The 56,501-nt window shown below is 55.0% G+C and carries 57 protein-coding genes and 2 tRNA genes (2 of these 59 cut by a window edge); 40 read left to right on the forward strand and 19 right to left on the reverse strand.

The features are described from left to right. The 11 genes from zapE to nanQ form a co-directional block, all read left to right on the forward strand. Positions 1-299, forward strand: the final stretch of a protein-coding gene (gene zapE, locus IEX01_RS09575) for a cell division protein ZapE (protein WP_188723763.1). It extends 829 nt beyond the left edge of the window; only the last 299 of its 1,128 coding nucleotides appear in the window; the start codon falls outside the window, past its left edge; the stop codon is at positions 297-299. A gap of 264 nt (positions 300-563) precedes the next feature. After that, positions 564-992 (forward strand): 50S ribosomal protein L13, encoded by a 429-nt coding sequence (rplM, locus tag IEX01_RS09580; RefSeq protein WP_002437467.1) that lies wholly within the window; start codon positions 564-566, stop codon positions 990-992. Between the two features lie 15 nt (positions 993-1,007). Further along, a complete protein-coding gene (rpsI, locus tag IEX01_RS09585; protein WP_000829815.1) occupies positions 1,008-1,400 on the forward strand; it encodes a 30S ribosomal protein S9 in 393 nt (130 codons plus the stop codon). A gap of 312 nt (positions 1,401-1,712) precedes the next feature. Then, positions 1,713-2,354 (forward strand): stringent starvation protein SspA, encoded by a 642-nt coding sequence (sspA, locus tag IEX01_RS09590; RefSeq protein ID WP_024558837.1) that lies wholly within the window; start codon positions 1,713-1,715, stop codon positions 2,352-2,354. 3 nt (positions 2,355-2,357) lie between these two features. Next, a complete protein-coding gene (sspB, locus tag IEX01_RS09595; protein ID WP_024558836.1) occupies positions 2,358-2,852 on the forward strand; it encodes a ClpXP protease specificity-enhancing factor in 495 nt (164 codons plus the stop codon). A 119-nt stretch (positions 2,853-2,971) separates the two neighbouring features. After that, on the forward strand, positions 2,972-3,751 hold the full coding sequence (gene nanR, locus IEX01_RS09600; protein WP_024558835.1) for a transcriptional regulator NanR: 780 nt from the start codon (positions 2,972-2,974) through the stop codon (positions 3,749-3,751). A gap of 155 nt (positions 3,752-3,906) precedes the next feature. Then, a complete protein-coding gene (gene nanA / locus IEX01_RS09605; protein ID WP_024560082.1) occupies positions 3,907-4,806 on the forward strand; it encodes an N-acetylneuraminate lyase in 900 nt (299 codons plus the stop codon). A gap of 78 nt (positions 4,807-4,884) precedes the next feature. Then, positions 4,885-6,375, forward strand: a complete 1,491-nt coding sequence (locus IEX01_RS09610) for an MFS transporter (RefSeq protein ID WP_188723764.1) — start codon at positions 4,885-4,887, stop codon at positions 6,373-6,375. A 50-nt stretch (positions 6,376-6,425) separates the two neighbouring features. Further along, complete coding sequence (locus IEX01_RS09615; RefSeq protein ID WP_188723765.1) at positions 6,426-7,115, forward strand: N-acetylmannosamine-6-phosphate 2-epimerase; 690 nt, start codon at positions 6,426-6,428, stop codon at positions 7,113-7,115. Continuing rightward, positions 7,112-7,987 (forward strand): N-acetylmannosamine kinase, encoded by an 876-nt coding sequence (nanK, locus tag IEX01_RS09620; RefSeq protein ID WP_048888015.1) that lies wholly within the window; start codon positions 7,112-7,114, stop codon positions 7,985-7,987. Before IEX01_RS09615 ends, nanK begins: the two co-directional genes overlap by 4 nt. Then, on the forward strand, positions 7,984-8,451 hold the full coding sequence (gene nanQ / locus IEX01_RS09625; RefSeq protein ID WP_188723766.1) for an N-acetylneuraminate anomerase: 468 nt from the start codon (positions 7,984-7,986) through the stop codon (positions 8,449-8,451). The genes nanK and nanQ overlap by 4 nt, the downstream gene beginning before the upstream one ends. 51 nt (positions 8,452-8,502) lie before the next feature. Here the strand turns inward: nanQ and IEX01_RS09630 are convergent, their stop codons facing one another. From IEX01_RS09630 to gltB, 3 genes are all read right to left on the reverse strand, one after another. Beyond that, on the reverse strand, positions 8,503-11,013 hold the full coding sequence (locus IEX01_RS09630; RefSeq protein WP_188723767.1) for an autotransporter family protein: 2,511 nt from the start codon (positions 11,011-11,013) through the stop codon (positions 8,503-8,505). 380 nt (positions 11,014-11,393) lie between these two features. Continuing rightward, positions 11,394-12,812: a glutamate synthase small subunit gene (locus IEX01_RS09635; RefSeq protein WP_024560086.1), complete on the reverse strand. Its 1,419-nt coding sequence runs from the start codon at positions 12,810-12,812 to the stop codon at positions 11,394-11,396. A 9-nt stretch (positions 12,813-12,821) separates the two neighbouring features. Next, the gene (gene gltB / locus IEX01_RS09640; RefSeq protein WP_188723768.1) at positions 12,822-17,282 is read right to left on the reverse strand and encodes a glutamate synthase large subunit; all 4,461 of its coding nucleotides are present in this window, start codon (positions 17,280-17,282) and stop codon (positions 12,822-12,824) included. Positions 17,283-17,962: 680 nt separating this feature from the next. Here gltB and mnmL point away from each other — a divergent pair. The 4 genes from mnmL (at position 17,963) to mtgA (ending at position 22,901) form a co-directional block, all read left to right on the forward strand. Beyond that, entirely contained in the window at positions 17,963-18,901 is a 939-nt protein-coding gene (mnmL, locus tag IEX01_RS09645; RefSeq protein ID WP_024558826.1) for a tRNA modification radical SAM protein MnmL/YtqA, read from the forward strand. 55 nt (positions 18,902-18,956) lie between these two features. After that, positions 18,957-21,290, forward strand: a complete 2,334-nt coding sequence (arcB, locus tag IEX01_RS09650; RefSeq protein WP_188723769.1) for an aerobic respiration two-component sensor histidine kinase ArcB — start codon at positions 18,957-18,959, stop codon at positions 21,288-21,290. Positions 21,291-21,522: 232 nt separating this feature from the next. Beyond that, positions 21,523-22,176: an isoprenoid biosynthesis glyoxalase ElbB gene (gene elbB / locus IEX01_RS09655; protein ID WP_024560088.1), complete on the forward strand. Its 654-nt coding sequence runs from the start codon at positions 21,523-21,525 to the stop codon at positions 22,174-22,176. Next, positions 22,173-22,901 carry a monofunctional biosynthetic peptidoglycan transglycosylase gene (gene mtgA / locus IEX01_RS09660; RefSeq protein WP_188723770.1) on the forward strand — a complete coding sequence of 243 codons (729 nt, stop codon included), beginning with the start codon at positions 22,173-22,175 and terminating at the stop codon, positions 22,899-22,901. The genes elbB and mtgA overlap by 4 nt, the downstream gene beginning before the upstream one ends. Positions 22,902-22,981: 80 nt before the next feature. On the opposite strand, the gene npr is transcribed toward mtgA, so the two are convergent. The 11 genes from npr to IEX01_RS09715 form a co-directional block, all read right to left on the reverse strand. Next, positions 22,982-23,254, reverse strand: a complete 273-nt coding sequence (gene npr, locus IEX01_RS09665; RefSeq protein WP_024558822.1) for a PTS phosphocarrier protein NPr — start codon at positions 23,252-23,254, stop codon at positions 22,982-22,984. Then, positions 23,251-24,105 (reverse strand): RNase adapter RapZ, encoded by an 855-nt coding sequence (gene rapZ, locus IEX01_RS09670; protein WP_024558821.1) that lies wholly within the window; start codon positions 24,103-24,105, stop codon positions 23,251-23,253. Before rapZ ends, npr begins: the two co-directional genes overlap by 4 nt. A gap of 63 nt (positions 24,106-24,168) precedes the next feature. Next, positions 24,169-24,654: a PTS IIA-like nitrogen regulatory protein PtsN gene (gene ptsN / locus IEX01_RS09675; RefSeq protein ID WP_024558820.1), complete on the reverse strand. Its 486-nt coding sequence runs from the start codon at positions 24,652-24,654 to the stop codon at positions 24,169-24,171. 85 nt (positions 24,655-24,739) lie between these two features. After that, positions 24,740-25,027 carry a ribosome hibernation promoting factor gene (gene hpf / locus IEX01_RS09680; RefSeq protein ID WP_024558819.1) on the reverse strand — a complete coding sequence of 96 codons (288 nt, stop codon included), beginning with the start codon at positions 25,025-25,027 and terminating at the stop codon, positions 24,740-24,742. 22 nt (positions 25,028-25,049) lie between these two features. After that, on the reverse strand, positions 25,050-26,483 hold the full coding sequence (gene rpoN / locus IEX01_RS09685; RefSeq protein WP_188723771.1) for an RNA polymerase factor sigma-54: 1,434 nt from the start codon (positions 26,481-26,483) through the stop codon (positions 25,050-25,052). 105 nt (positions 26,484-26,588) lie between these two features. Beyond that, the gene (gene lptB, locus IEX01_RS09690) at positions 26,589-27,314 is read right to left on the reverse strand and encodes an LPS export ABC transporter ATP-binding protein (RefSeq protein WP_024558817.1); all 726 of its coding nucleotides are present in this window, start codon (positions 27,312-27,314) and stop codon (positions 26,589-26,591) included. Between the two features lie 6 nt (positions 27,315-27,320). After that, positions 27,321-27,875 carry a lipopolysaccharide ABC transporter substrate-binding protein LptA gene (gene lptA, locus IEX01_RS09695; protein WP_024558816.1) on the reverse strand — a complete coding sequence of 185 codons (555 nt, stop codon included), beginning with the start codon at positions 27,873-27,875 and terminating at the stop codon, positions 27,321-27,323. Beyond that, the gene (lptC, locus tag IEX01_RS09700) at positions 27,844-28,428 is read right to left on the reverse strand and encodes an LPS export ABC transporter periplasmic protein LptC (RefSeq protein ID WP_024558815.1); all 585 of its coding nucleotides are present in this window, start codon (positions 28,426-28,428) and stop codon (positions 27,844-27,846) included. The genes lptA and lptC overlap by 32 nt, the downstream gene beginning before the upstream one ends. Continuing rightward, positions 28,425-28,991 (reverse strand): 3-deoxy-manno-octulosonate-8-phosphatase KdsC, encoded by a 567-nt coding sequence (gene kdsC / locus IEX01_RS09705; RefSeq protein WP_024558814.1) that lies wholly within the window; start codon positions 28,989-28,991, stop codon positions 28,425-28,427. The genes lptC and kdsC overlap by 4 nt, the downstream gene beginning before the upstream one ends. Positions 28,992-29,006: 15 nt before the next feature. Beyond that, positions 29,007-29,993, reverse strand: coding sequence for an arabinose-5-phosphate isomerase KdsD (kdsD, locus tag IEX01_RS09710; RefSeq protein ID WP_024558813.1), 987 nt, complete (start codon positions 29,991-29,993; stop codon positions 29,007-29,009). 14 nt (positions 29,994-30,007) lie between these two features. Beyond that, positions 30,008-30,985, reverse strand: a complete 978-nt coding sequence (locus tag IEX01_RS09715) for a calcium/sodium antiporter (RefSeq protein WP_024558812.1) — start codon at positions 30,983-30,985, stop codon at positions 30,008-30,010. Between the two features lie 232 nt (positions 30,986-31,217). Between IEX01_RS09715 and mlaF the strand changes: the two genes are divergently transcribed. From mlaF to murA, 7 genes are all read left to right on the forward strand, one after another. Further along, entirely contained in the window at positions 31,218-32,033 is an 816-nt protein-coding gene (gene mlaF / locus IEX01_RS09720; RefSeq protein ID WP_028019965.1) for a phospholipid ABC transporter ATP-binding protein MlaF, read from the forward strand. 7 nt (positions 32,034-32,040) lie between these two features. Beyond that, positions 32,041-32,823, forward strand: a complete 783-nt coding sequence (gene mlaE / locus IEX01_RS09725; RefSeq protein WP_024559275.1) for a lipid asymmetry maintenance ABC transporter permease subunit MlaE — start codon at positions 32,041-32,043, stop codon at positions 32,821-32,823. Between the two features lie 3 nt (positions 32,824-32,826). Further along, a complete protein-coding gene (mlaD, locus tag IEX01_RS09730; RefSeq protein WP_024559276.1) occupies positions 32,827-33,378 on the forward strand; it encodes an outer membrane lipid asymmetry maintenance protein MlaD in 552 nt (183 codons plus the stop codon). Between the two features lie 13 nt (positions 33,379-33,391). Next, complete coding sequence (gene mlaC / locus IEX01_RS09735) at positions 33,392-34,027, forward strand: phospholipid-binding protein MlaC (RefSeq protein WP_188723772.1); 636 nt, start codon at positions 33,392-33,394, stop codon at positions 34,025-34,027. Further along, positions 34,027-34,329: a lipid asymmetry maintenance protein MlaB gene (gene mlaB / locus IEX01_RS09740; protein WP_024559278.1), complete on the forward strand. Its 303-nt coding sequence runs from the start codon at positions 34,027-34,029 to the stop codon at positions 34,327-34,329. The genes mlaC and mlaB overlap by 1 nt, the downstream gene beginning before the upstream one ends. A 126-nt stretch (positions 34,330-34,455) precedes the next feature. Next, positions 34,456-34,710: a BolA family iron metabolism protein IbaG gene (gene ibaG / locus IEX01_RS09745; RefSeq protein ID WP_024559279.1), complete on the forward strand. Its 255-nt coding sequence runs from the start codon at positions 34,456-34,458 to the stop codon at positions 34,708-34,710. A gap of 54 nt (positions 34,711-34,764) precedes the next feature. Then, positions 34,765-36,024 (forward strand): UDP-N-acetylglucosamine 1-carboxyvinyltransferase, encoded by a 1,260-nt coding sequence (gene murA, locus IEX01_RS09750; RefSeq protein ID WP_024559280.1) that lies wholly within the window; start codon positions 34,765-34,767, stop codon positions 36,022-36,024. A gap of 48 nt (positions 36,025-36,072) precedes the next feature. Here the strand turns inward: murA and sfsB are convergent, their stop codons facing one another. Together sfsB and ispB are read right to left on the reverse strand one after the other, a co-directional pair. Next, positions 36,073-36,336: a DNA-binding transcriptional regulator SfsB gene (sfsB, locus tag IEX01_RS09755; protein WP_028019966.1), complete on the reverse strand. Its 264-nt coding sequence runs from the start codon at positions 36,334-36,336 to the stop codon at positions 36,073-36,075. 220 nt (positions 36,337-36,556) lie between these two features. Continuing rightward, on the reverse strand, positions 36,557-37,528 hold the full coding sequence (gene ispB, locus IEX01_RS09760) for an octaprenyl diphosphate synthase (RefSeq protein WP_024559281.1): 972 nt from the start codon (positions 37,526-37,528) through the stop codon (positions 36,557-36,559). Between the two features lie 259 nt (positions 37,529-37,787). Here ispB and rplU point away from each other — a divergent pair, with 259 nt between their 5' ends. The 4 genes from rplU to cgtA all read left to right on the forward strand — a co-directional run bounded on the left by rplU (position 37,788) and on the right by cgtA (position 40,622). Continuing rightward, the gene (gene rplU / locus IEX01_RS09765) at positions 37,788-38,099 is read left to right on the forward strand and encodes a 50S ribosomal protein L21 (protein ID WP_024554649.1); all 312 of its coding nucleotides are present in this window, start codon (positions 37,788-37,790) and stop codon (positions 38,097-38,099) included. 18 nt (positions 38,100-38,117) lie between these two features. Beyond that, positions 38,118-38,375 (forward strand): 50S ribosomal protein L27, encoded by a 258-nt coding sequence (gene rpmA / locus IEX01_RS09770; protein WP_024549632.1) that lies wholly within the window; start codon positions 38,118-38,120, stop codon positions 38,373-38,375. 92 nt (positions 38,376-38,467) lie between these two features. Further along, the gene (locus IEX01_RS09775; protein WP_024559282.1) at positions 38,468-39,433 is read left to right on the forward strand and encodes a DMT family transporter; all 966 of its coding nucleotides are present in this window, start codon (positions 38,468-38,470) and stop codon (positions 39,431-39,433) included. A 16-nt stretch (positions 39,434-39,449) separates the two neighbouring features. Next, a complete protein-coding gene (gene cgtA, locus IEX01_RS09780; RefSeq protein WP_024559283.1) occupies positions 39,450-40,622 on the forward strand; it encodes an Obg family GTPase CgtA in 1,173 nt (390 codons plus the stop codon). Between the two features lie 71 nt (positions 40,623-40,693). Here cgtA and IEX01_RS09785 read toward each other — a convergent pair whose 3' ends face one another. Further along, positions 40,694-41,371 (reverse strand): response regulator, encoded by a 678-nt coding sequence (locus IEX01_RS09785; RefSeq protein WP_188723773.1) that lies wholly within the window; start codon positions 41,369-41,371, stop codon positions 40,694-40,696. A 3-nt stretch (positions 41,372-41,374) separates the two neighbouring features. Beyond that, entirely contained in the window at positions 41,375-42,808 is a 1,434-nt protein-coding gene (gene dacB / locus IEX01_RS09790; protein ID WP_028019967.1) for a serine-type D-Ala-D-Ala carboxypeptidase, read from the reverse strand. Between the two features lie 248 nt (positions 42,809-43,056). Here dacB and greA point away from each other — a divergent pair, with 248 nt between their 5' ends. Then, entirely contained in the window at positions 43,057-43,533 is a 477-nt protein-coding gene (greA, locus tag IEX01_RS09795; RefSeq protein WP_024559286.1) for a transcription elongation factor GreA, read from the forward strand. Between the two features lie 148 nt (positions 43,534-43,681). Here the strand turns inward: greA and yhbY are convergent, their stop codons facing one another. Then, positions 43,682-43,975, reverse strand: a complete 294-nt coding sequence (yhbY, locus tag IEX01_RS09800; RefSeq protein ID WP_024554655.1) for a ribosome assembly RNA-binding protein YhbY — start codon at positions 43,973-43,975, stop codon at positions 43,682-43,684. A 122-nt stretch (positions 43,976-44,097) separates the two neighbouring features. Between yhbY and rlmE the strand changes: the two genes are divergently transcribed. From rlmE to rpsO, 13 genes are all read left to right on the forward strand, one after another. After that, a complete protein-coding gene (gene rlmE, locus IEX01_RS09805) occupies positions 44,098-44,727 on the forward strand; it encodes a 23S rRNA (uridine(2552)-2'-O)-methyltransferase RlmE (RefSeq protein ID WP_024554656.1) in 630 nt (209 codons plus the stop codon). A gap of 56 nt (positions 44,728-44,783) precedes the next feature. Beyond that, on the forward strand, positions 44,784-46,715 hold the full coding sequence (ftsH, locus tag IEX01_RS09810) for an ATP-dependent zinc metalloprotease FtsH (RefSeq protein WP_024559287.1): 1,932 nt from the start codon (positions 44,784-44,786) through the stop codon (positions 46,713-46,715). A gap of 90 nt (positions 46,716-46,805) precedes the next feature. Next, positions 46,806-47,654, forward strand: a complete 849-nt coding sequence (gene folP / locus IEX01_RS09815) for a dihydropteroate synthase (protein WP_188723774.1) — start codon at positions 46,806-46,808, stop codon at positions 47,652-47,654. After that, complete coding sequence (gene glmM / locus IEX01_RS09820; protein ID WP_188723775.1) at positions 47,647-48,984, forward strand: phosphoglucosamine mutase; 1,338 nt, start codon at positions 47,647-47,649, stop codon at positions 48,982-48,984. Before folP ends, glmM begins: the two co-directional genes overlap by 8 nt. A 224-nt stretch (positions 48,985-49,208) precedes the next feature. Continuing rightward, positions 49,209-49,541 (forward strand): preprotein translocase subunit SecG, encoded by a 333-nt coding sequence (gene secG, locus IEX01_RS09825; protein WP_024559290.1) that lies wholly within the window; start codon positions 49,209-49,211, stop codon positions 49,539-49,541. A gap of 42 nt (positions 49,542-49,583) precedes the next feature. After that, positions 49,584-49,670, forward strand: a tRNA-Leu gene (locus IEX01_RS09830). A 59-nt stretch (positions 49,671-49,729) separates the two neighbouring features. Continuing rightward, a tRNA-Met gene (locus IEX01_RS09835) sits at positions 49,730-49,806 on the forward strand. Between the two features lie 210 nt (positions 49,807-50,016). Continuing rightward, positions 50,017-50,469 (forward strand): ribosome maturation factor RimP, encoded by a 453-nt coding sequence (gene rimP / locus IEX01_RS09840; RefSeq protein ID WP_024559291.1) that lies wholly within the window; start codon positions 50,017-50,019, stop codon positions 50,467-50,469. 27 nt (positions 50,470-50,496) lie between these two features. After that, positions 50,497-51,984 (forward strand): transcription termination factor NusA, encoded by a 1,488-nt coding sequence (nusA, locus tag IEX01_RS09845; RefSeq protein ID WP_024559292.1) that lies wholly within the window; start codon positions 50,497-50,499, stop codon positions 51,982-51,984. Between the two features lie 24 nt (positions 51,985-52,008). Next, entirely contained in the window at positions 52,009-54,717 is a 2,709-nt protein-coding gene (gene infB / locus IEX01_RS09850) for a translation initiation factor IF-2 (RefSeq protein WP_024559293.1), read from the forward strand. Positions 54,718-54,782: 65 nt separating this feature from the next. After that, positions 54,783-55,184 carry a 30S ribosome-binding factor RbfA gene (gene rbfA / locus IEX01_RS09855; RefSeq protein WP_024559294.1) on the forward strand — a complete coding sequence of 134 codons (402 nt, stop codon included), beginning with the start codon at positions 54,783-54,785 and terminating at the stop codon, positions 55,182-55,184. Beyond that, positions 55,184-56,128: a tRNA pseudouridine(55) synthase TruB gene (truB, locus tag IEX01_RS09860; protein WP_048888009.1), complete on the forward strand. Its 945-nt coding sequence runs from the start codon at positions 55,184-55,186 to the stop codon at positions 56,126-56,128. The genes rbfA and truB overlap by 1 nt, the downstream gene beginning before the upstream one ends. A gap of 152 nt (positions 56,129-56,280) precedes the next feature. Next, positions 56,281-56,501: the 5' portion of a 30S ribosomal protein S15 gene (gene rpsO, locus IEX01_RS09865; RefSeq protein WP_024552689.1), read on the forward strand. 49 nt of this gene lie beyond the right edge of the window; only the first 221 of its 270 coding nucleotides appear in the window; the start codon lies at positions 56,281-56,283; its stop codon lies beyond the right edge, outside the window.

A 56,501-nucleotide genomic window follows, 5' to 3' on the forward strand; every position in this document is an offset into this window, starting at 1 on the left:
GCACGCTCTGCGTCGACGCCCGCAGCCAGCATGATTACATCGATCTCTCCCGACAGTTTCATACCGTACTGCTGTTCGACGTGCCGGTGATGACCCCGCAAATGGAGAGCGAAGCGCGCCGCTTTATCGCGCTGGTGGATGAGTTTTATGAACGCCACGTGAAGCTTGTTGTTAGCGCGGCTGCGCCATTAATGGAGATTTATCAGGGGCAAAGGCTGAAGTTTGAGTTCCAGCGCTGCCTTTCCCGTTTGCAGGAAATGCAAAGCGAGGAGTATCTGAAACGGGCGCATAAGCCCTGAGCGGGTTTTTCCCCTGTTAAACCGAAAAGCCGGGAAGCCGCAGAAATCCCGCTTTCCATCACAAAAAGGGGTCGATCTTTATACGCGACTTCTCTATAATCCTGCGACCCCACGTTACAACAAAGTTTTTTTCCCAAAACTTTTGTGTGCCGGTGAAACATATCCGAGGGGGTAGGTTTACTGGACAATGTCGTGTGAACCTCAACAGATTATAGGCGTTTGGGTGTTCACCAACGTGTAACTATTTATTTGGGTAAGCTTTTAATGAAAACTTTTACAGCTAAACCAGAAACCGTAAAACGCGACTGGTACGTTGTTGACGCGACCGGTAAAACTCTGGGCCGTCTGGCTACTGAACTGGCACGTCGCCTGCGCGGTAAGCATAAAGCGGAATACACTCCGCACGTTGATACTGGTGATTACATCATCGTTCTGAACGCAGAAAAAGTTGCTGTAACCGGTAACAAGCGTTCTGACAAAATGTACTACCACCACACTGGCCACATCGGTGGTATCAAAGAAGCGACCTTCGAAGAGATGATCGCCCGCCGTCCTGAGCGCGTAATTGAAATCGCGGTAAAAGGCATGCTGCCGAAAGGCCCTCTGGGTCGTGCTATGTACCGTAAACTGAAAGTTTACGCAGGCAACGAGCACAACCACGCGGCGCAGCAACCGCAAGTTCTGGACATCTAATCGGGATTATAGGCAATGGCTGAAAATCAATACTACGGCACTGGTCGCCGCAAAAGCTCCGCCGCTCGTGTGTTTATCAAACCGGGCAACGGTAAAATCGTTATCAACCAGCGTTCTCTGGAACAGTACTTCGGTCGCGAAACTGCCCGCATGGTAGTTCGTCAGCCGCTGGAACTGGTCGACATGGTTGAGAAACTGGATCTGTACATCACCGTTAAAGGTGGTGGTATCTCTGGTCAGGCTGGTGCGATCCGTCACGGTATCACCCGCGCTCTGATGGAGTACGACGAGTCCCTGCGTGGCGAACTGCGTAAAGCAGGCTTCGTTACCCGTGACGCGCGTCAGGTTGAACGTAAGAAAGTCGGCCTGCGTAAAGCACGTCGTCGTCCGCAGTTCTCCAAACGTTAATTCTGTTCTGCTTTTGCAGAATGGCATTATGCAAAAAACCCGGCTTTGCCCGGGTTTTTTTATTGCTGGTTTTCTTTGGCGTGCTAATCCCCTGAATCTGCTTCCTTTTAGGGCAAATCAGGAATCCCTTCACCACAAACCCCGCAAAATCTGGTAAACTATCATCCAATTTTCTGCCCAAATGCTGGTAACTGTTCACGTTTTGGTCAATTAACAGACTGGGATGTCAGTACGGCAGGGAAGGGTAACCCATAAAGGCCGGTCGCCGTGCGGCTGGTAGCAGTATTTTTCTGAATATACCTGGAGGTTTTCATGGCTGTCGCTGCCAACAAACGTTCGGTAATGACGCTGTTTTCTGGTCCTACTGATATCTACAGCCATCAGGTGCGCATTGTGCTGGCTGAAAAGGGTGTCAGCTTTGAAATTGAGCATGTGGAAACGGATAACCTGCCGCAGGATCTGATTGACCTCAACCCAAATCAAAGCGTGCCGACGCTGGTAGACCGTGAGCTGACTCTGTGGGAGTCGCGCATCATTATGGAATATCTTGACGAGCGTTTCCCGCATCCGCCGCTGATGCCGGTTTATCCGGTCGCGCGTGGTGAAAGCCGTCTGTACATGCATCGTATTGAGAAAGACTGGTACTCGCTGATGAACGTCATCGAGAAAGGTTCTGCCCAGGAAGCTGACGCAGCCCGTAAGCAGCTGCGCGAAGAGCTTTTGGCTATCGCGCCGGTGTTCACGCAAAAACCGTTCTTCCTGAGCGACGAGTTCAGCCTGGTGGATTGCTACCTGGCGCCGCTGCTGTGGCGTTTGCCGCAACTGGGCGTGGAACTGGTCGGTGCGGGCGCGAAAGAGCTGAAAGGCTACATGACTCGCGTATTTGAGCGTGATTCGTTCCTTGCTTCGCTGACCGAAGCCGAGCGTGAAATGCGTCTGCAAAGCCGGGGCTAAACCATGGATATGTCACAGCTGTCTCCACGTCGTCCTTATCTGCTGCGAGCCTTCTATGAATGGCTGCTGGATAACCAGCTCACGCCGCACCTTGTCGTGGATGTGACGTTGCCGGGCGTCTCCGTGCCGATGGAGTATGCGCGTGACGGGCAGATCGTACTGAACATCGCGCCGCGTGCGGTAGGCAATCTGGAGCTGGCCAATGACGAAGTGCGCTTTAATGCGCGCTTCGGCGGGGTGCCGCGTCAGGTTTCGGTGCCGCTGGCCGCTGTGCTGGCTATCTACGCCCGTGAAAACGGCGCGGGCACCATGTTCGAGCCGGAAGCCGCCTATGACGAAGCGTTAGCAAGTCTTAACGACGAAATCGTTTCGCAGGAGCCGGAAACGGTGATGTCCGTGATTGACGGCGATAAGCCGGATCACGAAACGGGCGACGATAACCCGGATGACGACCCGCCACCGCGCGGTGGCCGTCCGGCGCTGCGCGTCGTCAAGTAAACAAAACGGGGCCGCTGGCCCTGTTTTTGTTTACAGCTCCTTGTTTCGCCAGCAAAGACCCGGTGTGTTATGCTGAGCCAATCCGCCCTTGTTCGTTATTTCATCTTTTGTGACCGCCTATGAGCACCTTTGATCCACAAGACGAAACCCGGGACAGCTTCGGCCATACGCTGCACCGCCGCCCGCTGACGCGTAAAAAGCTCTCCGAAATGGTGGAGGAGGAGCTTGAACAGATGATTCGCCGACGCGAATTTGCCGAAGGGGAGCAACTGCCTTCCGAGCGCGAATTAATGGCTTTCTTTAATGTTGGGCGCCCTTCGGTACGTGAAGCGCTGGCGGCGCTTAAGCGAAAAGGGCTGGTGCAGATAAGCAACGGCGAGCGCGCCCGCGTGTGCCGACCTTCAGCCGACACTATCATCAGCGAACTTTCCGGTATGGCGAAAGATTTTCTGTCGCGCCCCGGCGGTATCGCTCATTTTGAGCAGTTGCGCCTGTTCTTCGAATCCAGCCTGGTGCGCTACGCCGCAGAACACGCTACCGATGAGCAGATAGCAAAGCTTGAAAAGGCGCTGGAAGTAAATAGCCAGTCGCTGGATGACAACACGCTGTTTATTCGCTCCGATGTCGCTTTTCATCGTGTACTGGCGGAAATCCCCGACAACCCTATTTTTATGGCGATCCACGTCGCGCTGCTCGACTGGCTTATTGCCGCCCGTCCGACCGTGCCGGAAAAAGCGCTTCATGAGCATAATAACGTCAGCTATCAACAGCATATCGCTATTGTCGAAGCGATCCGCGCCCGCGATGCTGACGGGGCTGACCGTGCGCTGACGGCGCATCTGCAAAGTGTTTTCGCCGCCTGGCACGCTTTTCAGCAAAAAAACAAAGCACGTAAGTAGCCTGCCTGCGTCTGCCTCAAACGATCCACGAAAGATCGTTTAGTGAACGAGATCCCATTCTTTGACATCATTCGCCCGTTGTATGCTTTTCATGCTGGTATAACAGGTATAAAGGTATATAGTTCTTTCATCCTGAATACCTTTGCGAGGTGAATATGTGTGATCCATTACGCGGCGTGATGACGGCACTGCTGACGCCCTTTGATAAAAACCAGCGGCTGGACGGCGACAGCCTGCGTCGGCTGGTGCGTTTTAACTTAAGCCAGGGCGTGGATGGGCTTTATGTCGGCGGCTCAACGGGCGAAGCCTTTATGCAAACGGCGGCTGAACGTGAGGAAGTGCTTGAAATTGTTGCAGATGAGGCAAAGGGTAAAGCCACGCTGATTGCCCATGTCGGCACGGTGAGCACGACTGAAAGCCAGCAGCTTGCCCGTTCAGCCAGCCGCTATGGTTATGATGCCGTTTCTGCCGTAACGCCCTTTTACTACCCTTTCAGTTTTGAAGAGCACTGTGACCACTACCGGGCAATCATTGACTCCGCAGAGGGTTTGCCGATGGTGGTATACAACATACCCGCCCTGAGCGGCGTAAAGCTTTCGCTTGAGCAAATTAATACGCTGGTCATGCTGCCGGGGGTTAGGGCGCTTAAGCAAACCTCGGGCGATCTCTATCAAATGGAGCAGATTCGCCGCGCACAGCCGGAACTGGTGCTTTATAACGGTTACGACGAGATTTTCGCCTCTGGCATTCTGGCAGGGGCGGATGGCGGCATCGGCAGCACTTACAACGTGATGGGCTGGCGCTACCAGCGCATTGTCAGGGCGATCGAGGCAGGCGAAATCGCCGAAGCGCAGCGCCTGCAAAGCGACTGTAACGAGGTTATCGACCTGCTTATCAAAACCGGCGTATTCCGCGGCCTGAAAACGCTGCTTCACTATATGGATGTGGTGTCGGTGCCGCTGTGTCGCAGACCTTTCGCCCCGGTCGATGAGGCCTGGCTGCCGCAGCTTAAAGCGCTGGCGCAGCGGCTGCAGGAAGAAAAAGCGCAACAGTGATCGTCGCCACCCGGCGGCTAAAAACCTCTCTACCCTACACCTTAAAGCGCGGGCAAAGACCTGCGCAGGGAGTCTCCTGTGAACGCTTCCTCACATGCTCTGCCGTGGTACAAACACCTTAATAAAGCCCAATGGCGCGCCTTCTCGGCGGCCTGGTTGGGCTATCTGCTGGATGGTTTTGACTTTGTCCTGATAGCGCTGGTTCTGACGGAAATTCAGGGAGAGTTTGGGCTAACCACCGTGCAAGCCGCGAGCCTGATCTCCGCCGCCTTTATCTCGCGCTGGTTTGGCGGTTTGTTGCTGGGCGCGCTGGGCGACCGTTACGGCCGTCGGCTGGCGATGGTGACCAGTATTATCCTCTTTTCCATCGGCACGCTCGCCTGCGGCCTGGCGCCCGGCTACGTCACCCTGTTTATCGCTCGCCTGGTGATTGGCATGGGGATGGCGGGCGAGTATGGCTCCAGCGCCACCTACGTTATCGAAAGCTGGCCGAAGCATTTGCGTAATAAGGCCAGCGGCTTTCTTATCTCCGGTTTTTCCGTCGGCGCGGTTGTCGCCGCGCAAGTCTACAGCCTGGTGGTGCCAGCCTGGGGCTGGCGAGCGCTGTTTTTCATTGGCATTTTGCCGATTGTCTTTGCGCTGTGGCTGCGTAAAAACATTCCGGAAGCGGAAGACTGGAAGGCACGACAGGGCGAGGCCAGGCCGGTGCGCACGATGGTCGATATTCTTTATCGCGGCGAGCACCGCCTGATGAACATCGTGATGACGCTCTTTGCGGCAGGCGCGCTCTGGCTCTGCTTCGCCGGGGAGCTCGGCAATGCCGCGCTTATCGCCGCGCTTGGGCTGGCGTGCGCGGCGATATTTATCAGCTTTATGGTACAAAGCAGCGGTTCGCGCTGGCCGACCGGCGTTATGTTGATGGTCATTGTGTTATTCGCTTTTCTCTATTCATGGCCGATTCAGGCGCTGCTGCCTACCTATTTGAAGACAGAGTTGGCCTATACGCCAACAACAGTTGCACAGGTCCTGTTCTTTAGCGGTTTTGGCGCCGCGGTAGGCTGCTGCGTCGGCGGTTTCCTTGGTGACTGGCTCGGTACCCGCAAAGCCTATGTTTATAGCCTGCTTGCGTCGCAACTGCTGATTATTCCCGTGTTCGCCATCGGCGGAACAAATGTCTGGGTGTTGGGTCTGCTGCTCTTTTTTCAGCAAATGCTGGGACAAGGCATTTCCGGCATCCTGCCAAAGCTTATCAGCGGCTATTTTGATACTGACCAACGTGCGGCGGGGCTGGGCTTTACCTATAACGTCGGCGCGCTTGGCGGCGCGCTGGCGCCCGTAATTGGCGCCGCTATCGCTCAGCGGCTGGATCTTGGCACCGCGCTGGGATCGCTCTCCTTCAGTCTGACATTTGTGGTGATCCTGCTCATTGGTCTGGATATGCCGTCGCGAGTGCAGCGCTGGCTGCATCCCGAAGCGCTGCGCACTCATGACGCCATCGATGGCAAACCGTTCAGCGGCGCCGCTGTTCCGGGTATGCGCAAGCGAGGGCTGGTCAAAAGTAAAAGCTAACTATGCAGCCCGGCGGTTCGCCTGGCTGCATCACCATCAGGGAGTCTTTTATGTCTTTGCTCGAACAAATTAACGAGGCGATTGCCGCTCGCGGCGGACTCATCGTCTCCTGCCAGCCTGTGCCCGGTAGCCCGCTGGATAAGCCCGACATTGTGGCTGCGATGGCGCTGGCGGCGGAGCAGGCTGGGGCGGTCGCGGTGCGTATTGAGGGCCTTAAAAATCTTCAGGCCACGCGCCGTGTGGTCAGCATCCCCATTATTGGCATCATCAAGCGCGATCTGCCCGATTCTCCGGTGCGTATTACGCCGTTTCTGGAAGATGTGGACGCGCTTGCGCAGGCGGGAGCGGATATCATCGCTTTCGACGGCACAGAGCGCCCGCGTCCTGTTCCGGTGAAAGCGTTGCTTGAGCGTATTCATTCCTGTCAGCGCGTGGCGATGGCCGACTGCTCGTCGTTGCAGGATGGGCTGTATTGCCAGCAGCTGGGCGCGGAAATTATCGGCACGACGCTTTCCGGCTACCTCACCCGCGAAACGCCTGAAGAGCCCGATCTACCGCTGGTGAGCGCGCTGCGCGACAGGGGCTGCCGGGTTGTTGCCGAAGGACGCTTTAATTCGCCTCCATTGGCCGCGCAGGCGATGCAGCATGGCGCGTGGGCGGTGACAGTGGGCTCCGCCATCACCCGGCTGGAACACATCTGCCAGTGGTATCGCGAAGCGATGCAAAAGGTAGCGAAATGAACGTACTGGCGATTGATATTGGCGGCACCAAACTCGCCGCCGCCTTAGTGGATGAAGCGCGACATATTACGGAGCGCCGGGAATTGCCGACGCCCGCCAGCAAAACGCCGCAGGCGCTTGGCGCGGCGCTGGAAACCGTGGTTGCGCCGCTAAAGGCGCGGGCGCAACGTGTTGCTGTCGCCTCCACCGGCATTATCCATCATGGCGTGCTGACCGCCATCAATCCAGAGAACCTCGGCGGGCTTGCGCGCTTTCCGTTAGTCGAAACCGTGACCCGTCTTACCGGCTTGCCCTGTATCGCGGTAAATGATGCGCAGGCGGCAGCCTGGGCAGAATACCGGGCGTTGCAGGAAGAGGTAAGCGAGATGGTGTTTCTGACGGTCTCGACCGGCGTGGGCGGCGGGATAATCTGCCAGGGAAAATTACATACCGGCATCGGCGGGCTGGCGGGGCATTTCGGTCATACGCTGGCCGATCCGCATGGCCCGCGCTGCGGCTGCGGGCGCACCGGCTGTGTGGAGGCTATCGCTTCCGGGCGCGCTATTGCGGCAGCGGCAACCGCAGAGTTAGCCGGGCTTGACGCCAAAGCTATTTTCGCCCGCGCAGAAGAGGGCAATTCTCAGGCGAAGGCGCTGGTGGCTCGCTCGGCCCAAACGCTGGCGAGGCTTATCGCAGATATCAAAGCCGTTACGGACTGCCAGCGAGTCGTTATTGGCGGCAGCATTGGTCTCGCGCACGGCTACCTGCCTCAGGTGCAGGACTTTATGGCGCAGCAACCCGCAGCGTTTCACACCCGGCTTGCCGCCGCACATTATCGCCACGACGCCGGTTTACTGGGGGCTGCGCTGTTAGCGCAAGGAGAAGAAGCATGATCGCAGGAAAGATCCAACACGCCTACGCCGCAGGCCTGCCGCCGACGATGGCGCAAGCGCTTGCTCAGGCGCTGGCGGCAAACCCGGCACAGAAAGCGCCCGGCAGCTATGTTCTGCAAGAGGAAAAACTTTTAATGAATGTGATGCAGTTTGCTACGCAACATGCGCAGGAAAAATGTGCTGAACTGCATCGCGACTATATAGACATTCAGATCTTGCTTGAGGGTAAAGAGCAAATCCGCTATGGCGTGGCGGGTAGCGAACGCGAGTGCGGCGAGTGGCATAAAGAAGAAGACTACCAGCTCTGTAAATACATTGAGGCGGAGCAGGTGCTGTTAATGGAGCCAGGAATGTTTGCGGTTTTTATGCCCGGCGAACCGCATAAACCAGGATGTTTTGCAGAGAAAGCAGGTGAAATCAAAAAAGTGGTGTTAAAGCTTCACCGTAGCGCGTTACAGGCATAAAAAAGCCCGGTAGTTCATCTACCGGGCAGGTTAAGTGAATAGCTGCAGGGATTACCAGCGATAGTTCACTAACATATGGCCTGTATAGGCATTGTAGGTGTTATCACCCCATTCGCCGCCAAGACGGAAGGAGAGGGTCGTTGCTTCGTTGATTTTACCGGTTACGCCTGCTTCCAGCTGGAAGCGGTTATCCGGTACGTCGGAACCAATGGTATCGCCGTTAAAGCTTAAATCGCTCATGCCGTTACCGATTAACCAGTTTACCGCGCCATAAGGCTGCCAGGCTTCGACCTGTTTCTGGTCGACGTAACTCATTTTTACCCCAACGCGGCCGAGAACGGCATCATCTTCCGGCGTGGTTACCCGCGTACCATTGTATTCAACATGGTCGTCCTGCTTAAGGTTGCTGTACACCACCTGACCTTGCGGTTCAAACTTCATGGTACGAGCTTTTTCTGAAGGCACCAGCCAGGCGTGACCCACTTCCAGAGAAGCGGCCATACCTTTGCTGTCATACTCTTCGCCAGGCATATCGTCGCCGTTTACTCTGCTGTTGTACCAGCTGTAAGAAGCCCAGCTGTCGATATAGCTGCCCAGGCGCAGTTTTTGATCTTCCTGCCAGGTGGCATAGAGCCCCACGTTGTAGCCATTAACGCTGCCGTCGGCAGAGCGGCTGTTGTGCCTTGCATCGGCGCTGGTATCGCTATAGCCAGTACCTAACATAAAGCCGGTGTGCAGCGTGCCGGTGGAGAGGTTTCTGCTGATAACGTCACTGCCAAGCTGAACCACTGCCGAGCGGATGTCATAGCTCAGGTTGCTGCGGGCGAAATTGCCGTCGGCATACTGGCCTTTGACGTACATCCAGGTATTCAGGTCATCTTCGTCACGCAGCATTAACTGATCGCGATCGTCGCGTTTATGGATGAACATCTGTTGAGCAGCCAGGTAGTTCGCCATGTAAACGCCAATTTCCGGGCGATAGACTTCCGGGGCGGGAGCTGGATCGGGCGTTGGGTCGGGTGTTGGTTCAGGATCGGGAGTCGGTTGTGGGGCTGGCGAAGGATCCGGATCTGGCTGCGGCGCAGGCTCGGTTTTGGACTCTAGATACCAGTTGCCGTCATCATGCTTATAGAGATCATATTCCCACAGGCCGGCGACAACGGGCTTATCAAGCGTAAAGGTCGCGTCAGATGCGCCACCGATGTCAATTAACTCAATCCCGTTGAGCGTTTGTGCGCCCATGCCGCCTACATTAGCCACTTCCAGTGAAGATGTGCCCGCGCTGTTGCCGGTAATCGCCAGGTGATCAGTCAAAGAATTATCGTCACCCGCAACGGTATTCATGACGATTTTGCTGCCTTGCTCACCTGTGTAATCACCATTAATGGTATAGCTATTGCCAACGGAATTATCAGCGGCGGCAAGTTGTAAAGTACCCGCGTTCGAGACATTGCCGTTAATGGTGTTGCCTGTCGTGGGCGTCGTTGCGCCGATATTGCTGCCAACGGCATTCCATGCAGCCAGCGTACCGCCTGCTGCAACAGCAATATTATCATTTACCGTACCCGCGGATGCGAAGGTCGCGCCGCTGCCAACAGAAATCGTTGCGCTGTTGTTCGCCGGGCCGAGCGTCGCGCCTTCGGCGACCAGCGTAGTGCCGCTTTTCAATTGCGTATCGCCGGTATAGCTGTTTGTGCCGCTGAGGGTCAGCGTTGAGGCATCTTCTTTAATAACGGTGCCAGTGCCTGAAATATCGCCTTTGAATGTGAAATCGGCAGCCTGGTTAAAAATGAGCGTGCCATCGTCCTGAATATTTCCTTCGAGCGAGGCGTTGCTGCCGCTGCCGGTACCGAGCTGGAGCGTAGCACCGCTGTTAATAAGCGAGGAGCCCTTATTGGTGACATCGCCGCCCAGCGTCAATTTACCCGTTTTTACGATCAGACTGGCGTCGGTACCGATAAGATCGATATCGCCGCTCATTACCCAATCCACGCCATCCATGGTTAATGATTTAAAGCCATCCGTGCCCGCCGTTACGCCTTTAAAATTGCTGTCTTCATTGCCTGATTCATTCAGCGTAATGGTATTGGTGGAGGAACCCGTAGAAGTGACATCGCCCTGCAGATCGGAGCCGTTTTTCAACACCAGCGCGTTATTGCCTGCGCTTGCAAAAGCGATAGCGCTGTCTTTACCTGCAATCGTGCCGGTGTTGATAATGGTTACATTATCGCCGTTAGTTACATTGATACCGGTGGCTGAGCTGCTGATAGTCCCACTATTTTCTATGGTCAGCATATCGGCAGTTTGCCCGCTGACCTCAACAGACATAGCGTTGCCGTTATCATTTTTAATTGTTCCATTATTTTTAATGGATGTGATGCTTTTACCCTTAACGAGAGCGCTAGGATCGCTGCCAGGGGAAGACATCGTTACACCAGAATTTATGACATATTCTTTATCGCCGCTAAATATATAAGTATCGTCGGTATTTTCATCGATAATTGTTGCAGCACTGGCCGCTAAAGGGTTAAAGAAAACGATGGCCGGAAAAAGCGTGGCCATTACCTGTGATATTCTATTCTTTCTGTGTTTTTTTAGAGAGATCATAATTATGTCCAATATGAGCTTAAACTTAGCATGTTGGGGTGGACATTAAGCTTATTTTATTGTTTTCATAAATTAAATTGGCAGGCGAAAGATACAGAATTAATAAATACATAATTTTTATGATTGTTTATTTCGTATTTTTCATAGCAATGTATTTTTTCCGGAGTCTTTTAGAGCGGATTGGTAAGCTGAATTAATTGTTAATATGAATTTTAATAATTAAAGAGAACAAGAATAGATAAGATAAAGTGAATAAAACGGTAGAAGGTGGCGCTGGGATTTTAATCAATAATAAGGGAAGCTTGACGCTTCCCTTATTTCATAAGGCGGGGTGCTTATACTTCGAGGTAGTTCATGATGCCGTCGGCGGCTTTACGGCCTTCGGCAATCGCCGTTACCACCAGGTCAGAGCCGCGTACGATATCGCCACCAGCGAAAATCTTCGGGTTGCTGGTCTGGAAAGCGTTCTCGTTGCCCTCAGGCGCGATAATGCGTCCCTGAGAATCCAGCTCTACGCTGTGCTGCGCCAGCCATTCCATGCTGTGCGGGCGGAAACCAAACGCCAGCACTACCGCATCAGCAGGCAGCACGTGTTCTGAGCCCGGCACGATTTCCGCGCGACGACGGCCATGCACATCCGGCGCGCCCATTTCAGTACGCGCCATTTTCACGCCGCACACTTTGCCGTTAGCGTTAATTTCAATGCCGAGCGGCTGCACGTTAAACTGAAACACGACGCCTTCCTCGCGCGCGTTTTTTACCTCACGGCGGGAGCCTGGCATGTTCTCTTCATCGCGACGATAAGCGCAGGTCACATGCGTTGCGCCCTGGCGCACCGAAGTACGTACGCAGTCCATCGCGGTATCGCCGCCGCCCAGCACCACGACGCGCTTGCCTTCCATATTGATGAACGGCTGCTGCGCATCTTCGCTAAAGCCCATAATCTGACGGGTGTTGGCGATAAGGAACGGCAAGGCTTCATACACGCCCGGCGCATCTTCGTTCTCCAGCCCGCCGCGCATGGACTGATAAGTGCCGACGCCCAGGAACACTGCATCGTAATCCTTCAGCAGATCGTCAAGCTGTACGTCGCGGCCCACTTCGGTATTAAGTTTGAACTCAATACCCATGCCGGTGAAGATTTCGCGGCGGCGGGTCATGACCTCTTTTTCCAGCTTAAAGGCCGGGATGCCGAAGGTCAGCAGGCCGCCGATTTCCGGATGACGGTCAAATACCACCGCTTTGACGCCGTTGCGGGTTAACACGTCGGCGCAGGCGAGGCCCGCCGGGCCCGCACCAATGATGGCCACGCGCTTGCCGGTCTGCTTCACGCCGGTGAGGTCCGGGCGCCAGCCCATTTCAAACGCTTTATCGTTGATATAGCGCTCAATGTTGCCGATGGTCACTGCGCCAAACTCATCGTTCAGCGTGCAGGAACCTTCACACAGGCGATCCTGCGGACAGACGCGGCCGCAGACTTCCGGCAGCGTGTTGGTCTGATGCGACAGTTCCGCCGCTTCAAAAATACGCCCCTCGTTGGCAAGCTTCAGCCAGTTAGGGATGTAGTTATGGACCGGACATTTCCATTCGCAGTAAGGGTTGCCGCAGGCGAGGCAGCGGTCTGCCTGCGCCTTGGCCTGACCTTCCGAGAAAGGCTCATAAATTTCTACAAACTCAATTTTACGGATCTTCAGCGGTTTCTTTGGCGGATCAACGCGCTGTAAGTCGATAAACTGGTAAACGTTCTGACTCATTACAACCCCTTACTGCGCCTGCACCCGCAGCTCTGCTGCGGAACGACTACGGTGACCCAACAATGCTTTGACATCACTGGACTTCGGTTTAACCAGCGCGAATTTCGAGGCGAAGGCCGGCCAGTGGGCCAGGATCTCTTCGCCGCGCTGCGAACCGGTATGGTGAACATGCTCGGTAATAAGGCCGCGCAGATGCTCCTCGTGAATCGCCAGCTCGTCTACGCCCAGCACTTCCACCAGTTCCGGGTTCACGCGCTTGCGGAACTCGCCATCTTCATCCAGCACGTAGGCGAAGCCGCCCGTCATACCTGCGCCGAAGTTGACGCCGGTTTTTCCGAGGATACAGACGATGCCGCCGGTCATATATTCACAACCGTTATCGCCGATGCCTTCCACCACGGTGATCGCACCGGAGTTACGCACCCCGAAACGCTCGCCCGCGCGGCCTGCGGCATATAAGCGGCCGCCGGTTGCGCCGTACAGACAGGTATTGCCAATAATGCTCGCTTCATGACTGCGGAAGGCGGAGCCCACCGGCGGACGAATAGCGATTAAGCCGCCCGCCATGCCTTTGCCGACATAGTCATTGGCGTCGCCAGTCAGGTGCAGTTCCACGCCGCCTGCGTTCCAGACGCCGAAGCTCTGGCCCGCGGTGCCGCTGAAGTGCGCTTTGATTGGGTCGGAAGCCAGCCCCTGGTCGCCATGCGTCTCGGCAATGTAGCCCGAAAGCGATGCGCCCACTGAACGGTCGGTATTGCGGATATCAAACCAGAACGTTTTGCTCTGCTTTTCATCCACATACGGCTTCGCCTGGTTCAACAGCTGCGCGTTGAGCACGCCATTATCGAACGGCGGGTTATGCTCGGTGCAGTAAACCGCTTTGCCCGGCAGCGGCTCGGCGGTTTCCAGCAGACGCGCCAGGTCGAGTTTCTGCTGTTTCGCGGTAAAGCCTTCCAGTTCTTTGAGCAGTTCCGTGCGGCCGATCAGGTCCACCAGGCGGGTAACGCCAAGCGAGGCCATGATTTCGCGTGTTTCACGGGCAATAAACTCAAAGTAGTTGGTTACCTTGAACGGCAGGCCGTGGTAGTGGTTTTTACGCAGTTTGTCATCCTGCGTCGCTACGCCGGTCGCGCAGTTGTTCAGATGGCAAATACGCAGGTATTTACAGCCAAGCGCCACCATCGGGCCGGTGCCGAAGCCGAAGCTTTCCGCGCCCAGAATGGCCGCTTTAATGATATCGAGGCCGGTTTTCAGGCCGCCGTCCACCTGCAGACGAATTTTGTGACGCAGGCCGTTAGCCACCAGCGCCTGCTGGGTTTCAACGAGGCCCAGCTCCCACGGACAGCCCGCGTATTTCACAGAGCTGAGCGGGCTTGCGCCCGTGCCGCCGTCGTAGCCTGCGATGGTGATGAGATCCGCGTAAGCTTTCGCCACGCCAGTCGCAATGGTGCCCACGCCCGGTTCGGAAACCAGCTTCACGGAGATCATCGCCTTCGGATTGACCTGTTTTAAGTCGAAAATAAGCTGCGCCAGATCTTCAATCGAGTAGATGTCGTGATGCGGCGGCGGGGAGATAAGCGTTACGCCCGGCACCGAATAACGCAACTTAGCGATATAGGGGGTGACTTTGTCGCCCGGCAACTGGCCGCCTTCACCCGGCTTCGCGCCCTGAGCGACTTTAATCTGAATAACGTCAGCGTTAACCAGGTAAGCCGGGGTCACGCCGAAGCGGCCGGAGGCCACCTGCTTAATGCGCGAGACTTTGTTCGTACCGTAGCGCGCCGGGTCTTCGCCACCTTCGCCTGAGTTCGAGTTACCGCCGATGCTGTTCATCGCTTCGGCCAGCGCTTCGTGCGCTTCCGGGCTCAGCGCGCCGATAGACATCGCCGCCGTGTCGAAGCGTTTGAACAGTTCGCTTGCCGGTTCGACTTCATCCACGCGAACCGCTTCGCCCTGCGGGTTGAGGGCCAGCAGGTCGCGCAGCGTCGCCACCGGGCGCTCGTTCACAAGCTTCGCATACTGCTGGTAATCGCTATACTCGCCGCTCTGAACCGCCTGTTGCAGTGTACGCACCACGTCCGGGTTGTACGCGTGGTATTCGCCGCCGTGTACATATTTTAACAGGCCGCCTTGCTCCAGCGGTTTGCGGGCAAGCCACGCGCGCTTCGACAAGTTCAGCAGATCCTGCTGGAAATCGCCGAAACCGGCGCCGCCGATGCGGCTCACCACCCCCTGGAAGCAGAGGCTGGAGACTTCATCGTGCAGGCCCACCGCTTCGAACAGCTTCGAGCAGCGGTAAGAGGCGATAGTCGAGATGCCCATTTTGGACATGATCTTATACAGGCCTTTGTTGATGCCGTTACGGTAGTTCAGCATCACGCTGCGGTAGTTCTTCTCGATGGCGCCGGTATCCACCAGCCGCGCCAGGGTTTCATAGGCGAGGTAAGGGTAGACAGCGGTCGCGCCGAAGCCCAGCAGCACGGCGAAGTGGTGCGGGTCGCGGGCGCTTGCGGTTTCCACAATAATGTTAGCGTCGCAACGCAGGCTCTTCTCAACAAGGCGAGTCTGAATAGCGCCTACCGCCATCGGCGCAGGCACCGGCAAACGGTTTTTGGCGATGTTGCGGTCGGAAAGCACCAGCAACACGGTGCCGTCGCGCACCATCTGTTCGGCTTTGTCGCACAACGCTTTTACCGTCTCTTCAAGCGAGGTTTCGGTCACGTCGAACGTAATATCCAGCGTATCGGCGCGATAGTGCTGCTCTTCAAGCGTAGTCAGCTGTTTAAAGTCGGAGTAGAGCAGGATCGGCGATTTAAAGCTCAGGCGGTGCGCCTGGCCTTCGGCCTCGCAGAAGACGTTCATCTCGCGGCCAATGCTGGTGGCAAGCGACATCACGTGCGCTTCGCGCAGCGGGTCGATAGGCGGGTTGGTCACCTGAGCGAACTGCTGGCGGAAATAATCATAAATAATGCGCGGCTGGCTGGAGAGCACGGCGAACGGCGTGTCATCGCCCATTGAGCCGACCGCTTCCTGGCCGTTTTCGCCCAGCACGCGGATAACGGAATCCAGCTCTTCATTGCTGTAGTTAAACTGCTTCTGGTAGCTGGCGAGCAGATCGTCGTCCATTTCACGGGTGCCGACCTGGTCATCCGGCAAATCTTCAAACGGCACCAGACGGCGCACGTTTTTCTCCATCCACTCTTTGTACGGGTGGCGGCTTTTAAGATCGTTGTCCGTTTCCGCCGAGTGCAGAATGCGCCCGCCGCGGGTGTCGATAACCATCAGTTCGCCCGGGCCAACGCGTCCTTTCTCCACCACTTCATCCGGCTGATAATCCCAGATACCTACTTCAGAGGCGCAGGTGATGAGCTTGTCTTTGGTAATCACATAGCGCGCCGGGCGCAGGCCGTTGCGGTCGAGGTTACAGGCGGCGTAGCGACCGTCGGACATAACGATGCCCGCCGGGCCGTCCCACGGCTCCATATGCATGGAGTTGAAGTCGAAGAACGCGCGCAGCTCCGGATCCATATCCGGGTTGTTCTGCCATGCTGGCGGCACCAGCAGACGCATCGCGCGCACGATATCCATCCCGCCCGCCAGCAGCAGCTCCAGCATATTATCCATGGAGCTGGAGTCGGAGCCGGTTTCGTTTACGAAAGGCGCGGCATCATGAAGATCCGGGATCAGCGGGGTTTTAAACTTATAGGTACGCGCGCGCGCCCACTGACGGTTGCCCGTGATGGTGTTGATTTCGCCGTTATGCGCCAGGTAGCGGAACGGCTGGGCCAGCGGCCAACGCGGCACGGTGTTGGTGGAAAAGCGCTGGTGGAAAAGGCAGATAGCCGATTCCAGACGCAGGTCCGCCAGGTCCAGGTAAAAGCGCGGCAGGTCTGCCGGCATACAGAGACCTTTATAAATATTGACCAGGTTAGACAGGCTACAGACATAGAAGTCTTTGTCATCCTGGAGACGTTTTTCGATACGACGACGGGCGATAAACAGGCGGCGTTCCATATCGCGCGGACGCCAGCCCGCCGGGGCGTTAACGAAAATTTGTTCAATGCGCGGCAGAGAGGAGAGGGCGATTTCACCCAGCACGCCTTCGTTGGTCGGTACGTCGCGCCAGCCCACAATGGAGAGGGTTTCCTGTTGCAGCTCTTCTTCAACGATACGACGACTACGGGCCGCCAGTTCCGCATCTTTATTTAAGAACAGCATGCCGACGGCGTAGTTCTTCGCCAGACGCCAGCCGCGCTCTTCGGCAACAAGGCGGAAGAAACGATCCGGTTTTTGCAGCAGCAGGCCGCAACCATCGCCAGTCTTGCCATCGGCAAGGATAGCGCCACGGTGCTGCATACGGGCCAGTGCGTGAATGGCGGTACGCACTACCTTGTGGCTAGGTTCGCCTTCTATGTGGGCGATCAGGCCGAAACCACAGTTATCCCTCTCAAGGGATTTATCGTACAACATATAAGTGAACCTCCCCAGGCTCTGCGAGACTCTCTTGTTCTGACGGCGCGCGGGCGTAAAAAGGGTGCGGCGACGGGGGTGGCGTTATAACGCGTTCCTCGTATGTCGCCCTCTTTCATCCTTTTCGCATCGATACACGGTCGTTGAGAACTTACTTAAGAGGGAATCTCAATTACTGCATAAATATGATGAGCAGAACACTCATCCAGAAAGCTTCCAGCGGATTCTCAACTTATCGGGAATCACCAGGCAGGTCAAATGTCATTCTTATTTATGCTGAAATGTGCTATGCATTGGTTAACTTATTGTTTTAAATATATATTTATTGTTTTTTACAATGTATGAAGCGGCGGCTGCACCAAAATGGAGTGTGATCTCTCTCACTATTGGTGCTGGCTATAAACCCCAATGGCCACTGCCGTTACGGGAATTAACAGCGGAAAATGCTAAAAATCAGGTGCGACTTGCAGCATGGTACTGTTTTTCACTTGTCGTCATATTATTTAAATAAAAGGCGGCGACATAAGGAAAAGTAATCAGCCAGTCGCTGACTGGAATTGCGTTTATTGTGAATGATTATTCATGGTGTAAAAGGGTGCCCTGGCGCTTGATCCACATCATCGCCGTGGGGAAGGAAAACTGGCAGGCTTGGCCCTTTTCGCAGGGCGGCCTTCCAGATTATGCAGTTACAGAAATTAGTCAATATGTTTGGCGGCGACCTGGCCCGCCGGTATGGGCAAAAAGTCCATAAACTTACGCTACACGGCGGCTTCAGCTGCCCAAATCGCGACGGCACGATTGGCCGCGGCGGATGCACTTTTTGCAATGTCGCCTCTTTTGTTGATGAAACGCAGCAGTACGCCTCGATAGCCGATCAGCTTGCCTGTCAGGCGAAGCGGGTCGATCGGGCGAGGCGTTATCTCGCCTATTTCCAGGCATACACCAGCACCTGGGCTGAAGTGCAGCAATTGCGCGCCATGTATCAACAGGCGGTAAGCGAGGCGAATGTCGTCGGCCTGTGCGTGGGAACGCGCCCCGACTGCGTGCCGGAGAGCGTACTCGATTTGCTCAGCAGTTATCGCGAACAGGGTTATGAGGTCTGGCTGGAGCTGGGGTTACAGTCGGCCCACGATAAAACGCTGCGCCGTATTAACCGCGGCCATAACTTTACGGCTTACCAGAAGACGGCGCGGCTGGCGCGCGCACGCGGGCTTGATGTCTGCTGTCATCTCATCGTCGGTCTGCCTGGCGAAACGCAAGGCCACTGTCTTGAGACACTGGCGCGCGTAGTGGATACCGGCGTGGATGGCATTAAGCTGCATCCGCTGCACATCGTCAGCGGCAGCATTATGGCGAAAGCATGGCAGGCGGGCAGGATTACAGGCATTGCGCTTGAGGAGTATGCCGCCACGGCGGGGGAGATTATCCGCCATACGCCGCCGGAAGTGATATATCACCGCATCTCCGCCAGCGCACGTCGTCCCACGCTTCTCGCGCCGCTGTGGTGTGAAAACCGCTGGACCGGTATGGTGGAGATAGACCGCTACCTTAACGCGCACGGCGCGCAGGGGACCGCCCTCGGCACACCCTGGACGCCACACTTTTACGTTCAACCCTGAGCGTTCTCGCCGGTTTTGGGTATTATTGAGCGGAATATCAGTGAAGGAATAATTCATGAAGCAAATCCGGTTGTTGGCGCAGTTTTACGTTGATCTGCTGGTCAAGCTGGGCCTGGTGCGGTTCTCTCTGTTACTGGCCCTCGCCCTGGTGGTGCTGGCGATGGCGGTGCAGATGGCGGTAACGATGGTGCTGCACGGCCAGGTGGAGAGCATCGACGTTATCCGCTCTATCTTCTTCGGCTTATTGATAACGCCCTGGGCCGTTTACTTTCTCTCTGTGGTGGTGGAACAGCTGGAAGAGTCGCGCCAGCGGCTTTCGAAGCTTGTCGACAAACTCGAAGAGATGCGCGAGCGCGACCTGAAGCTTAATGTGCAGCTTAAAGACAACATCGCTCAGCTTAATCAGGAGATTGCCGAGCGCGAAAAGGCGGAGGCTGAGCGCCAGCATATGCTGGAGCAGCTAAAAGTCGAGATGAAAGAGCGCGAAGTGACGCAGATCCAGCTTGAGCAACAATCTTCCTTCCTGCGCTCGTTTCTGGACGCCTCGCCGGACCTCGTTTTCTATCGCAACGAAGATAAAGAGTTCTCCGGCTGCAACCGGGCGATGGAGTTGCTGACCGGGAAAAGCGAAAAACAGCTGATCAACCTTAAGCCGCAGGATGTGTATTCGCCGGAGGCGGCGGAAAAGGTTATCGAAACCGATGAGAAGGTATTTCGCCACAACGTTTCGCTCACTTACGAGCAGTGGCTCGACTATCCGGATGGCCGCAAAGCCTGCTTTGAAATTCGTAAAGTGCCTTACTATGACCGGGTGGGCAAACGCCACGGTCTGATGGGGTTCGGCCGTGATATTACCGAGCGTAAGCGCTATCAGGACGCGCTGGAGCGCGCCAGTCGGGATAAGACCACCTTTATTTCTACCATCAGCCATGAACTGCGCACGCCGCTCAATGGCATTGTCGGTCTAAGCCGCATTCTGCTCGATACTGAACTTACAGCCGAGCAAGAGAAATACCTGAAAACTATTCACGTTTCCGCCGTTACGCTTGGCAATATCTTTAACGATATTATCGATATGGACAAAATCGAGCGGCGCAAAGTGCAGCTTGATAACCAGCCGGTTGATTTCACCAGCTTTCTTGCCGACCTTGAAAACCTCTCCGGCCTGCAGGCGCAGCAAAAAGGGTTGCGCTTTGTGATGGAGCCGACGCTGCCGCTGCCGCACAAGGTGGTGACCGACGGTACTCGCCTGCGTCAGATCCTGTGGAATCTCATCAGCAACGCGGTGAAATTTACCCAGAAAGGGCAGGTGACGGTGCGCGTGCGCTACGAAGAGGAGCGCCGCCTGCGCTTCGAAGTGGAAGACTCCGGTATCGGTATTCCGCAGCAGGAGCTGGATAAGATCTTCGCCATGTATTATCAGGTGAAAGACAGTCAGGGCGGTAAGCCCGCTACCGGCACCGGCATTGGTCTTGCGGTATCGCGTCGACTGGCGAAAAACATGGGCGGCGATATCACCGTTTCAAGCAAACCTGGCAAGGGCTCTCTCTTCACGCTCACCGTCGAGGCGCCGCGCGTGGCGGAAGAGGTTAAGGATGAACAGGAAGACGACGATATGCCGTTGCCAGCGCTGCATGTGCTGCTGGTGGAAGATATTGAACTTAACGTGATTGTCGCCCGCTCTGTGCTTGAGAAGCTTGGCAATAGCGTGGATGTGGCGATGACCGGCAAAGCGGCGCTGGAAACGTTCCAGCCCGGCGAGTATGACCTTGTGCTGCTCGATATCCAGTTGCCGGACATGACGGGCCTGGATATCTCCCGCGAACTGACGCGCCGCTACGCAAAAGAGGATTTGCCGCCGCTGGTGGCGTTAACCGCCAATGTGCTTAAGGACAAGCAGGAGTATCTGGATGCGGGGATGGATGACGTGCTGAGCAAGCCGCTGGCCGTCCCCGCGCTGACCGCAATGATTAAGAAATACTGGGATACCCAACCGGACGAGAATGAGGGCGAAACGATGAGTGAAGATAAGCACAAGACGTTATTCGATCTACCCATGCTTGAGCAGTACATGGAGCTGGTAGGGCCGAAGCTGATTCTGGATGGCCTGGCGATGTTTGAAAAGATGATGCCGGGCTACCTGAGCGTGCTGGAGTCGAACCTGACGGCGCGTGACCAGAAAGGCATCGTAGAGGAAGGGCATAAAATTAAAGGTGCGGCGGGCTCCGTCGGCCTGCGTCATCTACAACAGCTGGCCCAGCAGATTCAGTCGCCAGACTTGCCGGCATGGTGGGATAACGTTGGTGAATGGGTAGAAGAGCTTAAGCAGGAGTGGCCGCAGGATGTGGCAGCGCTGAAGACGTGGGTGAGCGAAGCTGAAAAAAAATGACCCCGGATTAACCGGGGTGCGCGAATACTGCGCCAACACCAGGGAAATTAAGGCATCGCCTGTTCTTGGTGTGGTTTTTTCGTTCATGGCGGGGCCTGAGAATATGTTCCGCTCGAGCATAAGATAGCAAAACTTAAAAAAATTGTTACGCGAATCAGTTAAATGTGTGAAGCATAGCGTTTAAATTACAATTTTTTATATTGTTCAGTAGCTTAGGTAAAGGGATGAATTCATGAAGAAAATTGGCGTCGTACTTAGCGGTTGTGGCGTTTATGACGGAAGCGAAATTCATGAGGCGGTTATTACGCTGCTGGCGATTGCACGAAGCGGCGCGCAGGCGGTCTGCTTTGCGCCTGATAAACCGCAGGCGGATGTGCTTAACCATCTGACCGGCGAGAAAATGGCGGAAAGCCGTAACGTACTGGTGGAAGCGGCGCGTATCGCTCGCGGCGAAATTCAGGCGCTCGGTCAGGCCCGGTTCGAGACGCTGGACGCGCTGGTGGTGCCGGGCGGCTTTGGCGCGGCGAAGAATCTGAGCAATTTTGCAAGCCAGGGGGCGGAGTGCGTTGTCGACCCGTCGCTTAAGGCGCTGGCGCAGGCGATGCATGCCGCAGGCAAGCCGCTTGGCTTTATCTGCATCGCCCCCGCCATGTTGCCTAAAATTCTGCCGCCGCCGCTGCGCCTGACCATTGGCACCGATATCGATACGGCGGAAATTATTGAGGAAATGGGCGGCGAACATGTTCCCTGTCCGGTGGACGATATCGTGGTGGATGAAGATAACAAAGTGGTCACCACGCCCGCCTACATGGTAGCGAAGCGCATTGACGAGGCGGCAGCGGGTATAGAGAAGCTGGTCGCCCGCGTGCTGGAACTGTGCGAATGAGGAAAGGCAAGGCGTCGCTGTGGCGAAAGGGGTGGCGCTGGCTTTGGCGTGGCTGCGCCGCCGTGCTGGCGTTCTGGATAGCCGGTATTTTGCTGTTCGGCCTGCTGCCGGTGCCTTTTTCCGCGGTGATGGTAGAAAGACAAGCGTCCGCCTGGTTTAGCGGTAATTTTAGCTATATAGCGCATTCTGACTGGGTAGGAACCGACGATATTTCGCCATGGATGGGGCTTGCGGTCATCGCGGCGGAGGACCAAAAATTCCCTGAACACTGGGGCTTTGACGTCGCCGCCATAAAGAAAGCGGTCTCTCATAACGAACGGCACGAGAATCGCATTCGCGGCGCTTCGACGATTTCGCAGCAGACGGCTAAAAACCTTTTTCTGTGGGACGGGCGCAGCTGGCTGCGCAAGGGGCTGGAAGCGGGGCTGACGGTAGGTCTGGAAACGGTCTGGAGCAAACGGCGCATTCTCACGGTTTATCTGAATATCGCTGAATTTGGCGAGGGCACCTTTGGCGTAGAGGCGGCGGCGCAGCGTTATTTCCACAAGCCCGCCAGCCGTCTTACCGCAGCGGAAGCCGCTATGCTGGCGGCAGTGCTGCCAAACCCGCTGCGTTTGCGGGCGGACGCGCCTTCAGGTTACGTACGCGCGCGTCAGGCGTGGATCCTGCGCCAGATGCGCCAACTGGGCGGCGAAACGTTTCTGACGCAGCATAAGCTGCGCTAAAAGGCATAACCGCCTGAGCGACAAAAAAGGCGGGTTAGCCTGGAGCTGACCCGCCTTTTGCATGCGCCAGAGCAAAGCCGTTAATCTTCGTCAAAGCCGGCTTTAAACAGGGCGATAACCGCTGACAGGGCCTCTTGTTCCTGGGGACCCGTCGCTTCCACTTCAATCTGACCGCCCTGGGCGGAATCCAGCATCAGCAGGGCGATTACGCTGCTCGCCTCCGCTTCCGTGCCCGCTTCATTACGCAGCAGCACTTCCGCATCAAAACTCTGCACCAGCTCGAACAGCTTCATGGCTGGCCGGGCATGCATGCCGAGCCTATTGGTTATCTCAACGGTTTGTTTTACGGTCATGATTTGCGTTTTTCCAGCGTGCGGTGACGGGACTGGACGTTTTTACCGCGTGAACGGAAATAGTCGGCCAGCTGTTCCGCAATGTAGACCGAGCGATGTTTACCACCAGTACAGCCAATAGCGACCGTAAGGTAGCTGCGGTTGTTGGTTTCCAGCATCGGCAACCACAGTTCCAGATAGCTGCGGGTTTGATAGATAAAGTTATGCACTTCGGTATGGCGGTCAAGGAAGGCGGCCACCGGTTTATCAAGCCCGGTCATAGGGCGCAGCTTCGGATCCCAGTGCGGGTTGGGCAGGAAGCGAACGTCGAAGACGTAGTCGGCGTCGATAGGAATGCCATGCTTAAAGCCAAAGGATTCAAACACCATCGTTAATTCACGCTCGCGTTTGCCGAGCAGGCGCGTACGCAGCATTTCCGCCAGCTCATGCACGGACATTTCCGAGGTGTCGATAATCAGATCGGCCCGGGAGCGTAACGGCTCCAGCAGGTTATTCTCTTCGTCGATGGCGCTCTCCAGCGAGAGGTTGCGGCCAGAGAGAGGGTGCAGACGGCGAGTGTCGCTGTAACGGCGGATGAGCGTATTGCGATCGGCATCCAGAAACAGCAATTGCGGAGAAAACGCATCCGGCAGGTTATTCATCGCCTGCTCGAAGATCTCCGGCGACTCGGGCATATTGCGCACGTCGATACTGATGGCGGCGGAAATCTGTCTGTCCGCCAGCGTCCGCGCCAGCTCAGGCAGCAGCACTACCGGCAGGTTATCCACGCAGTAGAATCCCATGTCTTCCAGCGCGCGCAGAGCTACCGATTTTCCGGAGCCCGAACGCCCGCTGACGATCATCAGCACCATCTCCAGTCTCTCCCTGGGTCAATACGGGCGGCAAGCGCCCCTCTTATCGAGCTTTGCAGCCCGTTATTCGCTCTCATCGCCGCCTTCGGTGATGATTTGATAAAGCTCTTCATCGCTTTGCGCCGCGCGCAGACGACGACAGATCGTTTTATCCGCCAGCCGCCTTGCCACGAGCGAGAGCGTATGCAAATGCGTTTTGGTCTGATCGGCCGGCACCAGCAGGGCGAAGAGCAGATCGACCGGCTGATTGTCGATAGCGTCAAAAGCAATAGGCGTTTCCAGTTGTACGAATACGCCTACGGCGCGCAGGGTATCTTCTTCAAGCTTACCATGCGGAATGGCGATGCCGTTGCCGATGCCGGTACTGCCCATTCGCTCGCGCGTGAGAATGGCTTCAAACACCACCTGCGGCGGCAGACTAAGCTGCTTCGCGGCCAGTTCACTGATGATTTCCAGCGCGCGTTTTTTACTCTGGCAATGCACCCCGCTTCGGGTACATTCCTGGTTCAGGACATTGCTCAGTTGCAGAGCGGAATCATTATTCATCATAAGTTCACCTAAGCATTCTCTGTGCTAACGGCCCGCTATTCGGTGAATAACGAGCCGTTAATACATCAGCTAAACGCCCGGACAATCAGTGTTGTTTCAGTTTATCTTTATGTTTAGTAAGTTGCCGCGCCAGTTTATCAATTAAACCGTCGATGGCGGCGTACATATCCTGACCTTCCGCACTGGCATGAAGCTCGCCGCCGTTAACGTGCAACGTGGCGTCCGAGATGTGAGTGACTTTCTCCACTTTCAGCACTATGTAAACCTGGTTAATCCTTTCGAAGTACTGCTCCAGCTTAGCGAACTTCGTGTTCACAAATTCACGAAGGGAATCAGTGATTTCGACGTTATGTCCAGTAATGTTGAGCTGCATAGTGTCTTCCTTATCGGTTGAGTCAAACCAGCTGCTTGCGCTGATTAGACGGCGGAATAGATAAAGACTCTCGATACTTCGCCACAGTACGGCGGGCCACCATGATGCCCTGATCGGACAGCATGGATGTCAGCTTACTGTCGCTCAGCGGCTTCGCGGGATTTTCCGCGGCTATTAATTTCTTCACCAGCGCGCGGATGGCGGTGGATGAGGCTTCGCCGCCGCCCTCCGTATTCACATGGCTGGAGAAGAAATACTTCAGTTCAAAAATGCCTCGCGGGCTGTGCAGATATTTTTGCGTTGTGACGCGGGAGATAGTTGATTCGTGCATCTCTACCGCCTGGGCGATGTCCGCCAACACCATCGGCTTCATGTACTCTTCGCCCTTGTCAAAAAAAGCCTGCTGTTGCTCGACGATACAGCGGCTTACGCGAAGCAGCGTATCGTTGCGGCTCTCCAGGCTTTTAATCAGCCATTTCGCTTCCTGCAAATTGCTTCGAATAAACTGGCTGTCGGACTCATTGCGCGCGGTAGTGCACATCGCGGCGTATTGTTGGTTAATTTTAAGACGCGGAATGCTGTCGGCATTAAGCTCTACCGTCCAGCGACCGTTATGCTTACGCACCAGCACATCCGGTATGACATATTCCGGCTCGCCGGTCTGAATCGACTGGCCGGGACGCGGATCGAGCGACTGTATCAGCGCGACCGCCTCTTTCAGCACCTCTTCTTTCAGCCGGGTGACCCGCATCAGGCTGCGGAAGTCGTGGTTCGCCAGCAAATCAAGATGGTTACTGATGATAAGACGAGCCTCTTCAATCCATGGCGTCTCTCTGGAAAACTGCGAAAGCTGCACCAGCAGACAGTCGCGCAGATCGCGCGCCGCCACACCGACAGGGTCAAAGCGCTGCACCCGCTTTAATACCGCCTCCACTTCGTCGAGGCTTATCTCCTCATCGCCCATGCCTTCCAGGATATCTTCCAGCGCGACGGTGAGATAACCGGTTTCATCGACGGCGTCGACAATCGACGTGGCGATGGCACGGTCGGTATCGGAGAAGGGAGTCAGCTCAACCTGCCACATCAGGTAATCCTGCAGCGACTGGGTGGTTTCACCCTGATAAACAGGCAGCTCGTCATCCTGATAATCCACGCCGTTGCCGGAGGGGGTGCCTGCCGTATAGATCTCGTCCCAGCTGGCGTCGAGCGGTAACTCTTCCGGCATCTCTTTTTGTTCGAGCGCTTCGGCGGTATCCAGCCCTTCGCTGCTTTGCGCTTCCTGAGTGGCTATCTCATCATGAAATTCGGTTTGCTCAAGCAGTGGGTTATTTTCCAGCGCTTGCTGAAGTTCTTGCTGCAGTTCCAGCGTCGACAACTGCAACAGGCGGATGGCCTGTTGCAACTGGGGCGTCATGGCAAGTTGTTGGCTAAGCCTAAGTTGCAAACCTTGCTTCATATTCAGAGCAAATTTCCTCAGGTGATAAGTATTAGTATACCTGTCCTGGCAGGGCGCGACGCCGGAATACGATGGCGCGGGCTCGCTGTCCGTTGCTCTACCCTATCAGAGTCTGAACTCTTCCCCAAGATAGACGCGCTTAACTTGCTCGTCTTGCAGGATCTCATCGGGCGTGCCGTGGGCGATAAGGTGCCCCTGGCTGACGATATAAGCGCGTTCACAAACGGCCAGCGTTTCACGGACGTTGTGGTCGGTGATGAGAACGCCCAGGCCGCTGTCGCGCAGGTGTTCAATGATGCGCTTGATGTCGATAACGGAAATAGGGTCTACCCCGGCGAAAGGTTCGTCGAGCAGGATGAATTTCGGGTTGGCGGCCAGCGCGCGGGCGATCTCCACACGGCGACGTTCACCGCCGGAAAGCGCCTGGCCGAGGCTGTTGCGCAGATGATCGATATGAAACTCTTCCATCAGCTCTTTCGCGCGATCTTCGCGCTGCTCGCTGCTCAGATCGTCGCGGATCTGCAGTACCGCCATCAGGTTGTCGTATACGCTCAGACGGCGAAAGATAGAGGCTTCCTGCGGCAGATAACCAATACCGCGACGGGCGCGGGCGTGCAGCGGCAGCAGGCTGATATCTTCTTCATCAATAATGATATTGCCGGCATCGCGCGGCACAATGCCGACGACCATGTAGAACGTGGTGGTTTTACCGGCGCCGTTCGGCCCGAGCAGGCCGACGATTTCGCCCGATTTCACCGTCAGGCTGACATCTTCAACGACGCGTCGGCCTTTGTATGCTTTAGCGAGGTTTTTCGCGATTAATGTTGCCATAAGAAGTTAGTTGCTCTTTTTCTGCGCTGGCGCCTGGGAGTTGTTTTTATCCTGCAGCTGCGACGGCACCAGCACCGTGGTCACGCGCTTGCCCTTATCGCTGAAGGCCTGCATTTTCTGCTCTTTCACCAGATAAGTGATTTTGTCGCCCTGGATATTGCTGTCGAGCTGTTCCAGATAGGCTTTACCGGTCAGCACGACAAAATCGTTTTGCAGTTCGTAATGCATCTGCGAGGCGTGGCCTTTCACCGGCTTGCCGTTATCCTGCATCTGGTAGAACGTGGCGGGATTGCCGTAGCCGTCGATAACTTCTTTACCCTGCTCGCCGCCCGGACGGGTAACCACCACCTTATCGGCGTTGATCTTAATGGTGCCCTGAGTGACGACGACATTACCGGTGAAGGTGACGACGTTGCCCTGCATATCCAGCGACTGCTGATCGGACTCGATATGTATCGGCTGTTCAGTATCGCCTGTTACGGCAAACGCTGAGCAGCTGGCGGCCAGCAACACGCCGGAGAGGGCGAGATTAAGGCTGAGTTTGTTTGTTCTGAATTTCATACGAGGTTCTAACCTTTTCAATCAGCTCGGCGTTTTTATTGCGTAAGTTTCCGCGCATTTTCAGGCCGCTGGAGTTAAAGCTGGTGCCGTATAACGTGACGAGCTTATCTGACGAGACATCCTGAGTTATCAGGTTGATTTGCGCTTCGTCCGTTGTAATTCGGCGCAACTGCGAATCCGCAGTCAGCGCGTTGACCTCAACGTGACCGTAAAGGTACAGCATCCTGTCATTAGTCAGTTTGGCTTTATCTGCCTTAACTGACCAGGTGGGCGTTTTGTCAGCGCTCTGGGTATCGAAGGTGGTCATCACTGGTTGTGTAAACCAGGAGACGCCGTCGGCGGAGTAGTACTCCACATGTTGCGCCACAAGCCGGTAGTTCATTGCGCCTTCCGGGCTGTAAACCAGCGTGCTGGAATGTTCACTCTGGTAAGTTGGCTCGTTGTCACTTGTCGCCACTGGTCCGGTTTCCTCCTGGTCGGCGAGGTTAATGCCAATCAGCACCAACACCGCCAGCGCCAGCAGGATAATCACCCAGCGTCTGGTTTTACTCATATAGATTGCCCTTTGGCCTCATCAAGCTTGCCCTGCGCCAGCAGCAGAAGATCGCAGACTTCCCGCACCGCGCCGCGTCCGCCATGAATGCGGGTAACATAATCGGCGCGCGGAATGAGCAACGGATGCGCGTCGGCCACCGCCACGCTCAGCCCAACCTCCGCCATGACCGGCCAGTCAATCAAATCATCGCCCACATAAGCCACATTGTCGGGTGCCAGCGCCAGTTTTTCCAGCAAGTTACGGTAAGCTATTAACTTATCGGATTGCCCCTGGTAGAGATGGGTTATGCCGAGCGTTTCGCAGCGGTCTTCCAGCAATTTCGCTTTGCGGCCGGTAATAATCGCCACCTCAATGCCGGAGGTCAGCGCGCAGCGAATCCCGTAGCCATCTCGTACGTTAAACGCCTTTAGCTCTTCGCCGCTGTTGCCCATATAAATCAAGCCGTCGGACATGACGCCGTCGACATCAAGAATGAGCAGACGAATCTGCTCCGCCCGCGCCATAACCTGCGCGCTCACTGGCCCGTAACAGGTCGCGACCGCGCCATCTGCGTTACTCATCAATGCTTTCCTTTCTTAGACTACGCCCGCGCGCAGCAAATCATGCATATGTACCACACCGAGCAACTGGTCGCCATCGGCAACCAGGACAGAGGTTATATGGCGCGACTGCATCAGATTCAAGGCTTCAACTGCCAGCGTCCCCGGCCTTACGCGAATGCCGCCACGGGTCATGACATCAACGATATGCAATTTGTGCAGATCGACGCCCATATCAAAGACACGACGTAGATCGCCATCAGTGAAAATCCCTTCGATTTTCATTAGATCGTCGCAAATAACCGTCATGCCGAGGTTTTTACGGGTGATTTCCAGCAGCGCGTCGCGAAGCGTCGCCTCTTTGCTGACGCGGGGGATCTCATCGCCGGTGTGCATAATATCGTTCACGCGCAGCAGCAGCTTGCGGCCCAGCGCGCCGCCAGGGTGAGATAGCGCAAAATCTTCAGCGGTAAACCCGCGCGCTTTCAAAAGCGCCACCGCCAGCGCGTCGCCCATGACAAGCGTTGCGGTTGTGCTGGAGGTCGGCGCCAGGCCAAGCGGGCAGGCCTCTTTCGGCACTTTCACGCAAAGATGAATATCCGCCGCGCGCGCCATGGCGCTTTCGGGGCGGCTTGTGATACAGATGAGCGGCACCTGCAGGCGTTTCAGCACAGGGATAAGCGCGAGGATTTCATTAGACTCGCCGGAATTAGAGATAGCGATAACGATATCCTGCGCCGTAACCATGCCCAGATCGCCATGGCTCGCCTCGCCTGGATGAACAAAAAAAGCAGGCGTGCCGGTGCTGGCGAAAGTCGCCGCCATTTTTTTCCCGATATGGCCTGATTTGCCCATGCCCATGACGACCACCTTGCCCTGGCAGTAGAACATGCTTTCACAAGCCTTACTAAAATCTGTATTAATGTACTGGTCGAGCTGCGCCAGGCCTTCACGTTCAATTTCCAGCACATCTCTGCCGGCCTGCTGAAAGTCAAAGCCCGGCGGCAAATCTATCTGCGACATAATCTGTTTCCGATTCATCCTGTAAGACGGGGCGAGAGCCAGAAGAGCATCGCCATCCATACGACAAAGCCGCACAGCAACCCGGCCCCGGCGCGTTTACCAATATGACGAGCGCGCCGCCAGCAGAGCAGGGCGAAGATAACGCTGACCAGCAGCGTCACGCCATAATCCCGGGTAAACAACAGCGGGTTGATTTCGCCTGGCGCGAGCAATGCAGTCAGACCTGGCACAATAGCAATATTATAAATATTTGAACCTATGATATTGCCGATAGCTATGTCATCCTCGCCTTTGCGGGCGCCGGCGATGGCGGTTGCAAGCTCCGGCAGGCTGGTGCCTATAGCAATAAAAGTCAGGCCGACGGTCAGTTCGCTGATGCCAAAGCTATTCGCCAGCACGGTGGCGTTATCTATCACTATCTGCGTGGCCATTGGCATAATGATAAGCGCAACGCCGAGCCATAAAAAGGCAACCGGTCGACTGCCTTCGCGCGGTAATTCCGCCTGCTGTTCGCGAGTGAGGCTATCATTACCCTTACGCTCCGCTATTCGGGCGACTTTAACGATGAGCCAGATATAGGCCGCCGCCATGCACAGCAAGACTGAACCATCAAGGCGCGAGAGCGCGCCATCATAAAAGAAAACGCCTGCCAGCGCGCTGACCAGCAGCATGATCGGCAGCTCGCGGCGCAGCACGCCGGAGTGAACATAAAAAGGGTGCAGCAACGCCGCCAGGCCGAGAATCAATAAAATGTTCGTGATGTTTGAGCCGAGCGCCGTACCCAGCGCCAGGTCCGCCTGACCATGCAGCGCGGCGGCGGTGGCGACCAGAATTTCCGGCAGAGAAGTGCCGATGCCTACGACCGTCATGCCAATAATCAGCGGGGGAACGCCCAGGCTGCGGCAGAGCAGGGAGGCGGCAAATACCAGGCGGTCAGCGCTGTAGACGACCAAAAGTAAACCGATAATTAACAGCGCCGTAGCTAAAAGCATGCAAAGTCCTTTATTCAGGTATAATCGCCGGTCCACTTCGCCTGAAGCCCTGGCTGCGCACGGATCTTTTAAGGAAAGTGCAAAATCCTAATTCTGACTTTATGCGCCCAAAAAGTAAAACAAATGCCAGCTTTCGCTAACTGTGGCGGGCAATTATCTGTAAAAATGTTTCGTTTGTGGCGATTAAATACGCCACGTTGAATCATAACTCACTCCGGCTAAGGATAAATTGATGAGCCAGACCGAGATGAACCTGGTCGACATTCGCGGTGTCAGCTTCACACGCGGTAATCGGTGCATCTTTGATAATATTTCTCTCAACGTGCCGCGGGGAAAAATCACGGCCATCATGGGGCCGTCAGGGATCGGAAAAACCACGCTGCTGCGGCTAATCGGCGGACAAATTCAGCCCGATTGCGGAGAGATCCTCTTCGATGGCGAAAATATTCCCGCCATGTCTCGCTCGCGGCTTTATACCGTGCGTAAGCGCATGAGCATGTTGTTTCAGTCCGGCGCTTTATTTACTGACCTGAACGTTTTTGAAAACGTGGCCTGGCCGCTGCGTGAACATACTCATTTGCCTGAGGCGCTGCTGCATAGCACGGTAATGATGAAGCTTGAAGCGGTTGGGCTTCGCGGCGCCGCGAAGTTAATGCCTTCGGAGCTTTCCGGCGGCATGGCGCGCCGGGCGGCGCTGGCGCGGGCGATCGCGCTGGAACCAGACTTAATTATGTTTGACGAACCTTTTGTCGGTCAGGACCCCATTACAATGGGCGTGCTGGTGAAGCTTATCTCAGAGCTAAACAGCGCGCTTGGCGTTACCTGCATCGTAGTTTCTCATGATGTGCCGGAAGTGTTGAGCATCGCGGATTACGCCTATATCGTGGCGGATAAACGCATCGTTGCCCACGGCAGCGCCCAGGCGTTGCAGGAAAACCAGGAACCGCGGGTGCGGCAGTTCCTTGACGGAATAGCCGACGGACCGGTGCCTTTCCGCTTCCCGGCCGGGGACTATCAGCAAGACTTATTATCAGGAAAAGGGAGTTAACCCACAGATGCTGTTAAATGCGCTGGCGTCGCTGGGACGTCGCGGGTTGGAAGTGAGCGCCTCCTTTGGCCGCGCCGGACTGATGCTGTTTAATGCGGTGGTCGGCAAGCCACAGTTTCGCAAGCAAGCGCCGCTACTGATGCGCCAGATTTATAACGTCGGCGTACTGTCGATGCTTATCATCATCGTTTCCGGCCTTTTTATCGGTATGGTGCTGGGCCTGCAGGGCTATCTGGTGTTAACCACCTACAGTGCGGAAACCAGCCTGGGCATGATGGTGGCCTTGTCGCTGCTGCGTGAACTGGGGCCCGTGGTGTCCGCGCTGCTCTTTGCCGGACGCGCAGGTTCGGCCCTGACGGCGGAAATCGGCCTGATGAAAGCCACCGAGCAACTCTCCAGCATGGAGATGATGGCAGTTGACCCGCTGCGCCGCGTCATTGCGCCGCGATTCTGGGCGGGTATCATCACGTTGCCGCTGCTGACCATTATTTTCGTCTCGGTCGGCGTCTGGGGCGGGGCGTTGGTCGGCGTGAGCTGGAAAGGCATCGACGCGGGCTTTTTCTGGTCCGCCATGCAGGACGCCGTCGACTGGCGCCTCGATTTAGTAAACTGTTTGATTAAGAGTGTGGTGTTTGCCGTGACGGTAACGTGGATTGCGTTATTTAACGGCTATGATGCGATTCCGACATCCGCAGGGATCAGCCGGGCAACTACACGTACCGTTGTGCACGCATCGCTGGCCGTTCTGGGCCTGGATTTCGTGCTCACTGCATTGATGTTTGGGAATTAATTCATGCAAACGAAGAAATTTGAAATTTGGGTCGGCGCTTTTATGCTGGTGGCGCTGCTGGCTGCGCTCTTTTTGTTCCTCAAAGTCGCGAATGTTACCTCCATGCGCACAGAACCGACCTATCAGCTCTATGCCACTTTCGATAATATCGGCGGCCTGAAGGTGAGCTCGCCGGTGCGTATTGGCGGCGTGGTGATCGGCCGCGTGGCTGATATTTCGCTCGATCCGAAAACCTATCTGCCGCGCGTAACCATGGATATCGAACAGCGTTACGATCATATCCCTGATACCAGTTCGCTCTCTATCCGCACGTCCGGTTTGCTGGGCGAGCAATATCTGGCGCTGAACGTCGGGTTTGAAGACCCTGAGCTGGGCACTTCTATTCTTAAAGAAGGGGGAACCATTCAGGATACCAAGTCCGCCATGGTGCTTGAGGATTTGATTGGCCAGTTCCTCTACAAGAGCAACAGCGGCGACAATCAGAATAACGACAGTGCGCAAACGCCGGCTGCCAACCATACTGATTCGACGCCGCAACCTGAAACGACGAAATAACTCAGGAGAAAACATGACTTTATTTAAACGCTTTTTAATGGTCGCGATGTTGGTTATTGCGCCGCTTGCTAACGCCGCCGATCAGACCAACCCGTATACTTTGATGAACGAGGCGGCAAAGAAAACCTTTGACCGTCTGAAAAACGAGCAACCGAAAATCCGTCAAAACCCTAACTATCTGCGTGACGTCGTCGATCAGGAGCTGCTGCCTTATGTACAGGTGAAATACGCCGGCGCGCTGGTGCTCGGCCGCTATTACAAAGAAGCGACTCCCGCGCAGCGTGAAGCCTATTTCGCCGCTTTTCGCGAGTATCTGAAGCAGGCTTATGGTCAGGCGCTGGCGATGTATCACGGTCAGACTTACCAGATTGCGCCAGAGCAGCCGCTCGGCAATGCCGATGTCCTGCCGATTCGCGTCACTATCATCGACCCAAATGGCCGCCCGCCGGTACGTCTGGACTTTCAGTGGCGTAAGAACAGCCAGACCGGCAACTGGCAGGCTTATGACATGATCGCGGAAGGGGTGAGCATGATCACCACCAAACAGAACGAGTGGAGCGACATTCTGCGTCAGAAAGGGGTTGAAGGTCTGACCGCGCAGCTGCAATCGATCTCTCGTCAACCGATTACGCTGGATCAGAAACAGTAATGGCGCAGCAGTTTAGCTGGCAGCGCAGCGGCGACATCCTGCGTTTGCAGGGGGTGCTTGAGGAAGAGACGCTGACGCCGCTCTGGGAAGCACGCCATGAAGCCACGTCAGGCTTGCGGGTCATTGAGCTAAACGGGCTGGAGAGGGTGGATACCGCCGGGCTGGCGCTGCTCATTCAACTGGTGGCGCTGGTGAAGAAGCAAGGCGTAGCGCTGAGGATGGAAGGCGGCAGCGAAAACCTGATGACGCTGGCGAAGCTCTATAACCTGCCGGAAAATTTGATGCCTTTACCGGCAAGCTAATATTTTCAGTATGTTACTAAAAAAGCCCCGCAGTCTATAGCTTGCGGGGCTTTTTGCTTATTTAAGCGCGCGCCACTTTGCTCTAAGATGTTGGGCTGTTTTCACTAAACGACGAATCAAGATCCCATGGAAAATCATGAAATCCAGTCAGTGCTGATGAATGCACTGCCTCTCCAGGAAGTCCACGTCTCCGGCGATGGCAGCCATTTTCAGGTAATAGCGGTGGGTGACCTGTTCGCCGACATGAGTCGCGTTAAGAAACAGCAAACTGTCTATGGCCCGCTGATGGCGTATATCGCCGATAACCGCATTCATGCGGTATCCATCAAAGCCTATACCCCGCAGGAGTGGGAGCGCGACCGCAAACTTAACGGTTTTTGAGCTGTGGGCCAGCGGCCGACAGCGACTATGAATAACTAACAGAGACTACTTTTGATGGATAAATTTCGTGTGCAGGGGCCTTGCCGCCTGAACGGCGAAGTCACGATCTCCGGGGCGAAGAACGCCGCGCTGCCGATCCTCTTCGCTGCGCTGTTGGCCGAAGAGCCGGTAGAGATCCAGAACGTACCGAAGCTGAAAGATATCGATACCACCATGAAGCTGCTCAGCCAGCTGGGTACGAAGGTTGAACGCAATGGTTCCGTCTGGATCGATGCAAGCCAGGTCAATATCTTCTGTGCGCCGTATGAGCTGGTGAAAACCATGCGCGCTTCTATCTGGGCGCTGGGGCCTCTGGTGGCGCGCTTCGGCCAGGGGCAGGTTTCTCTGCCGGGTGGTTGCGCTATCGGCGCCCGTCCTGTTGACCTGCACATTACCGGTCTTGAGCAACTGGGCGCGGAAATCAAACTGGAAGAAGGCTATGTGAAAGCGTCCGTCCAGGGCCGCCTGAAAGGCGCGCATATCGTGATGGATAAGGTAAGCGTAGGCGCGACCGTTACTATCATGAGCGCAGCTACGCTTGCGCAAGGCACTACGGTTATTGAAAACGCCGCGCGCGAGCCGGAGATTGTCGACACGGCGAACTTTCTCAACACGCTGGGCGCGAAAATTACCGGCATGGGTACCGATCGCATCACTATCGAAGGCGTTGAGCGTCTGGGCGGCGGCGTGTATCGCGTCCTGCCGGACCGTATTGAAACCGGCACCTTCCTGGTGGCGGCAGCCATTTCCGGCGGCAAAGTGATGTGCCGCAACACCCAGCCGGATACGCTGGACGCGGTACTGGCGAAGCTTCGCGAAGCGGGCGCGGATATCGAAATCGGCGAAGACTGGATTAGCCTTGATATGCATGGCAAACGCCCGAAAGCGGTTAACGTGCGCACTGCGCCGCATCCGGCTTTCCCGACCGATATGCAAGCGCAGTTCACTCTGTTGAACCTGGTGGCCGAAGGGACAGGCGTTATCACCGAAACTATCTTTGAGAACCGCTTTATGCACCTGCCGGAGCTGATCCGTATGGGCGCTCACGCAGAGATTGAAAGCAATACCGCTATCTGTCACGGCGTGGAGAAACTCTCCGGCGCGCAGGTGATGGCGACCGATCTGCGTGCTTCTGCAAGCCTGGTGCTGGCGGGATGCATTGCGGAAGGCACAACCATTGTCGATCGCATTTACCATATCGATCGTGGTTACGAGCGTATCGAAGACAAACTGCGTGCGCTGGGCGCCAATATTGAGCGCGTAAAAGGCGAATAAACGCGCGGGAAATGAAAAATAAAAAACCGGGGCATGCCCCGGTTTTTTTTAACGTTCCCGAATCAAAAGCCCGCGATTAATAAACGCATGCGTCTTCGGATCGAAGTAGCGTGACGGCCAGATAACCCAGGGGTCGGTATCCAGCGCCATGGCGATAAGGTATTCGCCTTTTGGCCAGGGGCGGCTTAACGCATTGGCCAGGGTTGAAGAGCTCAGTCCGGCTTTGCGCGATTCCGCTGCCAGCGAAGTGCCCTTCTTACGTAAGCCGGCAATGATGTCGGCAGGATGCCAGTCCACAAGTTTACGTTCCATTTATCCTCCCTGTAAGCGCCTGTAACATGCGGTTGGCTGAAATAGCGCAACACCTGAAATGTACACTTATCGGACAAATTTTTCTAAATGGTTCTTTTAAGGCGGCGTAAGAATCGGAAATTTACCAAAAACTGGCGCTGCACAGGCCTGAGCCCAGACAAACAGGGAAATGAAAGGCAGACGTTAAGAAATTTTCCGCGCCTGCTGGCGCGGAAAGGGATCAATAATCGCGCTGTACGGCAGTATGAGCTAGCGCAATCAGCGCTTCACGGTAAGGAGAGTCCGGCAGGATAGCCAGCGCGGAAATCGCTTTATCTGCCTCTTCTTCGGCGCGCTGGCGCGTCCACTCCAGCGATCCGCAAGCCGCCATCGCCGACAGCACGGGCTCCAGAAGATGACGCCCGTTGCCTTGTTCGATAGCTTCACGGATCATTTTCGCCTGCTCCGGCGATCCGTTGCGCATCGCGTGCAACAACGGCAGCGTAGGTTTGCCTTCGTTAAGATCGTCGCCCACGTTTTTGCCCAGACGTTCGCCGTCGGCGCTGTAATCCAGAAGATCGTCGATCAACTGGAAAGCGGTGCCGAGATAGCGGCCGTAATCCTGAAGCGCCTGCACCTGCGCATTATCGGCGTTCGCCAGCAGCGCGGCGCATTGCGCGGCGGCTTCAAAAAGGCGGGCCGTTTTGCTGTAAATAACGCGCATGTAGCTTTCTTCGGTGATATCGGGATCGTTGACGTTCATCAGCTGCAGGACTTCACCTTCAGCGATAACGTTCACGGCTTCCGACATCACTTCGAGCACAGGAAGCGAGCCCAGGCTTGTCATCATTTGAAATGCGCGGGTGTAGATAAAATCGCCTACCAGAACGCTTGCGGCATTGCCGAACGCGGCGTTGGCCGTCGCTTTGCCGCGGCGCATGTCGGACTCGTCCACCACGTCGTCATGTAGCAGGGTAGCGGTATGGATAAACTCAATCAGCGCGGCGAGCGTAACGTGCGCGTTACCCTCGTAACCCAGCGTGCGCGCAGCAAGGACGGCTATCATCGGACGGATGCGTTTACCGCCGCCGCTGACGATGTAATAGCCCAACTGGCTGATAAGTTGCACGTCGGAATTCAGCTGTTCAAGGATAGTCGCGTTGACACCCGCCATATCTTGCGCGGTTAACTCATTAATTTTTTCTAAATTCATCGCAAAAGTCTGGCTATCGTCCTGTTTACCACAAGGCTGTAATGGGAGAACGTAAGGATAATGGATTGTAAATGTAGTACAGATTGTACCGGAAAAATGCGGCAGATAAACGCTGCCGTAGGAGTTGCGTTTTTTTTCCGCGTTGATTAACGATCAGGCTTGTCAAAGCCTCACGATTTGCGTAATATTCGCGCCCTATGTGAATATTTATAGCGCACTCTGAACATACAGAAGGCGTGCGCGGAAAGCGGAGTTTTATATGTACGCGGTTTTCCAAAGTGGTGGTAAACAACACCGAGTAAGCGAAGGTCAAACCGTTCGCCTGGAAAAGCTGGACATCGCAACTGGCGAAACTATTGAGTTCGCTGAAGTTCTGATGATCGCAAACGGTGAAGATGTCAAAATCGGCGTTCCTTTCGTTGATGGCGGCGTAATCAAAGCTGAAGTTGTTGCTCACGGTCGTGGCGAGAAAGTTAAAATCGTTAAGTTTCGTCGTCGTAAACACTACCGTAAGCAGCAGGGCCATCGTCAGTGGTTCACTGATGTGAAAATCACTGGCATCAGCGCTTAATACAGGGGAGCAGATTAAATGGCACACAAAAAGGCTGGCGGCTCAACTCGTAACGGTCGCGATTCAGAAGCTAAACGCCTGGGCGTAAAACGTTTCGGCGGTGAAGCAGTACTGGCTGGCAGCATCATCGTTCGTCAGCGTGGCACCAAGTTCCACGCAGGCACCAACGTTGGTTGCGGCAAAGACCACACTCTGTTCGCTTTGACTGACGGTAAAGTTAAGTTCGAAGTTAAAGGCCCGAAAAACCGTAAATTCATCAGCATCGTTGCTGAATAAGTTTTTCGTGTCCCGGTAACGGATAAAGCCCCGCAACGTGTTGCGGGGCTTTTTACATTCCGCATCCGGCAAATTTGCGCAGGGAGCCAGGCATGAAACAGCAGGCGGGAATAGGCATTCTTCTGGCGCTCACTACAGCGATGTGCTGGGGAGCGCTGCCTATCGCGATGAAACAGGTACTCACGGTAATGGCGCCGCCGACGGTGGTGTTTTACCGATTCCTGATGGCCTCCATTGGTCTTGGGATCATTCTTGCGCTGCGAGGCAAGCTGCCGCCGCTGCGGATGTTTCGCAAGCCGCGTTGGCTGGTATTGCTGGCTATCGCGACAGGAGGGCTGTTCGGTAACTTTATTCTGTTCAGCTCTTCCCTGCAGTACCTGAGCCCTACGGCGTCTCAGGTTATAGGTCAGCTTTCGCCGGTTGGGATGATGGTGGCGAGCGTCATCATTCTGAAAGAGAAGATGCGCGGCACGCAGGTCATCGGCGCCATTATGCTGCTTTGCGGGTTGGTCATGTTTTTTAATACCAGCCTGATTGAGATCTTTACGCGTCTGACCGACTACACCTGGGGTGTTATCTTTGGCGTCGGCGCGGCGACAGTGTGGGTCAGTTATGGGGTCGCGCAAAAAGTTTTATTGCGTCGTCTGGCTTCGCAACAGATCCTGCTTTTGCTGTACACTTTATGTACTATCGCGTTATTGCCGCTGGCTGAACCTTCGGTCATTTTTGCTTTAAGCCCGTGGCAACTGGCCTGCCTGATTTTTTGCGGGGTAAATACGCTGGTAGGGTACGGCGCGCTGGCGGAAGCGATGGCGCGCTGGCAGGCGGCGCAGGTTAGCGCGTTGATTACGCTGACGCCGTTGTTCACCCTGTTGTTCTCAGATTTGTTATCTGTTGCCTGGCCCGACTTCTTCGCCAGACCGATGCTTAACCCGCTGGGTTATCTCGGCGCGTTTGTCGTGGTTGCGGGCGCGATGTATTCCGCCATCGGTCACCGTCTCTGGGGACGGTGGCGCAAAAACGAAGCGGTAGCGACGCTACCCCGTTCGGGCGAATGATTTACGGAGAAGTAAAATGAAGTTTGTTGATGAAGCAACGATTCTGGTCGTAGCAGGCGATGGCGGCAACGGCTGTGTGAGCTTCCGTCGCGAAAAATATATACCTAAAGGCGGGCCGGACGGCGGCGATGGCGGCGATGGCGGCGACGTATGGCTGGAAGCGGACGAAAACCTCAACACGCTTATCGACTACCGTTTTGAGAAATCATTCCGCGCCGAACGCGGGCAAAACGGCCAGAGCCGTGACTGTACCGGCAAGCGTGGGAAAGATGTCACCATCAAAGTCCCGGTCGGCACGCGCGTTATCGATCAGGGCACTGGCGAAACCATGGGCGATATGACTAAGCACGGTCAGCGCCTGATGGTGGCCAAAGGCGGCTGGCATGGCCTTGGCAACACGCGATTTAAATCATCGGTTAACCGTACGCCGCGTCAAAAAACGATGGGTACGCCGGGTGAAAAGCGTGACTTGCAGCTTGAGCTGATGCTGCTGGCGGATGTCGGCATGTTGGGTCTGCCTAACGCAGGCAAATCAACCTTCATCCGCGCGGTTTCCGCAGCCAAACCGAAAGTCGCAGACTATCCGTTTACCACCCTGGTGCCGAGCCTTGGCGTGGTGCGCATGGATAACGAGAAAAGCTTTGTTGTTGCTGATATCCCGGGCCTCATTGAAGGCGCCGCGGAAGGCGCTGGCCTGGGTATCCGCTTCCTCAAGCATCTTGAGCGCTGCCGCGTGTTGCTGCACCTTATCGATCTGGCGCCTGTTGATGAATCAGACCCGATCGAAAACGCCCGCATTATTATTGGCGAGCTGGAAAAGTACAGCGAAAGCCTGGCGAAAAAGCCGCGTTGGCTGGTATTCAACAAGATTGACCTGCTGGATCGCGAAGAAGCGGAAGCGCGTGCGAAAGCTATCGCACAAGCGCTGGGTTGGGAAGGGAAATACTACCTTATCTCGGCTGCAAGCCAGCTTGGCGTGAAAGATCTCTGCTGGGATGTGATGCATTTCATCATTGAGAACCCGATCAAGCAGGAAGAAGAGGCGAAGCAGCCAGAGAAAGTCGAATTCATGTGGGACGATTACCACCGTCAGCAGCTTGAAGAGATAGAAGAAGAAGCTGAAGAAGAGTGGGATGACGACTGGGATGAAGACGACGACGAAGGCGTTGAGTTTATCTACAAGCGTTAAAGAAAAGCCGGGATATCCCGGCTTTTTTTATGAGGTGTGGCTGAACTCGTCCGGCGCAAGCAAGCCCTGCGCTAGTTTTCTATATCCAGCCTGTAACCCACGCCACGCACGGTTTTAATGGCCGTTTTGCCAAGCTTGCGACGCAAATTATGAATATGCACTTCCAGTGCATTAGAGCCCGCCTCATCCTGACAGTACATCTCTTCCAGCAGGTTTTCGCGGCTGACGGTTTCGCCCGGCAGAGCTGTCAGTCGCGCCAGCAACGCATATTCAAGCGGCGTAACGTCGACAGGCTGCGTTTTTAAGAGAACCTCCTGCGTTTGCGGGTTCAGCGTTAATCCTTCGCTGCGTGAAGATAGGGCTGGTTGCGTAACGGTTTCGGTTTGCGCCGGATAGCGCCGTAAAATTGACTGTACCCGGCCCCACAACTCATCATGTTCAAAAGGTTTCGTCAGATAGTCGTCTGCGCCCGCATCCAGGCCATAGACACGTTCCGCCAGCGCGCCTTGTTCCGTGAGGATCAACACAGGGGAGCGAACTCCGCTACGCCGCCACTGAGCAAGCAGGGCAATCCCATCCCTGTCCGGCAAACTCAGGTCGAGGATAATCAGCCCGTAAACGTGCTGCTGCACCAGCATATCCGCTTCAGCGGCGGACGCCGTGCAGACAGGTTGGTCACCCTCGGCCACAAACGCCTGTTCCATGCTTTCCTGCAACGGCAAATCATCTTCAACTATCAGCAGATTCATAAATTAATTGTTCTGATAAATATCCCTGTAGAGACGACTCTCGAAGCGCGCCAGAGGCACGCGACGCGTACGCTGGTCGGCTGGCTCCACAGCGTACCCGGAAAGGTACTGGATGAAAGCCATACGCTGACCGCTGGCGGTGGTAATGAAACCTGCCAGGTTGTAAACCCCTTGCAGCGACCCCGTCTTGGCTGAAACTTTACCGTCAACGCCAGCTTCGTGCAGGCCAGCCCGGTATTGCAGCGAGCCATCATGGCCCGCCAGTGGCAGCATGGAGATAAAGTTAAGCTGGCTGTCGTTCTGAGCAATATATTGTAGCGCCTGCATCATGGTGGCTGGCGAAATAAGATTATGGCGAGACAAACCAGAGCCATCCACTACGATACTGTTGCCTAAATCGACGCCGGCTTTCTGACGCAGGATCTGGCGCACGGCATCCGCTCCTGCGCGCCAGGTGCCTTGTACCCCGTAAAAGTTACGGCCAATGGTGCGAAACACCGTGTCGGCAATCATGTTGTCTGACTTTTTGAGCATGATCCTGAGCAAGTCATGCAGCGGCGCGGATTGTTTGCTGGCGAGCACCGTTCCTGGCTGATTTGCCAGCGTTTGTCTGAGCAGCGTGCCGCTATAGCTGATGCCCGCTTCCTTCAGTTCCGCCTTTAAAATAGCGCCGGCATAACTGGCGCCATCCTGAATAGCGAACGCAAGCGGCAGCGGGTCTGCGCGCTGCACCATACAACCTGTCAGCGTGTAACGGTTAAGATCGCCCGGCACGACATCCAGTTCGCAGTATTGCGCGTCAGATGAGCCGCGGGGCAGAGTGCGCACCTGGCTGAACATCGTCACGGGGTAATAAGAGGCGATACGGATGAAAGCAAGATCGTTAGCTTTCGGGGCGCTGTAGAGCGAAACCGAAAAGCAGTTGCGATCGACAATCGCGGCGGCGGGCGGCGCGCTGAAGCACTGCGTCATGTCATTCCACGGCCAACCAGGCGCCTTGTCATGACTCGCAAAAACCGAGGTATCGATCAGGACATTGCCTTCGATTTTTTGTATGCCAGCGCGCTTCAGCGCCGCCACCATATTACGAAGATCCTGACGTTTGAATGTCGGATCGCCATCAAACCGCGCGATAAGATCGCCTTTCAGCACGCCACTATCTACCTCGCCGCGGCTTTCAAGCGTCGTGGTAAAACGATAGTCCGGGCCCAGCTGTAGCAAGGCCGCCAGCGCAGTGATCACCTTTTGCGTACTGGCCGGCAATGCCATCTGTTGGCTGTGATAATCAATCTGCGGGGCGGATGCGCCGATTTTCTGCACCATCAGGGCGAGATTCGCGCCAGCGGGTAACTGATTGATATATTCTTCTACATTGGCGGCACTGGCATTCAACGCTACACTTGTGGTTAATCCGATAACAAATCTGGAAAATCGCATAATCTCGCGGTTACAACCTGAAAACGTGCCGCCATACTAAGGCGCTTCGCCCTGGAAAGTAAACGATGACCCCCAGGGAACTTCAGGTTAAAATACGTATCAAATTGCAAAACTGATGCTGACCTGGAGCTTTGTCTCCGGGTCAGTTTTCTTTTGTTTCTCGCCCGGGAAAAGCAGGATCTGCCGGGCTGACGTGCAGCCGGAGCGGGCTGTGACCGTTTCGAACAGGACAGTGAGAGGTATAACAAATGCAACCTATTCCGATGACCTTACGTGGCGCTGAAAAATTGCGCGAAGAGCTGGATTTTCTGAAATCGGTTCGCCGCCCTGAAATCATCGCTGCTATCGCCGAAGCGCGTGAACATGGCGATTTGAAAGAGAACGCTGAATATCACGCCGCGCGTGAACAGCAGGGGTTCTGCGAAGGGCGCATCAAGGATATTGAAGCCAAGCTCTCGAATGCACAGGTAATCGATATCACGAAAATGCCAAACAATGGGCGCGTAATTTTTGGCTCGACGGTAACCGTGCTTAACCTTGATAACGATGAAGAACAAACCTATCGCATCGTTGGCGATGATGAGGCGGATTTCAAACAGAACCTGATTTCTGTGAACTCGCCAATCGCACGCGGTCTGGTAGGCAAAGAGCTGGACGATGTGGTGGTGATCAACACCCCTGGCGGCCAGGTTGAATTTGAAATCGTGAAGGTAGAGTACCTTTGATTTCTGCTACGCTCAGAAAAAGCGAAGCATTGTAAAGAAAGGAAAAAGGCCGCAAAGCGGCCTTTTATCAACAAACGGAGCATGGCATTTTGCTCGTTCGCCTTCAAAAAAAACTATTTTCGCTTACTTTTTCAGCAAAAATAACTTTTTAGCGCGGCAGTGAAATTTTACGTTCCGCAGTCGGGCGATAAAGCACCAGCGTTTTACCGATGACCTGTACATTACAGGCGCCGGTTTCACGCACGATGGCTTCCACGATCAAGGTTTTGGTTTCGCGATCTTCAGTGGCGATTTTCACCTTGATTAACTCATGGTGCTCAAGCGCTTGTTCAATCTCGGCCAGCACCCCCTCGGTTAAACCATTGTTGCCAAGCATGACTACTGGCTTGAGCGGATGGGCTAACCCTTTCAGGTGCTGTTTTTGTTTAGTACTCAGATTCATCGTATTTTTTGCTTACGTTGGGATTGAAAACGGTTCATTCTACCGCCATCTCCCAAATATCGCCAAATGGCAACGTGGGTTTTTGAGCCTGCGGCTCACGATGAACCCGGATGGAATGTGAAATGACAGGTAAAAAGCGTTCTGCCAGCTCCAGTCGCTGGCTTCAGGAACACTTTAGCGATAAATATGTTCAACAGGCTCAGAAAAAAGGGTTGCGTTCCCGAGCCTGGTTTAAACTTGATGAAATACAGCAGAGTGACAAGATTTTTAAGCCAGGAATGACAGTCGTCGATCTTGGCGCAGCTCCCGGTGGCTGGTCACAGTATGTGGTGACGCAAATCGGTGGCACGGGCCGCATCATCGCCTGCGATCTTTTACCTATGGATCCTATTGTTGGTGTGGACTTCCTTCAGGGCGATTTTCGTGATGAATTAGTCATGAAAGCGCTGCTGGAGCGTGTAGGTGACAATAAAGTACAGGTTGTCATGTCAGATATGGCACCGAACATGAGCGGAACGCCGGCTGTCGATATTCCCCGCGCTATGTATCTGGTGGAGTTGGCGCTCGAAATGTGTCGGGATGTATTGGCACCGGGCGGAAGTTTTGTTGTGAAGGTGTTTCAGGGCGAAGGTTTCGATGAGTACCTGCGGGAAATTCGCTCCCTGTTTACGAAGGTTAAAGTTCGTAAACCGGACTCTTCTCGTGCCCGTTCACGTGAAGTGTACATTGTAGCGACCGGGCGTAAACTATAGTACCCTGACGCTGTTTGTTAACACAGTTGTAATATGAGGTTAATCCCTTGAGTGACATGGCGAAAAACCTAATACTCTGGCTGGTCATCGCAGTTGTGCTGATGTCAGTATTCCAGAGCTTTGGGCCCAGCGAGTCGAATGGCCGTAGGGTGGATTACTCTACCTTCCTGCAAGAAGTGAATCAGGACCAGGTTCGCGAAGCGCGTATCAACGGACGTGAAATCAACGTTACCAAGAAAGATAGTAACCGATACACGACTTACATTCCTGTAAACGATCCCAAGCTGCTTGATAACCTCCTGACTAAAAACGTTAAAGTGGTTGGCGAACCGCCTGAAGAGCCGAGCCTGCTGGCTTCTATCTTCATCTCCTGGTTCCCGATGCTTCTGCTGATTGGGGTCTGGATATTCTTCATGCGTCAGATGCAGGGCGGCGGTGGCAAGGGCGCCATGTCGTTCGGTAAGAGCAAGGCGCGCATGCTGACGGAAGATCAGATTAAAACCACTTTCGCAGACGTTGCAGGTTGCGATGAAGCGAAAGAGGAAGTGGGCGAACTGGTGGAATACCTGCGCGAGCCGAGTCGTTTCCAGAAGCTGGGCGGTAAAATTCCAAAAGGCGTGCTGATGGTGGGCCCGCCGGGTACCGGTAAAACCTTGCTGGCGAAAGCTATCGCTGGTGAAGCCAAAGTGCCTTTCTTCACGATTTCCGGCTCTGACTTCGTTGAAATGTTTGTGGGTGTGGGTGCTTCCCGCGTCCGCGATATGTTCGAGCAGGCTAAAAAAGCCGCGCCGTGCATCATCTTTATCGATGAAATCGACGCCGTAGGCCGCCAGCGTGGCGCAGGTCTTGGCGGTGGTCACGACGAACGTGAACAGACGCTGAACCAGATGCTGGTAGAAATGGACGGCTTTGAAGGCAACGAGGGCATTATCGTTATCGCCGCGACTAACCGTCCGGACGTGCTGGACCCGGCGCTGCTGCGCCCCGGCCGTTTCGACCGTCAGGTTGTGGTTGGTTTGCCGGACGTACGTGGTCGCGAACAGATCCTGAAAGTGCATATGCGTCGCGTGCCGCTGGCGCCGGATATCGATGCCGCGATCATCGCGCGTGGTACGCCTGGTTTCTCCGGTGCGGATCTGGCGAACCTCGTGAACGAAGCTGCACTGTTTGCCGCACGCGGCAATAAGCGTGTTGTTTCGATGGTTGAGTTCGAGAAAGCGAAAGACAAAATCATGATGGGCGCCGAACGTCGCTCCATGGTGATGACGGAAGCGCAGAAAGAGTCAACTGCGTATCACGAAGCCGGTCATGCCATTATTGGCCGCCTGGTGCCAGAACATGATCCGGTGCATAAAGTCACGATTATCCCTCGTGGCCGCGCGCTGGGCGTGACTTTCTTCCTGCCTGAAGGCGACGCTATCAGCGCCAGCCGGCAGAAACTGGAAAGCCAGATCTCTACCCTGTACGGCGGCCGTCTTGCAGAAGAGATTATTTACGGCGCTGAGCATGTCTCTACGGGTGCCTCTAACGACATTAAGGTTGCGACCAACCTGGCGCGTAACATGGTTACGCAATGGGGCTTCTCGGACAAACTCGGTCCGCTGCTTTATGCGGAAGAAGAAGGTGAGGTGTTCCTCGGCCGCAGCGTGGCGAAAGCCAAACATATGTCCGATGAAACGGCGCGGATCATCGACCAGGAAGTGAAAGCGCTGATTGAACGTAACTACAATCGCGCGCGTCAGATCCTGAACGATAACATGGATATCCTGCACGCCATGAAAGATGCGCTGATGAAGTATGAAACCATCGACGCACCGCAGATTGACGACCTGATGGCGCGCCGTGACGTGCGTCCGCCAGCGGGCTGGGAAGATCCAGGCGCTAATAATAACGACAGCAGCGGTACGCCTCGCGCGCCGCGTCCAGTTGATGAGCCTCGTACCCCGAACCCAGGCAACACGATGTCTGAACAATTCGGCGATAAGTAAGTGGTTAGACACGCGCTGTCGCAGTAAATTAAAACCCCGGCTTGTCCGGGGTTTTCGTTTTTGTAAACCTCTAGTCTCAAGGGACCAGCAATGAAACTCTTCGCTCAGGGTTCAACCCTCGATCTCTCACATCCTCATGTCATGGGCATCCTTAACGTTACGCCAGACTCCTTTTCTGACGGCGGACAGCACAATACGCTGGTGGAAGCGGTAAAGCATGCCAACGCTATGATTAACGCCGGCGCGACTATTATTGACGTGGGGGGCGAGTCAACGCGGCCTGGGGCGGCGGAAGTGAGTGTGGAAGAAGAGCTTGCTCGCGTGATTCCGGTGGTTGAAGCGCTGGCGCAGCGGTTTGAAATCTGGATATCTGTCGATACCTCTAAACCTGAAGTGATCAGGGAAGCTGCGAGAGTAGGCGCTCACATTATTAATGATATCCGCTCACTTCAGGAGCCCGGCGCGCTCGAAGCCGCCGCAAAGACAGGTTTGCCGGTTTGCCTGATGCATATGCAGGGGCAGCCAAAAACTATGCAGCAGGCACCGCATTACGAAGATGTGTTTGCGGATGTAGAACAGTTTTTCCAACAACATATTGCTCGCTGCGAGGCGGCTGGGATCACACGCGATAAAATCCTGCTCGACCCGGGGTTCGGTTTCGGTAAAAATCTCACCCATAACTACGAGCTTCTTGCCCGACTCGGTGAATTTCATCACTTTGGGTTACCGCTGTTGGTGGGAATGTCGCGTAAAAGTATGGTGGGTCAATTGCTTAATGTCGGACCCGATCAGCGGCTTTCCGGCAGCCTTGCGTGTGCAGTCATCGCGGCGATGCAGGGCGCACAAATCGTGAGAGTTCACGATGTGAAAGAAACCGTGGAAGCGATGCGCGTGGTAGAAGCTACACTTTCAGCGAAGGATAAGAAACGCTATGAGTAACCGTAAATATTTTGGAACTGATGGTATCCGTGGCCGCGTGGGCGACGCGCCAATTACGCCGGATTTTGTTCTGAAACTGGGTTGGGCTGCCGGAAAAGTGCTGGCGCGTCACGGCTCGAAGAAAGTCATTATTGGTAAAGATACACGCATCTCTGGCTATATGCTGGAGTCCGCACTGGAAGCCGGGCTTGCCGCGGCGGGCTTATCCGCCTCTTTTACCGGCCCAATGCCAACGCCTGCAGTGGCCTATCTGACCCGCACTTTTCGTGCAGAGGCGGGTATCGTTATTTCTGCCTCGCATAACCCTTTCTATGATAACGGCATTAAATTCTTCTCTATCGACGGCACTAAGCTGCCGGATGAAGTAGAAGAAGCTATCGAAGCGGAGATGGAAAAAGAGATCAGCTGCGTCGATTCCGCGGAGTTGGGTAAAGCCAGCCGTATCGTGGATGCGGCGGGGCGCTATATTGAATTTTGCAAGGCGACGTTCCCGAACGAACTGAACCTGAACGATCTGAAAATTGTGGTGGACTGTGCGAACGGCGCGACTTATCACATTGCGCCGAATGTCTTTCGCGAGCTGGGTGCTCAGGTCATTACTATTGGCTGCGAGCCTGATGGCGTGAATATCAACGAAAAATGCGGCGCAACAGACGTGCGCTTGCTGCAGGAAAAGGTGATTGCAGAAAAAGCGCATCTTGGCATCGCCTTTGACGGCGATGGCGACCGTGTCATTATGGTTGACCATGCTGGTAATAAGGTTGATGGCGACCAAATCCTTTATATCATTGCCCGCGAAGGACTGCGTCAGGGGCAGCTTCGCGGCGGCGTGGTAGGCACGCTGATGAGCAATATGGGGCTTGAGGTTGCGCTGAAGCAGCTTGGCATCCCGTTTGCGCGTGCCAAAGTAGGCGACCGCTACGTGCTCGAAAAAATGCAGGAAAAAGGCTGGCGCATCGGTGCGGAAAACTCCGGCCACGTTATTCTGCTGGATAAAACCACTACCGGCGACGGCATTGTGGCGGCGCTGCAGGTATTGACGGCAATGGCGCGTAATCACATGAGCCTGCAGGATCTTTGCAGCGGCATGAAGCTCTTCCCGCAAGTGTTGGTCAACGTACGCTTTACGGCAGGTAGCGGCGATCCGCTGGAACATGAACGCGTTAAAGCCATTACTGCTGATGTTGAGTCTACTCTTGGCAATCGTGGGCGTGTGCTGCTTCGTAAATCCGGCACCGAACCGCTTATCCGCGTCATGGTAGAAGGCGAAAACGAAGAACAAGTGACTGAATTTGCCCACCGCATCGCCGATGCTGTAAAAGCGGCTTAACGCGCTAAACGGTTAAAAAGACGGCTTCGGCCGTCTTTTTCTTGTTCAATTACAGCGCTTTTGCCGTTTTTTTCCGCAGTTGATTCAATAACAAAAAAATGCCCTTGCACAGGTCATTCGCTTTCGTTAGTATTCACACCCGCTTCAGGAGGGAATGACAAAGGCCTCCGCGTTATTGGTTTGAAGCAATTGGCTGCGGTTACCCCGCAAGGAACAGGTTGATTATGTACGAAGCTCTTTTGGTAGTTTTCCTTATTGTAGCGCTGGCCCTGGTTGGTCTGATTATGCTGCAACAAGGTAAAGGCGCTGATATGGGAGCCTCCTTTGGTGCAGGCGCTTCCGCCACGCTGTTCGGTTCAAGTGGTTCTGGTAACTTCATGACCCGTATGACAGCTATTCTGGCGACGCTGTTCTTCATCATCAGCCTGGTACTGGGTAACATTAACAGCAACAAAACCAATAAAGGAAGCGAGTGGGAAAACCTGAGCCAGCCAGCAAAAACTGAGCAGACTCAGCAAACCGCACCGGCTCAGCCGAGCAGCGATATCCCGCGTTAATTTGTCAGCTTCGCGCAGTAAACAGAGAGCTGCGCACATAGTGCCGAGGTGGTGGAATTGGTAGACACGCTACCTTGAGGTGGTAGTGCCCGATTGGGCTTACGGGTTCAAGTCCCGTCCTCGGTACCAAATCCCAGCAAAATTTGCTTTTTTCACGTAATAGGCGTAGTATTTGCCACGTTTTCGGACGCGGGGTGGAGCAGCCTGGTAGCTCGTCGGGCTCATAACCCGAAGGTCGTCGGTTCAAATCCGGCCCCCGCAACCACTTTCCCTGAGAGTTGTTTTTCAAATATCCTCTGGAGAAGCTATACTTCTTCACTTCCGTTTTTGAAAAAAATTCTCCGGAAGGTAGTCCGGGCCGCAGTTGCGGTTTACAGGGTTCAGTTATTAAAAGCCCCGATTTATCGGGGTTTTTTGTTATCTGACTAAAGAATAACTGGGCTATAGGCCCTTTTTTTATGTCTTGGGGGTGGGCTTGTCCACATTAGAGCAAAAATTAACAGAGATGATTACGGCACCAGTGGAAGCGCTGGGCTATGAACTCGTCGGCATCGAATTTATTCGCGGTCGCACATCGACGCTGCGCATCTATATTGATAGTGAAGATGGCATCACTGTTGACGATTGTGCTGATGTCAGCCACCAGGTAAGCGCCGTACTGGATGTGGAAGACCCCATCACGGTAGCTTACAACCTGGAAGTCTCCTCGCCGGGTCTCGAGCGTCCGTTGTTCACTGCCGAACACTACACCCGTTATATTGGCGAAGAAGCCACGCTTGTACTGCGCATGGCGGTTCAGAACCGTCGTAAATGGCAGGGCATCATCAAAGCCGTAGATGGCGAGATGATTACCGTAACGGTCGAAGGCAAAGATGAAGTGTTCGCGCTGAGCAATATTCAGAAAGCGAACCTGGTTCCCCACTTTTAATAGTCTGGATTGAGGCGAAGGCCCCCGATGAACAAAGAGATTTTGGCTGTTGTAGAAGCAGTTTCTAACGAAAAAGCGGTTCCGCGCGAAAAAATTTTTGAAGCGCTGGAAAGTGCCCTGGCCACGGCAACCAAGAAAAAATATGAGCAAGAGATTGATGTGCGCGTAAGCATCGATCGCAAAAGCGGTGATTTCGACACTTTTCGTCGTTGGGTAATTGTAGAAGAAGTGACCCAGCCGACCCGCGAAATCACGCTGGAAGCTGCGCGTTTTGAAGATCCGAGCCTGAATGTCGGCGATTATGTGGAAGACCAGATTGAATCTGTGACTTTTGACCGCATTACTACTCAGACCGCCAAGCAAGTTATCGTTCAGAAAGTCCGTGAAGCGGAACGCGCGATGGTGGTGGATCAGTTCCGCGAGCACGAAGGCGAAATCATCACCGGCGTGGTTAAGAAAGTAAATCGCGACAACATTACTCTCGATCTGGGTAGCAACGCTGAAGCGGTTATCCTGCGTGAAGATATGCTGCCGCGTGAAAACTTCCGTCCGGGCGACCGTGTACGCGGCGTGCTTTACGCCGTTCGTCCGGAAGCGCGCGGCGCGCAGCTTTTCGTGACCCGCGCCAAGCCGGAAATGCTGATTGAGCTTTTCCGTATCGAAGTGCCAGAAATCGGCGAAGAAGTTATCGAGATTAAAGCAGCTGCCCGCGATCCGGGTTCCCGCGCCAAAATCGCAGTAAAAACCAACGACAAGCGTATCGACCCGGTTGGCGCTTGCGTAGGTATGCGTGGCGCGCGCGTTCAGGCGGTTTCCACGGAGCTTGGCGGCGAACGTATCGATATCGTGCTGTGGGACGATAACCCGGCTCAATTCGTAATTAACGCGATGGCGCCAGCCGATGTCGCTTCTATTGTGGTTGATGAAGACAAGCACACCATGGATATCGCTGTAGAAGCGGGCAACCTGGCGCAGGCTATCGGTCGTAACGGTCAGAACGTGCGTCTGGCTTCTCAGCTGAGCGGCTGGGAACTCAACGTTATGACCGTTGAAGATCTGCAGGCGAAGCACCAGGCGGAAGCCCATGCGGCGATTGATACGTTTACCCGTTACCTCGATATCGACGAAGATTTCGCGACCGTCTTGGTGGAAGAAGGTTTCTCCACGCTCGAAGAACTGGCCTATGTGCCGATGAAAGAGCTGCTGGAAATCGACGGCCTCGACGAGGATACCGTGGAAGCTTTACGCGAACGCGCCAAAAATGCGCTCACGACCCTGGCGCTTGCGCAGGAAGAGAGCCTCGGCGACAACAAACCAAGCGAAGATCTGCTGAACCTGGAAGGTATGGATCGCACTTTGGCCTATAAACTGGCCGCACGCGGTGTTTGTACGCTGGAAGACCTCGCCGACCAGGGCGTGGACGATCTGGCTGATATTGAAGGCCTGAGCGATGAGAAAGCCGGTGAGCTTATCATGGCGGCCCGTAATATTTGCTGGTTTGGCGACGAAGCGTAATAAACTGTAGCAGGAAGGAACAGCATGACTGATGTAACCGTAAAAGCGCTGGCCGCAGAGATTCAGACCTCCGTGGACCGCCTGGTACAGCAATTCGCTGATGCAGGGATCCCGAAGTCGGCTGATGATTCTGTGACAGCGCAAGAGAAACAAACTTTACTGGCGCACCTGAACCGCGAACATGGTTCAGGGCCAGATAAATTGACGTTGCAGCGCAAAACGCGCAGTACACTAAATATTCAGGGTACCGGTGGGAAAAGTAAATCGGTACAGATCGAAGTCCGCAAAAAACGCACCTTTGTAAAACGTGATCCGCTGGAGGCTGAACGTCTCGCCGCGGAAGAACAGGCGAAGCGTGAGGCGGAAGAGAATGCCCGTCGTGAAGCAGAGGAAGCTGCCAAACGTGAGGCAGAGGAAAAAGCGAAGCGTGAAGCCGCCGAAAAAGCGAAGCGCGAAGCTGAAGAACAGGCTAAACGCGAAACTGCTGATAAGGCGAAACGCGAAGCTGCGGAAACGAGCAAAGTGAGCAATCAACAATCTGACGAAGTGACCAAAAGCGCTCAGGCGGAAAAAGCCCGCCGTGAAGCGGAAGCCCTTGAGCTTAAGCGTAAAGCTGAGGAAGAGGCGCGTCGTAAACTCGAAGAAAACGCCCGTCGCGTAGCAGAAGAGGCACGTCGCATGGCGGAAGAGAATGCCAATCGTTGGGAAGAGTCCAGCGAGCCGGAAGATACCAGCGACTATCACGTCACTACGTCACAGCATGCTCGCCAGGCTGAAGATGATAATGACCGTGAAGTAGAAGGTGGTCGCGGTCGTGGTCGCACTGCTAAAGCGCCGCGCCCGAAGAAAGGCAACAAACATTCCGAATCTAAAGCCGATCGTGAAGAAGCGCGTGCAGCAGTTCGCGGCGGTAAAGGCGGAAAACAGCGTAAAGGCAGCTCTCTGCAGCAAGGTTTCCAGAAACCTGCGCAGGCTGTTAACCGTGACGTTGTGATTGGCGAAACCATCACCGTTGCCGAACTGGCGAACAAAATGGCGGTGAAAGGCTCTCAGGTCATCAAAGCGATGATGAAGCTGGGCGCCATGGCGACCATCAACCAGGTTATCGATCAGGAAACCGCGCAGCTGGTTGCTGAAGAGATGGGTCACAAAGTTATCCTGCGTCGTGAAAACGAACTGGAAGAAGCGGTAATGAGCGACCGCGATACTGGGGCTCAGGCTGAGCCGCGTGCGCCGGTTGTGACCATTATGGGTCACGTTGACCACGGTAAAACCTCTCTGCTTGACTACATCCGCTCTACTAAAGTGGCGTCTGGCGAAGCGGGCGGCATTACCCAGCACATCGGTGCGTACCATGTACAGACCGACAACGGCATGATCACCTTCCTGGATACCCCGGGCCACGCCGCGTTTACCGCGATGCGTGCGCGTGGTGCGCAGGCAACGGATATCGTGGTGCTGGTTGTGGCGGCAGACGATGGCGTAATGCCGCAGACTATCGAAGCTATCCAGCACGCGAAAGCGGCGCAGGTGCCGGTAGTGGTTGCGGTAAACAAAATCGATAAGCCGGAAGCCGATCCGGATCGCGTTAAAAACGAACTTTCCCAGCACGGTATCATTCCGGAAGAGTGGGGCGGCGATTGCCAGTTCGTACACGTTTCTGCGAAAGCGGGTACCGGTATTGACGACCTGCTGAATGCTATCCTGCTGCAGGCGGAAGTGCTAGAACTGAAAGCCGTGCGTAAAGGCATGGCGAGCGGCGTCGTTATTGAATCTTTCCTCGACAAAGGTCGTGGTCCGGTTGCTACCGTTCTGGTTCGCGAAGGCACGCTGAACCGTGGCGATATCGTGCTGTGTGGCTTCGAATACGGCCGCGTGCGTGCGATGCGCGACGAATTAGGCCAGGAAGTGCAGGAAGCGGGTCCGTCCATTCCGGTGGAAATCCTGGGCCTTTCTGGCGTTCCGGCGGCGGGTGATGAAGTCACCGTCGTTCGCGACGAAAAGAAAGCACGTGAAGTTGCGCTGTATCGTCAGGGCAAATTCCGCGAAGTTAAGCTGGCGCGCCAGCAGAAATCCAAACTGGAAAACATGTTCGCCAACATGACTGAAGGCGAAGTGTCTGAAGTGAACATCGTGCTGAAAGCCGACGTTCAGGGTTCTGTGGAAGCTATCTCCGACTCGCTGCTGAAACTTTCCACCGACGAAGTGAAAGTGAAAATTGTCGGCTCCGGCGTAGGTGGCATCACCGAAACCGACGCCACTCTGGCCGCTGCGTCCAACGCTATTCTGGTTGGTTTTAACGTGCGTGCCGATGCGTCTGCCCGCCGCGTGATTGAAGCGGAAAGCCTGGATCTGCGTTACTACTCCGTCATCTATAACCTGATCGACGAAGTGAAAGCGGCGATGAGCGGCATGCTCTCTCCGGAACTCAAACAGCAGATTATCGGTCTGGCCGAAGTGCGTGATGTCTTTAAATCACCGAAATTCGGGGCGATCGCCGGCTGTATGGTTACCGAGGGCGTGGTTAAACGTCACAACCCAATCCGCGTACTGCGCGACAACGTGGTTATCTATGAAGGCGAGCTGGAATCCCTGCGCCGCTTCAAAGATGACGTCAACGAAGTCCGTAACGGTATGGAATGTGGTATCGGCGTTAAGAACTACAACGATGTCCGCACTGGCGACATGATCGAAGTCTTCGAAGTCATTGAGATCCAGCGCACCATCGCCTGATAGCGACCGCGCAACAGCATTATCAGGGGGGCCAGGTGCCCCCCGCTTTGTCTGGAGAATTAACTATGGCAAAAGAATTTGGCCGCCCGCAGCGCGTAGCGCAGGAGATGCAAAAAGAGATAGCCATTATCCTGCAACGTGAAATCAAAGATCCGCGCCTGGGCCTGATGACGACCGTTTCCGGAGTGGAAGTTTCCCGCGATCTGGCTTATGCCAAGGTCTATGTCACCTTCCTCAACGATAAAGATGAAGCCGCTATTAAAGCGGGTATTAAAGCGTTGCAGGACGCTTCCGGCTTTATCCGCACGCTGCTGGGTAAAGCTATGCGTCTGCGCATCGTGCCGGAACTGACTTTCTTCTACGACAACTCGCTGGTTGAGGGCATGCGCATGTCCAACCTGGTGACAAATGTCGTTAAGCACGACGAAGCGCGTCGTGTTAACTCGGACGACGACAAGGAGGAGTAATGAGTCGTCCTCGTCGTCGCGGCCGTGATATTCATGGCGTGTTATTGCTGGATAAGCCGCAGGGGCTCTCCTCCAATGACGCGTTGCAAAAAGTAAAGCGCATCTATAACGCCAACCGCGCCGGGCATACTGGCGCGCTGGATCCGCTGGCGACTGGCATGCTGCCGATTTGCCTCGGAGAGGCGACAAAGTTTTCCCAGTATCTGCTCGATTCAGATAAGCGTTATCGCGTTATCGCTCGCCTTGGACAGCGTACCGATACCTCTGATGCTGATGGCAACGTGGTGGAAGTGCGGCCGGTAACGTTCAGCGATGAACAACTCGCCAGCGCGCTGGAAAGCTTTCGTGGCGATACGATGCAAGTGCCCACTATGTTTTCGGCGCTAAAATACCAGGGCAAGCCGCTTTACGAATATGCGCGTCAGGGCATAGAAGTGCCGCGCGAGCCGCGTCCGATTACCGTCTATGAGCTGCTGTTTATCCGTCACGAAGGGGATGAGCTGGAGCTGGAAGTGCATTGTTCGAAGGGTACTTACATTCGTACAATCATTGATGATCTTGGCGAAAAGCTCGGCTGCGGCGCGCATGTGATTTTTCTGCGCCGCCTGGCCGTAAGCAAATATCCGATAGATCGGATGGTTACGCTCGAGCAACTGAAAGCGCTGGTCGAGCAGGCAGAGGCGCAGGGGGCTCCAGCTTCCGAACTGTTGGACCCGCTGCTGATGCCGATGGACAGTCCTGCCGCCGATTATCCGGTAGTAAATATCCCGTTAACGTCAGCTGTGTACTTTAAGAATGGTAATCCGGTACGTACAACGGGCGCGCCGCAGGAAGGTCTGGTACGTGTAACCGAAGGCGAGGAAGGTAAGTTCCTCGGCATGGGTGAAATTGACGCTGAAGGCCGTGTAGCGCCGCGCCGTCTGGTGGTTGAATATCCGGCGTAGGATTTCGGCTTGCCTTGCGATAAGCAGGGGAGGCGAGTAGAATATTGCCGCTTAACGTTGTGCAAATTGGTTAACAATTTACAGACGTTAAACATGGGATTGCTGAATTAGAGATCGGCATCCTTTCATTCTTTTTACTTTGGAGTTTTAAAATGTCTCTAAGCGTTGAAGCTAAAGCTAAAATCGTTTCTGAGTTTGGTCGTGGTGCTAACGACAGCGGTTCTACCGAAGTTCAGGTTGCTCTGCTGACTGCACAGATTAACCACCTGCAGGGCCACTTTGCAGAGCACAAGAAAGATCACCACAGCCGTCGTGGTCTGCTGCGCATGGTTTCTCAGCGTCGTAAACTGCTCGACTACCTGAAACGTAAAGA

Origin of the sequence: Franconibacter daqui, assembly GCF_014644275.1 — a bacterium.
GTDB lineage: Bacteria > Pseudomonadota > Gammaproteobacteria > Enterobacterales > Enterobacteriaceae > Franconibacter > Franconibacter pulveris.

Bases quoted from the DNA above. Each gene is read 5' to 3' on its own strand.
- rplU (WP_024554649.1), top strand. From the start codon at position 37,788: ATGTACGCGGTTTTCCAAAGTGGTGGTAAACAACACCGAGTAAGCGAA.
- infB (WP_024559293.1), top strand. From the start codon at position 52,009: ATGACTGATGTAACCGTAAAAGCGCTGGCCGCAGAGATTCAGACCTCC.
- npr (WP_024558822.1), bottom strand. From the start codon at position 23,254: ATGACCGTAAAACAAACCGTTGAGATAACCAATAGGCTCGGCATGCAT.
- ibaG (WP_024559279.1), top strand. From the start codon at position 34,456: ATGGAAAATCATGAAATCCAGTCAGTGCTGATGAATGCACTGCCTCTC.
- sspA (WP_024558837.1), top strand. From the start codon at position 1,713: ATGGCTGTCGCTGCCAACAAACGTTCGGTAATGACGCTGTTTTCTGGT.
- rpsI (WP_000829815.1), top strand. From the start codon at position 1,008: ATGGCTGAAAATCAATACTACGGCACTGGTCGCCGCAAAAGCTCCGCC.
- nanR (WP_024558835.1), top strand. From the start codon at position 2,972: ATGAGCACCTTTGATCCACAAGACGAAACCCGGGACAGCTTCGGCCAT.
- mlaE (WP_024559275.1), top strand. From the start codon at position 32,041: ATGCTGTTAAATGCGCTGGCGTCGCTGGGACGTCGCGGGTTGGAAGTG.
- ftsH (WP_024559287.1), top strand. From the start codon at position 44,784: ATGGCGAAAAACCTAATACTCTGGCTGGTCATCGCAGTTGTGCTGATG.
- rpmA (WP_024549632.1), top strand. From the start codon at position 38,118: ATGGCACACAAAAAGGCTGGCGGCTCAACTCGTAACGGTCGCGATTCA.
- greA (WP_024559286.1), top strand. From the start codon at position 43,057: ATGCAACCTATTCCGATGACCTTACGTGGCGCTGAAAAATTGCGCGAA.
- mtgA (WP_188723770.1), top strand. From the start codon at position 22,173: ATGAGGAAAGGCAAGGCGTCGCTGTGGCGAAAGGGGTGGCGCTGGCTT.
- nanK (WP_048888015.1), top strand. From the start codon at position 7,112: ATGAACGTACTGGCGATTGATATTGGCGGCACCAAACTCGCCGCCGCC.
- mlaD (WP_024559276.1), top strand. From the start codon at position 32,827: ATGCAAACGAAGAAATTTGAAATTTGGGTCGGCGCTTTTATGCTGGTG.
- ispB (WP_024559281.1), bottom strand. From the start codon at position 37,528: ATGAATTTAGAAAAAATTAATGAGTTAACCGCGCAAGATATGGCGGGT.
- sspB (WP_024558836.1), top strand. From the start codon at position 2,358: ATGGATATGTCACAGCTGTCTCCACGTCGTCCTTATCTGCTGCGAGCC.
- gltB (WP_188723768.1), bottom strand. From the start codon at position 17,282: ATGTTGTACGATAAATCCCTTGAGAGGGATAACTGTGGTTTCGGCCTG.
- IEX01_RS09715 (WP_024558812.1), bottom strand. From the start codon at position 30,985: ATGCTTTTAGCTACGGCGCTGTTAATTATCGGTTTACTTTTGGTCGTC.
- IEX01_RS09635 (WP_024560086.1), bottom strand. From the start codon at position 12,812: ATGAGTCAGAACGTTTACCAGTTTATCGACTTACAGCGCGTTGATCCG.
- sfsB (WP_028019966.1), bottom strand. From the start codon at position 36,336: ATGGAACGTAAACTTGTGGACTGGCATCCTGCCGACATCATTGCCGGC.
- folP (WP_188723774.1), top strand. From the start codon at position 46,806: ATGAAACTCTTCGCTCAGGGTTCAACCCTCGATCTCTCACATCCTCAT.
- IEX01_RS09630 (WP_188723767.1), bottom strand. From the start codon at position 11,013: ATGGCCACGCTTTTTCCGGCCATCGTTTTCTTTAACCCTTTAGCGGCC.
- secG (WP_024559290.1), top strand. From the start codon at position 49,209: ATGTACGAAGCTCTTTTGGTAGTTTTCCTTATTGTAGCGCTGGCCCTG.
- cgtA (WP_024559283.1), top strand. From the start codon at position 39,450: ATGAAGTTTGTTGATGAAGCAACGATTCTGGTCGTAGCAGGCGATGGC.
- mlaF (WP_028019965.1), top strand. From the start codon at position 31,218: ATGAGCCAGACCGAGATGAACCTGGTCGACATTCGCGGTGTCAGCTTC.
- mnmL (WP_024558826.1), top strand. From the start codon at position 17,963: ATGCAGTTACAGAAATTAGTCAATATGTTTGGCGGCGACCTGGCCCGC.
- mlaB (WP_024559278.1), top strand. From the start codon at position 34,027: ATGGCGCAGCAGTTTAGCTGGCAGCGCAGCGGCGACATCCTGCGTTTG.
- hpf (WP_024558819.1), bottom strand. From the start codon at position 25,027: ATGCAGCTCAACATTACTGGACATAACGTCGAAATCACTGATTCCCTT.
- nanA (WP_024560082.1), top strand. From the start codon at position 3,907: ATGTGTGATCCATTACGCGGCGTGATGACGGCACTGCTGACGCCCTTT.
- IEX01_RS09615 (WP_188723765.1), top strand. From the start codon at position 6,426: ATGTCTTTGCTCGAACAAATTAACGAGGCGATTGCCGCTCGCGGCGGA.
- rpoN (WP_188723771.1), bottom strand. From the start codon at position 26,483: ATGAAGCAAGGTTTGCAACTTAGGCTTAGCCAACAACTTGCCATGACG.
- rbfA (WP_024559294.1), top strand. From the start codon at position 54,783: ATGGCAAAAGAATTTGGCCGCCCGCAGCGCGTAGCGCAGGAGATGCAA.
- kdsD (WP_024558813.1), bottom strand. From the start codon at position 29,993: ATGTCGCAGATAGATTTGCCGCCGGGCTTTGACTTTCAGCAGGCCGGC.
- ptsN (WP_024558820.1), bottom strand. From the start codon at position 24,654: ATGATGAATAATGATTCCGCTCTGCAACTGAGCAATGTCCTGAACCAG.
- murA (WP_024559280.1), top strand. From the start codon at position 34,765: ATGGATAAATTTCGTGTGCAGGGGCCTTGCCGCCTGAACGGCGAAGTC.
- mlaC (WP_188723772.1), top strand. From the start codon at position 33,392: ATGACTTTATTTAAACGCTTTTTAATGGTCGCGATGTTGGTTATTGCG.
- nusA (WP_024559292.1), top strand. From the start codon at position 50,497: ATGAACAAAGAGATTTTGGCTGTTGTAGAAGCAGTTTCTAACGAAAAA.
- rlmE (WP_024554656.1), top strand. From the start codon at position 44,098: ATGACAGGTAAAAAGCGTTCTGCCAGCTCCAGTCGCTGGCTTCAGGAA.
- lptA (WP_024558816.1), bottom strand. From the start codon at position 27,875: ATGAAATTCAGAACAAACAAACTCAGCCTTAATCTCGCCCTCTCCGGC.
- nanQ (WP_188723766.1), top strand. From the start codon at position 7,984: ATGATCGCAGGAAAGATCCAACACGCCTACGCCGCAGGCCTGCCGCCG.
- lptC (WP_024558815.1), bottom strand. From the start codon at position 28,428: ATGAGTAAAACCAGACGCTGGGTGATTATCCTGCTGGCGCTGGCGGTG.
- truB (WP_048888009.1), top strand. From the start codon at position 55,184: ATGAGTCGTCCTCGTCGTCGCGGCCGTGATATTCATGGCGTGTTATTG.
- IEX01_RS09785 (WP_188723773.1), bottom strand. From the start codon at position 41,371: ATGAATCTGCTGATAGTTGAAGATGATTTGCCGTTGCAGGAAAGCATG.
- glmM (WP_188723775.1), top strand. From the start codon at position 47,647: ATGAGTAACCGTAAATATTTTGGAACTGATGGTATCCGTGGCCGCGTG.
- yhbY (WP_024554655.1), bottom strand. From the start codon at position 43,975: ATGAATCTGAGTACTAAACAAAAACAGCACCTGAAAGGGTTAGCCCAT.
- arcB (WP_188723769.1), top strand. From the start codon at position 18,957: ATGAAGCAAATCCGGTTGTTGGCGCAGTTTTACGTTGATCTGCTGGTC.
- IEX01_RS09775 (WP_024559282.1), top strand. From the start codon at position 38,468: ATGAAACAGCAGGCGGGAATAGGCATTCTTCTGGCGCTCACTACAGCG.
- kdsC (WP_024558814.1), bottom strand. From the start codon at position 28,991: ATGAGTAACGCAGATGGCGCGGTCGCGACCTGTTACGGGCCAGTGAGC.
- lptB (WP_024558817.1), bottom strand. From the start codon at position 27,314: ATGGCAACATTAATCGCGAAAAACCTCGCTAAAGCATACAAAGGCCGA.
- rplM (WP_002437467.1), top strand. From the start codon at position 564: ATGAAAACTTTTACAGCTAAACCAGAAACCGTAAAACGCGACTGGTAC.
- dacB (WP_028019967.1), bottom strand. From the start codon at position 42,808: ATGCGATTTTCCAGATTTGTTATCGGATTAACCACAAGTGTAGCGTTG.
- elbB (WP_024560088.1), top strand. From the start codon at position 21,523: ATGAAGAAAATTGGCGTCGTACTTAGCGGTTGTGGCGTTTATGACGGA.
- rapZ (WP_024558821.1), bottom strand. From the start codon at position 24,105: ATGGTGCTGATGATCGTCAGCGGGCGTTCGGGCTCCGGAAAATCGGTA.